Source organism: Afipia sp. GW822-FHT03D08 (assembly GCF_058801645.1).
In genome coordinates this window covers 1,240,798-1,294,453 of the sequence record NZ_JBXANK010000001.1, presented here as the reverse complement: position 1 = coordinate 1,294,453, position 53,656 = coordinate 1,240,798, and the positions used below count along the sequence as shown (strand labels likewise).

The window sequence follows — 53,656 nt, the reverse complement described above, 5'->3', positions numbered from 1 at the left end:
ACGCGGTCGTGAAGCGGACGGAATTTCATGCAGTCCTCCTAATAGCTTGATAAGGCTAAGTTTTTTCAAATGTTAGCAGTCATGGTAGGCGAGTGCTACCGCAACTGACACGGACATAGGCCGATGCCGGGTGCCGGGCAAGGGTCTTTAGCAGAAAAATTGGCACTCTGATTTGACGGCTGCCAATTTTTGCTCAAGCGTTAACGCGGAGCCGGCCCCTCGTTTCCGGGCGATTGGGGCGGCGGCGGGGGTGTCCCGGTCTGCCGCCTGCGCTTGCTCACAATGTCCAGCTCCGGCCGGGGCGCGACTTCGGCGGGCATCGGCTTGTCGTTTTTCCAGGCCATGGCGCGGGCGGCCTGCAACGACAGGAAACCAAAGGTGCGCACCGCCGCCCACATGATCCATCGGGTGAAGAAACCGACGCCGGAGACTTGCATCGCCTCATAAAAGATCGCGTCGGCGCGCTGCCTGGTCGGCGCTTCCGGGTGCGGTTCGGTGCCGGGGCGTAGCTCGTTGTAAAGGTAGTCGTGGACCACAGCGGCCCGGCTGTAGCGGCCCCACGTTGGGAGTAGCGACTGAAAGATGCGCGGGATCGATGCGCCGTCGGTCTCGAACAGCTTGTGCACCTCGATCACGTGGCCGGAGTTCTCGTCGCCGACCTCATAGACCAGCGGCTGTTCAAGCCGCCACGTCCGGCAATCGACGTCGAGCTGCGTGATGGTGAGTTCGCCGGTGAAACGGCTCATGGCCCCGCTCCATATTGACGAGATGCGAGAGTCGCACGGCCGCGGCGAACTGTCAGCAGCAGCTTTGTCAGCAGTCGCGGTGAGGTGCTGCTAATGCATTGAAAGATAACACTTTATTTAACATTTGAGCTTGTGATGAAGCTTCGTATTGGGTCAGATTCTCAGACAGCGCGTTTGTTCGCGACGTGGAATCCGGTTCGCGACTTGCGCGCTCAACAGAGAGTGGGTGCGAGCGCGTTCGCCAAAACCGGTTGCCACTGTTTGCCGATCGCCTCCACCAAGGAGGTACTGATGGTCCCGAATGCTACCGTTTCTCAGGGCAACGTATCTGAGGACTTCAAACGGCAACTCGCCGGTTACGGCCTGACGACGGCCGAAATTCTCTACCGGCGCCCCGATCACCACTGGCTGCTGCAATCCTACGTCTGGCAGAACTACGACCTGTTCCCGAAATTTCCTGCGCTGAAGGATTTTCTCGCCTTCTGGCAGGAGAAGCTGGAGGGACCGCTGGTTTCGGTCACCGTCGCGCATTCCAAGCTGATCAAGCCGGCTGAGATCAAGGCGATCGACGGCATGTTCCGGCTGCACTGAGCGGCTCGCGTCACAATTCCTCGCCGTCATGGCCGGGCTTGTCCCGGCCATCCACGTCTTTCTGGATCTCCGGAAAAGATAAAGAGACGAGGATCACCGGGACAAGCCCGGTGATGGCGACAGAGTATGTTGAGACTGCGTCGCGCGATTAAGAACCGTCTGGGTTCACCCGCGTCCGACGAACGGCATCTTGGTCGCCATGATGTTGAGGAACAGCGCGTTGGCGTCGAGCGAGCGCGTGGCCATGAACACGATGGCGTCGGCGACGTTCTGCACATCCATGCGCGGCTCGACCATGGTGTCGCCGCGCGGCTGCAACACGCCGCCGGCCATGCGCTCGGTCATCTCGGTGGCGGCATTGCCGATGTCGATCTGGCCGCAGGCGATGTCATAGGCGCGGCCGTCCAGCGCGGTGGCGCGGGTGAGGCCACTGATGGCGTGCTTGGTCGCGGTGTAGGGCGACGAGAACGGACGCGGCGCATAGGCCGAGATCGAGCCGTTGTTGATGATGCGTCCGCCGCGCGGCGTCTGGTCCTTCATGATGCGGAAGGCGTGCTGGGTGCAGAGGAACGGCGCGGTGAGGTTGGTCGCCACCGTGGTCTGCCACTGCTGCAGGCTGAGATCTTCCAGCGGCACCGGCGGCGTGCCGACGCCCGCGTTGTTGAACAGCACGTCGAGGCGGCCGAACGCGTCCATGGTCTTCGCGAACAGCGCCGCGATCGAGGCCGGATCGGTCATGTCGCTCGGCACGACGAGGCTCTTGCCCAGATCCTTGCCGGCCTTCGCGGTATCTTCCAGCGCATCCTTGCGCCGTCCGGCCAGCACCACCGAGAAGCCGGCCTTCATCAGTGCCAGCGACGAGGCGCGTCCGATTCCAGAACCCGCACCGGTGACGATTGCGACTTTCATTGGTTTCTCCCTTTTTACGCCGCTGCTGCGGCTTGTTCTGATTTTTAGTATGGCGGGCGTCAGGTCTTCTGACCGTAAGGCGGACGCGGAATGCTCTGATGCGCGGCGCGCAGCGCCGCCGACCAGCGCGAGCGCAGATCGTGGAAATACGGTTCGCCCGCCTCGATGCGATAGTTCACCTCGGCGTCGAGCACGTCGGGCCGCACCAGCAGAATGTCGATCGGCATGCCGACGCCGAGATTGGAGCGCATGGTCGAGTCCATCGATACAAGACCAACTTTGAGCGCGTCGTACAGATCGACGTCATAGGAGATCGCGCGGTCGAGCACCGGTTTGCCATACTTATGCTCGCCGATCTGCAGGTAGGGCGTGTCGGTGGTGCACTCGATGAAGTTGCCGGCAGTGTAGATCATGAACAGGCGCATCCGCGCGCCCTTGATCTGTCCGCCGAACAGGAACGACACGTCGAACGAGATGTCTTCCGCGCGCAGCGCGTTGCCCTCGAGTTTATGCACCTCGCGGATCGCCCGGCCGATCCGTTGCGCGGCTTGAAACATCGTCGGCGCATTCATCAGCGTCTCGACTTCGCCGGTGATCGGGTCCTCGAACCCCTCGTTCAGTGTCGAAATCACCGACTGGCTGATGGCGAGATTGCCCGCGGTGGCGATCGCCATGATGCGCTCGCCGGGGCTGCTGAAGATGTGCAGCTTGCGGAAGGTGGAGATGTTGTCGAGACCCGCATTGGTGCGAGTGTCGGCCATCATCACAAGGCCGTCACGAACCAGAATTCCGCAGCAATAGGTCATCAGTTCAAATCTCCAGACCGCGCATTTCTACGCGGCGGGGAGGGATGGGGCAACCGGGGAGCTTTCGTGCCCCGGACGCGGTGCGGCGTGCAATGCCGCTCCGCAGAGCCGGGGCCGTACAAAACCGTGCGCGTAACGGTCCCGGCTCAGCGATGCACCGCTTTCGCGCTGCATCGCGTCCGGGACAAGAATGTCGTCAGCTCTGGCTCTGCCGCCCGGCCTGATCAACCCGCACAGCGACTTCCAGCGTTTCGGTGCCGCCCCCGTAGCGGGTGCCGCGCGCCGGAGCTGCGCTCAGATAGTCGAGCCCGACCGCGACCCGGACATGGGCGTCGGTGGTGCAGATCGCGTTCGCGGCGTCGAAGCCGACCCATCCGAGCCTTTCGACATGGGCCTCCGCCCAGGCATGTCCGGCGTCCTGCGCGATCATGCCGTCCGAGCGCAGCAGATGCCCCGAGATATAGCGGGCGGGGACACCGGCGCTGCGCGCGCAGGCAATGAAGATGTGTGCGTAATCCTGACAGACACCGCGCTTGAGCGCGAAGGCTTCCGGCGCAGACGTGCCGGCGTGGGTCGGATCGGTATCGAATGTCATGTGATCGTTGATCTGAAGCATCAGCGCATGGAGAAAGCCCAGCGTGTCTCCGGCTGCTTCGGTGTAGAGGTCGCTGGCGAATTTCGCCATGGCGGCGTTGACTTCGGTCAGCGGCGTCGCGCGCAGGAACAGGCTCGGCGGAAAACGCTCGTCGGTGCCGCGCAGCACGCCGCCGGTATCATGCGTCTCGACCAGGCCCTCGACATGGATGGTCAGGTCCGAGAGCGCGCCATGGGTCAGAACATGCGTGACGTTGCCGAACGCATCCTGATGCACATCGAGGCGTGTATCGGTGGAGACGTCGATCTGCCAGTCGGCGACATATTGTCCGTCATGGCTGCCGGGCGTCATGCGCAGTATCTGGATCACGCCGGTCGCCGGCGGCTCATAGCGATATGTCGTCGAGTGGGAAATCTTCAGGCGCATGGCAAAGCCGCAGTTTCGTGGGAAGGGCGTCAGTAGCACAACGCTGTCATTGCATTGTCGCAAATACGCATCGCAATGACGGGATGCAGCCCTGCATTCCGGGCAACTCAGATCAGATACTGTTTCGAAATGGTATCGCCCAGACGCGCGTTGTCTGCAATGAACTCCTGGATGAATTCATGCAACCCGCGCTGGAACAGATCATCCATGTGCGCGTGTTCCAGCCGGTTGCGGACGCCGCGCGCGTGGCGCTGTGCGGCGCCCTGGCGGCCATAGGCGACGCCGATCTGGTCGAGATTGCGCACGAGGTTGCCGTAGCAGCTCGCCAGCGAGCGCGGCAGCGATTCATTCAGGATCAGCAGGTCGGCGATCAGCCACGGTTTCAGCGTCTCGCGATACACCCAGTGATAGGCGGTGAGCGCCGAGACCGACCGCAGGATCGAGGTCCACTGATAGTAGTCGAGCGGGCCGCCGACATGTTCTTCTTCGGGCAGCAGCACGTGATACTTCACGTCGAGGATGCGCGCGGTGTTGTCTGCGCGTTCCAGATGCAGCCCGAGCCGCGAGAACCAGTAGGCGTCGTTGCGCAGCATGGTGCGGTAGGCGGAGCCGTCGAAGCGCAGCGATGTCTCCTGCACGAAGCGAAGAAACTTGGTCAGGTCCTCGCGCGTCTTCGCGCCCTTGGGCCAGCAGGCATGCAGTTCGATCCATGCGCTGTTGATGGTATCCCACATCTCGCTGGTGAGCGCGGTGCGCACCGAGCGCGAATTCAGCCGCGCGTTCTCGATGCAGTTGCGGATCGAGGACGGATTGTCGGGCGAGAACGACAGGAAATCGACAACGGTGCGCTCGTTGGCCTCGTCGTGAAACCTGTAAAAGATGTCATCGATCCCGGCCGTGAGCAGCGCGGATTCCCATTCGTTGCTCTTGCCGACATAGGCGTCCGGCAGCGCGGTGGCGCGCAGCGTCGCCTCGATGGTGCGGGCGAGATATTCCGCCCGTTCGACGTAGCGGGCCAGCCAGTACAGACTTTCTGCGGTGCGCGACAGCATGTGTTACTCGAGAATCCAGGTGTCTTTGGTGCCGCCGCCCTGGCTGGAATTGACCACGAGCGAACCTTCCTTCAGCGCCACGCGGGTGAGACCGCCGGGCACAACGGTCACGTGATCCTTGCCGGTCAGCACGAACGGCCGCAGATCGACGTGACGCGGCGCGAGGCCGGACTCGGTACAGGTCGGACAGGTGGAGAGCGCCAGCGTCGGCTGGGCGATGAAGCCTTCCGGCTCCTTCATCAGTTTGGCGCGGAAGGCCTCGATCTGCTCCCTGGTCGCGGCGGGGCCGATCAGCATGCCGTAGCCTCCAGAGCCGTGGACCTCCTTGACGACGAGGTCCTTCAGGTTGTCGAGCACGTATTTCAGATCCTTCGGCTCGCGGCAGCGATAGGTCGGGACATTCTTCAGGATCGGCTCTTCGCCGAGATAGAATTTCACGATGTCCGGCATGTAGCTGTAGACCGCCTTGTCGTCGGCGATGCCGGTGCCGACGGCATTGGCCAGTGTGACGTTGCCGGCGACGTAAGCCGACATCAGGCCGGGAACGCCGAGCACCGAGTCGGGGCGGAAGGTGAGTGGATCGAGGAAATCGTCATCGACGCGGCGATAGATCACGTCGACGCGTTTCAATCCCTCGGTGGTGCGCATGAACACTTCATCGTTCTTGACGATGAGATCGCGGCCCTCGACCAGTTCGACGCCGAGCTTGTCCGCCAGGAACGAATGCTCGTAATAGGCCGAGTTGTAGATGCCCGGCGTCAGCAGAGCGACGGTGGGCTCGGCCTTCGAGGTAAGCGGCGCGACCGAACGCAGGGCGGCCAGCAGTTCGTCGGGATAGTTCTCCACCGGCGCCACGCGATGCCGCGCGAACAGATCCGGAAACAGCCGCATCATGATTTCACGGTTTTCCAGCATGTAGGACACGCCGGACGGCGTCCGCGCATTATCTTCCAGCACGTAGAAGTTCTCGGAATCGACGCGCACGATGTCGATGCCGGCGATATGGACATAGACGTCGTGCGGGACGTCCTGCCCGTTCATTTCCGGCCGGAACACCGGGTTCTGGAAGATCAGGTCGTCGGGGATGATCTTGGCGCGGAGAATGTCGCGGTTGTGATAGATGTCGCCGAGGAACATGTTGAGCGCCTTCACGCGCTGCTTCAGTCCCTTTTCCATTGTCGTCCATTCCTTGCCGGACAGGATCCGGGGAATGACGTCGAACGGGATCAGCCGCTCGGTGGATTCGGCCTCGCCGTAGACCGCGAAGGTGATGCCGATACGCCGGAATAAGAGTTCTGCTTCCTGGCGCCGGTATTCCAACGCGTCCGGAGGGGTCTCCTTCAGCCAGAGGCTGAGCTCGTGGTAGGCGGAGCGAAGGTCTCCACCGGTCCCATTCATTTCATCGAAGGCAACTGACATAAACCAGAACGCTTCTCTCTGCGGCGGGATACCAGATCCGCTGCTCAAACTGATGGTAGCAAGGCTTGGGCCAGCGCGATATGCATTGCCTGCGGGCAATTGGCGTGACCTTGCGTCGATCTGCCTGAAAAACGGGCGGGCGGTTGCCCAGGGATGCGGCAAAAGCTCGTGACTTCAATGCGTTGCGTACGCCAAGGTTCCGGGCGTACCGGTAGGATGGCCGGCACACCGGTTCGGGGACAGGTAGGAGAGTTAAGATGAGTGAGATCGTCACCGCCGGCATTCTTGTGATCGGCGATGAAATCCTGTCCGGGCGCACCAAGGACAAGAACATCGGCTTCATCGCCGAATACCTGACCAACATCGGCATCGACCTGAAGGAAGTGCGGGTGGTCGCCGACGACGAGGACGCGATCATCTACGCGCTCGACTCGCTGCGCCAGCGCTACACCTATGTCTTCACCACCGGCGGCATCGGCCCGACCCACGACGACATCACCGCCGACAGCGTGGCCAAGGCGTTCGGGGTCAAGATCGACCATCACCCCGAGGTTGTCGCACGCTTCAAGGAGCGCTTCGGCGCGGACCTGAACGAGGCGCGGCTGCGGATGGCGCGCATCCCGGACGGGGCGGAGCTGATTTCGAGCGCGACCATCCTCGCGCCAGGCTTCAAAATCGGAAATGTCATTGTGATGGCCGGCGTGCCTTCGATCATGCAGGCGATGATGGACATCGTCTCGCCGAAGCTGAAATCCGGCGTGCGGATGCTGTCGGAGTCGGTGCGCGCCAATGCGCGGGAAGGCGACATCGGCACGCCGCTGCGCGCCATCCAGGAAGCGCATCCCGATACCAGCATCGGCAGCTATCCGTTCCTCGACGAGAACGGCAAGCCGAACACCAATGTCGTTGTGCGCTCGCGCGATGAGGCCAAGCTGCGCGCGGCGATGACGGACGTCGAAGCCATGCTGGCAAACCTCAAGGTCGCCAAAATATGAGCGAGCGATTTTTCGAGGCCATCGCCGCGGGGAAGCTTCCGCCGCCGGAATGCGCCAGGACGCTGGGCCTTGAAATCATCGCTTACGATCTCGATGCGCATACCGTGGAACTGTGGTTCGATGGCAAGCCGGAGTTCGCTAACCCCATCGGCATCGTGCAGGGCGGTTTCCTGTCCGCGATGCTGGACGATTGCATGGGGCTCGCGTCCGCAACCATGATGAACGTCGGAGAGTTCGCGCCGACGCTCGCGCTCAATGTCCAGTTTCATCGTCCGGCGAAGATCGGCAAGCTCAAGGGGTTTGGACGCGTGACGATGCGCGGCAAGGAGATTTTCCATCTTGCCGGCGAGCTGTTTCAGGATGACAAGCTGGTGGCGACCGCCAATGCGACGTCGCTGTTTCGTAAGATCGCGTTGTGATGGCGGGAGCCGTCAGGTCCGAGAGCGCACTCCCTCTCCCCGGCGGGGAGAGGGTTGGGGTGAGGGGGCTCGATTTGTCGAGAGAGCGTACGCCCTCACCCGGATTGCTTCGCAATCCGACCTCTCCCCACGGGAGAGGTGAAGGGGAGATCGACGATGAGTGACGAGGGCGCGCGCAAACCGTTCCCGGTGTCGTGGGACCAGTTTCACCGCGATGCGCGGGCGCTGGCATGGCGGCTGAGCGGGGCAGGGCCGTTTGAAGCCATGATCGCAGTCACGCGCGGCGGCCTTGTGCCAGCGGCGGTGATCGCGCGCGAGCTCGGCATCCGCGTCATCGATACGCTGTGCGTGTCGAGCTACAGCCACACCTCGCAGGTGAGCGAGCCGACCGTCCTCAAGGGCATTTCCGGCGCGGTGTCGCGGCTCGGCGGCGGCACCGGCAAGGGGTTGCTGGTGGTCGAAGACCTCGTGGACACCGGCAAGACCGCGCGCATCGTGCGCGATCTGGTGCCGCAGGCGCATATCGCCGCGGTCTATGCCAAGCCGATGGGCAAGCCGCTGGTCGATACGTTCATCACGGAAGTCTCGCAGGACACCTGGATCTTCTTTCCGTGGGACACGGGACTGTCCTATCTGCCGCCGATCAAGGACGGGGCGGCGTAGACTCGTTTGACTTCTCCCCGCAGGCGGGGAGAGGGAGAAGGCGGGATCGCGCGGCGTAGTGCGCTGCAACGACCGAACACGCTGGAACCTCGCCGGTCGACCTCGTAATCTGCGATCATCGATGATCTGGATGTGGAGGATCGGGACCATGACCGGCAGCATGATCGAAAACAAACGCGCGTTCGATTCCTCCGATATCACTGCGCTGTCACATCTGTATCGCGGCGAGCTTTACCGCAGCACGGTCTGGCGCACGAGGCTCGATGCCACCACCAACTGGGCGGTCCTGACCACCGGCATCGCGCTGTCCCTGACGTTCAGCAGCGAGCATGCGTCGCCTCTGCCGCTGGTGCTGGTGGGGCTTCTGGTCGCCACGTTCCTGTTCATCGAAGCGCGGCGTTACCGCTTCTTCGATTTCTGGCGCATGCGGGCGCATGTGCTTGAAGTCCAGTTCTTCGGGCCCATTCTCAGGGGCGAGGGCGTCCAGACCGCGAACGGCTGGAACGAGATTCTCTATCAGGATTACAAGGCGCCCAACCTGCACATCAGTTACCTCGAGGCGGTCGGCCGGAGGCTTCGCAACAACTACTGCTGGATTTTCGCGATCCAGGTCACCGCCTATCTCGGAAAGCTTCTGATCCATCCGGAGCCCGTCGCCTCGCTGCACGAACTGTTCGCGCGGGCAACCGTCGGGCCGATTTCCGGCCAGCTTGTGCTGTTTGCCGGGCTGATCTTCCACGCGACATGGATCACCATCGCGCTGGTTACATATCGCAGCCGGCGGGGCGCGGGGCGCGCGCGGCCGCCAACTCCTGAAAAGGATCAGTTGCTGGATCTGGCGCGCGGATAATTACATGAAGCCCGGATTGCGCGGCATATACCGAGCCCAGTCGCCGACATTTCGCGTTGCCATCAGGACCATGGGCAATGTGATGCGCATCCGGCTTTCGGTGGCAATCTGAAGACATGCGTCGGCGGTGCCGGGGATAAACGCCGAAACCTGCGGCGAGCCGCCCTCAAGCGCGAGGTTCAGCGCGGCTCTGAAGGCGGGGCCGAGGCTTTCAGGCCTGGTCACCGCGAGAGGGCCGACATGACCGCTCGCGCTGACGTAGGCGTAGCCGAGGCACCTGTCCCCGTCGTGAAGGGTGACACCGCGCGTCGCGCTGTCGCTCATCAGAAACCGGTGGTGCTTTTCGCGTGAGACACCGAGCGCAGCGATATCGATCTCCGCGAGCGCCCGTATCTGGGCGTCGGTCTCCAGCGGAACGCAGTCTAACTGCTCGCCTTGCAGCCGGCCCATCAGACGATCCCGGGCAACCGACATCATGTAGATCGGAAATCCCGGGAGCAGGCCATGCCGGATATAGAGACCCTGCGACACCGTGTTGAAGCTGAACGTGATCAGCGCCCTGCGCGTCGCCCCGGCGGCCTGCGCGTGCGCGAAGGTGCGTCTGATCAGTTCATCACCGATGCCGGCGCCCTGACGGTCAGGCGAGACAAACAACTGGGCGAGAAACCACAGATCGCCGCAAACCCAGCTCCAGGCAAAGCCGACGATGTCATTGTTGTCTTCGGCGACCCACAGGCCGGCGGGATCGTCCCGCAGCGAGAACATCTGAAAGTGCGGCGGGTGGGGGCTGGCAATCGCGCCAAATCCGTGCCGTCCGGTCAGATCGTTGATGCTGCCGACCACCAGCGCATCGGCCCGCTCGAGATCTTGCGTCTGTGCGGGCCGATACACGATTGTCATGAGACCATCTCCGCTGTCGATGCCAGGTCTGTAAAAGTTACCCCAGTTTCTGCCGCGCCAGCTTCGCGCCCGCGCCGAGCGCGCGCAGCTTGGCTTCGGCGATGTCGCGGCGCATCGGCGCCATGCCGCAGTTCGTGGTCGCGACGATGTTTTCCTTCGGCACGAACTTCATCACAGCCTCGATGGTCTTCACCACATCGTCCGGCGTCTCGACAATGTCACTGGCGACGTCGATCACGCCGGCCTGCACGATTTTGCCCTTGAGCAGCGCGAGCAGCTCCAGCGGCACATGCGAGTTACGGCACTCGATGGCGACCTGCTGGATCGGGCTCTTGTCGATGGCCGGGAAAATCTGCTCGTACTGTCGCCATTCGGCGCCGAGCGATTCCTTCCAGTCGGTGTTGGCCTTGATGCCGTAACCGTAACAGATGTGAACCGCAGTTTTGCAGGTGAGGCCTTCTGCTGCGCGGGTCAGCGCTTCGATGCCCCAGTCGTTCACTTCATCCATGAAGACGTTGAACGCGGGTTCGTCGAACTGGATCATATCGACGCCGTCGGCCTGCAAGGCCTTGGCTTCCTGATTAAGAAGGTCAGCGAAGGCGAACGCCATCTTCACGCGATCTCCGTAATAGCTGTCGGAGAGGGTGTCGATGATGGTCATCGGACCGGGCAGCGTGAACTTCAGCTTGCGCGTGGTATGCCCCCGCGCGGCGCGGGCCTCGAGATCGTGGACGCGGCCTTTCAGTTTCAGCGGCGCGACCACCTGCGGCACCATCGCCTTATAACGGTCCTTGCGGATTCCCATTTCCACCTTGTGGGCGAAATCGATGCCCTCGACGCGTTCGAGAAAGCCGTGGACGAAATGCTGCCGCGCCTGCTCGCCGTCGGTGACCAGATCGATGCCGGCGTCTTCCTGGATTTTCACCCAGAGCAGCGTCGCATCGCGCTTGGCGCTGGCCAGTTCCGCGCCCTTGAGCTTCCACGGCGCCCACAGCGTATTGGGCTCGGCCAGCCAGTCGGGCTTCGGCAATGAACCGGCGATGGTCGTTTGAAACAGCATGGGGCGCTTCCATTGTTATTGTTTGCTTGGCTGGGTGCCTATCTGCCATGTCCGGGGCCTGGCATACAAGCTATTCGCGTGCTCCACCTCTCCCCGTTCTTACGGGGAGAGGTCGGATCGTGAAACGATCCGGGTGAGGGGCGAGCGTGCAGCGCGAAAGATTTGCCCCTCACCCCCAACCCTCTCCCCGCAAAGCGGGGAGAGGGAGCGCATCGCGGCCATGCGTGAGTTCTAAGGTAGCGTGTCTCTCAAGCGAGAGTTAGGATCGTGCCTCGCTCTTCCGGCTGTTCCTCACTCGCGGACATCTCATGATCGATCTCTATTACGCGCCGACACCCAACGGGTGGAAAATCTCGATCATGCTGGAGGAACTCGGGCTGCCTTATACGGTGTTTCCGGTGAACATCCGCACCGGCGAGCAGTTCAAGCCGGAATTCCTCGCGATCAGCCCGAACAACCGCATTCCGGCGATCATCGATCAGGCACCTGCCGACGGCGGCGAGCCGATCCCGATGTTCGAGACCGGCGCGATCCTGATCTATCTGGCCGAAAAGACCGGGCGCTTCCTGCCGCAGGATTTGCGCGGGCGCTTCAAGGTGATCCAGTGGGTGATGTGGCAGATGGGCGGGCTCGGCCCGATGCTCGGCCAGCACGGACACTTCGCGCTCTACGCGCCGGAGAAGATTCCCTATGCCATCGAGCGCTACCGCGACGAGGCCGCGCGGCTTTATGCCGTGCTCGACCGGCAGCTTGGCCGGACCGGCGCCTATGTCGCGGGCGAGGAGTATTCCATCGCCGACATCGCATGTTTTCCCTGGGCCATGACCCACAAGGCGCAGGGTTTCACGTTTGACGACTTTCCGAACCTCAAGCGCTGGTACGCGACCGTGCGGGCGCGGCCGGAGGTGCAGAAGGGGCTCTCCGTCGGCAAGTTCGACAAGACGCCCTTCACCGAGGAGCAGCGCAAGAACATGTTCGGCAAGACCGCGCAGCAGGCGCAGTGATTTTCAACCTCTCCCCGTTTTACGGGGAGAGGTCGCGAGCAACGCGAGCGGGTGAGGGGCCGGCATCGTATTGTGAAGTTGCCCCTCACCCCAACCCTCTCCCCGCAAGCGGGGAGAGGGAGCGATAACGAGAATCGTGCGACGTCAGGCGCACAACATAAGGAAACGCCATCATGATCGAGTTCTTCTTCGACTGTTCCAGCCCATGGACGTATCTGGCCTTCACCAACATCCAGCCGATGGCCAAGGAGCTTGGCGCGCCGATCACATGGCGGCCGATTCTGGTCGGCGGAATCTTCAACACCGTCAACAAGGCGATGTATGAGACGCGCGCCAATCCCGTGCCCGCGAAACAGGCTTACACCGCCAAGGACATGCAGGACTGGGCCCGGCTCGCCGGCATCAAGATCACCATGCCGCCGACGATATTTCCGGTGAACGCGGTGAAGTCGATGCGCGGGTGCGTCTGGGTCCAGCAGACCGCGCCGGACAAGCTCGTTCCTTATGCGACGGCGGTGTTCGAATCGTATTGGGGCGACGATCAGGACATCTCGAAGGACGAGGTGCTGACGAAAATCTGCGAGCGCGTCGGCATCGATCCGCAAAAATTCTTTGCGGGCATCGGCGAGCAGTCCGTCAAGGATCAGCTCAAGGCCAATACCGATGAGGCGATCGCGCGCGGCGCATTCGGCTCGCCGACGATCTATCTCGACAAGACCGACATGTATTTCGGCAACGACCGGCTGCCGCTGATCCACGCCAAGCTGCTCGAGATGAAGGCGACGGCGTAATTGCTATTGTCCTGGCGGATGGTACGGATCAGGACGCGGGCGTGATGCGCTCCCTCTCCCCGTGGGGGAGAGGGGTGGGGTGAGGGGGCTGGATGCCTGAAATGAAATTCGAACCCCCTCACCCGGATTGCTGCGCAATCCGACCTCTCCCCCGCGGGGAGAGGTGAAGCACACATCGCATCGTTATTGCAGATAAGGATCAATTGAATGCCGCGCGCCGTTGTCTGCCGCGAACTCGGGCCGCCTGAATCCCTGACACTGGAAGACGTGCCGCGTGCGCCGCTTGCGCCAAAGCTGGGACAAGGTCAGGTGCGCGTCGCGATCCATGCGGCGGGACTGAATTTCCCCGACATCCTGATGGCGGCGGGGGAGTATCAGCTCAAGCCGCCGCTGCCGTTCACGCCGGGGATGGAAGCGGCCGGCGAGGTGATCGAGATCGCGGGTGCAGATGGCATCAATGTCGGCGACAAGGTGATCGTGAAGGCGCGGTTCGGCTGCTATGCCGACGAGATCGTTGTGGCGCCCGATCAGCTTCTGCCGCTGCCTGCGGCGTTCGACTACGCGCAGGGCGCGGCCTTCTTCGCCGCGCACGGTACGGCCTGGCATGCGCTGCATGATCGTGCGCAGATCAAGCCGGGCGAGGTGCTGCTTGTGCATGGCGCGGGTGGCGGCGTCGGCCTCGCCGCTGTTGAGCTTGGCAAGGTGTTCGGCGCGACGGTGATCGCGTGCGCCTCAAGCGAGGAGAAGCTGGAGGTCGCGAAGCAGCGCGGCGCGGACCATGGCGTGCTCTATGGCCGCGAGCCGTTCAAGGATGCGGTCAAGCGCATCGCCGATGGAGGCGGCGTCGACGTGGTGTTCGATCCGGTGGGCGGCGAGATTTTCGAGGACAGCCTGCGTTGCATCGCGTGGGGCGCGCGGCTGCTGGTGATCGGCTTCACCGGCGGCGTCGGCGTGGCGAAGACCAATCTCGTGCTCATTAAAGGCGCCAGCGTGCTCGGCGTGCGCGCCGGCGAAGCTGTGCGCAAAAATCCCGCGCTCGGCGTCACGCGCCAGCATGATCTCACGCGTCTTGCGAACGAGCGCCGCATAAGTCCCAACATTTCGCATCGCCTGCCGCTGGAAGATTACGCGGCGGCGATGCGCTTGCTGATAGACCGCCGCGCCATCGGACGCGTGGTGCTGACGATGCGGTAGGCCTCTACTTGTATTCCCGCTCGGTCCACCACGGGAAATACGACGGCATGTCCTTCGACACCGTCTGCGCGAATTTCGCGGGCCGCTTTTCCAGGAACGACATCACGCCTTCGCGCACGTCGGCGGACTGGCCGCGCGAATAGATGCCGCGGCTGTCGACCTTGTGGGCCTCCATTGGATCGTCCGCGCCCAGCATGCGCCACATCTGCTGGCGGATCAGGGCGATCGACACCGGCGCGGCGTTCTCCACGATCTCGCGCGCGATGGCGCGGGCCGTGGTGATTAACTCATCCGCGGGCACGACCTTGCTGACGAGGCGGCCGGCGAGGGCTTCCTCGGCGGGAAACACGCGGCCGGAATAACACCATTCCAGCGCCTGCGAGATGCCGACAATGCGCGGCAGGAACCAGCTCGATGCCGCTTCCGGCACGATGCCGCGCCGCGCGAACACGAAGCCGAACCGCGCATCGACCGAGGCGATGCGAATGTCCATCGGAAGCTGCATGGTGACGCCGATGCCGACCGCCGCGCCGTTGATCGCGCCGATCACAGGCTTCAGACACTTGAAGATGCGCAGCGTCACGCGGCCGCCGCCGTCGCGCACCGCATCGTCGCTCCATTCGACTTCGCCGTTCGGGCGCAGCGGCGCAGTCTTGCGATCGGACCGCGCGGCCCGGTCGAATGTCGCGCCGCCTTCCGAAAGATCCGCGCCCGCACAGAACGCGCGTCCCGCGCCGGTCACGATGATGGCGCGGACGTCGTCGTCGGCGTCGGCGGCATCGAACGCCGCGATCAGTTCGTCCATCATGACATGCGTAAACGCATTCATCTTGTCCGGACGGTTCAGCGTGATGGTCAGGATATGGTCCTGAACCTCGTATTTGATCTGCTGATAAGCCATCGACGCTTTCTCTCCCGCTGGTTTCTTTTTGTTAATGCCGTTTGAAAGGCCATCCTAGCGCGTCTCCTCAAGTGCTGGCAATTTGCGCAGACGGGACGGCACTATGCGATGGACGTTTTAAACGGCGAGGCTTAGCCTTGCTGCGATCGGGATGGAGACCGGAATGCGTGCGGTTCTTGAACATTGCGTCGGAGGGCAGGAAACGTCGCTTCCTGCCGATGCGCTGCTGATCCGGGAAGGAGAGACCACCGGGCGGCTCTATGTTCTGCTGAACGGCCGGCTCGATGTTCTGAAGGGCGAAACGGTGGTCGCCACCGTGACCCAGCCCGGCGCCATCCTCGGCGAGATGTCGGTGCTGCTGGGCCAGCCGCATACCGCGACGGTGCGCGCCACGGTGGCCTCGAAAGTTTATCAGTTCGATGACGCCGCTGCGTTCCTGCGGGCACAACCTGCGGTCGCGCTTCTTGTCGCGCAGCTTCTTGCGCACAGGCTCAATGCGGCGACAACGTATCTCGCCGACATCAAGCGGCAGTATGCCGACCACGACAATCATCTGGCGATGGTCGGCGATGTGCTTGAAAGTCTGGTCAACCTGTCTCCGGACGCGTCGTCGCCGGGATCGGACCGCCAGCCCGAGCCACTGCCTGACTCCCGGCTGTAAGCCAATCCGGAAATGTCTCGATCCTGTCCGCGGGCCGCCGCAGCGGCTTGCCGAGGTCGATCGACTGTTCGCCTGCCGCCGAAAACCAGTAGGTCCTGTTGCTGTCCAGATCGAGCACGATGTGCGCGGGCGTCGGTCCGAACTGTTGCCCCATATTGAAGACCCATGTATCGCCGATCCGGTCGAACCAAGAGCCGTCCTTAACGAACGGTGACTGGTGCACATGGCCCGACAGCACGATGTCCGGCCTGTAGCTCTCGATCCACTGTACAAGCTCCGCATCGCCGAAAGTGCGCGCGCCGCCCCAGCTCGTCGGCGAGTTCGCGGCCGGCGCGTGATGAATCCAGATCCAGCGGCCGCGATGCGCGGCGGCGGCTTCCTCGAGCTGCACGCCGATCTGCTCCTTGACGCGCGGGCCATCCCACCATGGGCAGACCGTGAAGAAGGTATCGCCGATGGCCAGGCTCTCGCCGTCATGGGCAATGCCGAGATTGCCCAGGTCGCCGATCCAGCGCGAGATTCGCTCCCCCGCCTCGTCGCGTTCGTCGAGATCGTGATTCCCCGAGCACAGGATCACGCGCGTCTTGCTGGCGAGACGTTCGAGATATTTCCGCACGACGACGATCTGGGCGCGGAAATCGACGACCGATCCGATGTCGAGCGCATCGCCTGCGATGATCACCACATCGAACCGCGGCGCGATGCCGAGCACCCAGTCGAACTGCGGCAGGGCGTAATGCAGGTCGGCAACCACGAGGCAGCGCATGACGAATCACACCCCTAAATTCCAGTTCGCGAAAGCTCCTGAAGGCGCTGTTCGCGACGATCCGTCCGGCCCTGCATTTGTACCGTCAAACGCGAGCCGTGCAAATCGGCAGCGCGGAATTCGGCCGGTCTTTTCGCCGCATGACATGCGATTGAGGCCTGCCATGCCTATGTTTTTTGCATTCGCGCGCGCCGGAGCGGCGTTGCGGAGAGCGTTTCAGAGCGCTCGATCATCGATTCCGGGTGCCCGGATTCCGGCGATATTGTCCACGGCACGCGCGTTTTACGTCACAAACCGGGCTTTCAGCCGCACCCCGCGCGATGTTACAACCCGCGCGCGCGGACGTGGCGGAATTGGTAGACGCAAGGGACTTAAAATCCCTCGATGGCAACGTCGTGCGGGTTCGATTCCCGCCGTCCGCACCAGCACATAAGGTTACCGCCTCCGTCGAAGCGATATTGCAGGATACGAACGTGTTTTTCAGAACTGCCGTACGCGCATTGCTTGCCTCCGTAATATTTGCCCCGACTCTTTTTATCCCAATGATCGCCCGCGGTCAGGGAAGTGAATGGCCGGCGGCGCTGGTCTGTCAGGCGAGCGTGCAATCCTATTTCAACCTGCCGCAACCGCCGCGCCAGATCGATGAAAGTTTCGGCTGGCTGATTTTCAGAAGTTCGCTGGGCGGCGTCTATGACTGCAAGGTGTGGGGCAGCTCCGTTTCGCTGAAATGGAAAAGTCACAACGGCACCATGAGCAACAGCAGGACTGAGGTCGATGCGAATGGTCCGGTGCTGACGGTTCGTCCCGGCGGAACGGGACAGTGGCGATTTCGCCGCATTGCTGACGGATATGGTTTGTTAAACGAGGGCAGGCACCGTTAAATGTGCCCGGGGGAATCTATCTGACCTCCTGACCGCCGATCGAAGGACTGACAATGGTGGACAAGCAAGCCCTGCGCGAAGAGACCGAACGGCTGGTGCGCGAGGCGATGGAACGCAAGGCTCTCGTGGTCAAGCAGGGCAACACGCGCTTCGAGGCCACCTGCGGCAAGTGCGGCAAGGCCAACCGCGTCACCGCGGAGAAGGGCACCAAGCGCGCGGCGTTCACCTGCAAGGAATGTGGCCACAAGCAGGAAACGCTCTGACGCCGCTACGCTGTGCAGCCCTTCTGCTAGAAGGGCGCGCGCCGGCTGGAGCTGAAATCCTCTACGGGCCGCTCTTCGTGCAGCGGTGACGGCGGTGGCGCAGGGCGCCCGGCCTGCGGCGGCACCATCAATGCGATCACTTGCGCTTCCACGCCGGGAACGCCCCACAGCCTGCTTTGAACGGTGAACGCGATGCGCCGGCCGCTTGGCGCGGTATCATGGACCTGCTGAAGCCAGGACAGGCACGCGCCGTCGTCCGAGAAGCACATCGCGGCCCAGCCGTTCTGAAGCGCGCGTTTCGGGATCGGCCATTGATCCTGAAGACGGAACGGCCTGCTGTAGGCCGGATGCATCGGGCTGTAGAAAGCCATCGCGAAAGCGAGCGGGTCGCTTCCGCTGATCCGCTTCAGCGGCATGTCATAGGTGTCTTCCCATCGCTTCGTCAGTTCATTGGCCGCCAGACTTAGAAAATTCCGGCGCATTTCGAACGGATGCGTGTTGCGATAGGAGGCGTAGAACGGCGCGGCGGCGATTGCGCCGAAGCACAGCGCGATGACGGCCACTGTCAGGTTGACGGTGTCGAAACGATCGATGCTGAAGCGCGTGCAGCACACTGCGATGATCGCGGCGAAGAACAACCCTTGCAGATTCCACAGCGGCGGCAGATCGGTGACAAGGATGATCGCGACAATGGCCGGCAGGATGATCGTTGCCGCGAAAATGATGGCGAGCAGCACGAGCCCGGAATCGAGCTGACGCAGATTGGCGGCGAGGGTTCGCAGGTCGGCCCGGATCATGAGTAGAAGAGCGACGGCTGGAATTGCGAGATAGCCGACAATTCCGGCGAAGAACATCGCGACTTCCCAGAGCATGCCGGAGAACGTCCAGCCGGAATGTTCGCTTATCGCGTACTGGAACGGCATCGCGCCTGTGGTCGCGAGCCAATGCAGGTGTGGTGCGAGCGCGATCAGTCCCGCAATGGTGGATACCCACGGCGCCTTTGAGGTGAGATACGCCCGCCGCTGCGGGTGCGCGATCGCTGCGACGATAAAGCCGGCGATCAGGAAGACCGAGTAATACTTGCCGAGCATCGCAACGGCGCACAGCACGCCGGTCGCCGACGACCAGAGCAGCGTCCGCGTCTCGAACGAGCGCAGGAAGCAGTACGTCGCGAGCGGCCAGACCGCCAGCAGCACGGTGTTGGCGTTAAACCGCTGCGCATGAAACTGGTAGGCCGGCAGCAGCATCAGCAGAAGAATGACGATGGCCCGCTTGTCGCCGCGCACATATCGCCGTGCGATCAGGTCGACCGCCCAGAGCGCGACGGCGGCGTTGACCATCGCGAGCAGTTCAAGCGACCAGTCGGTTGTCGGGAAAATCAGGGTCCATGCATGGGTGAACCAGCCCATCAGCGGCGGATGTTTTCCGCTGCCCCAGGACAGTGTGCGGCCGACCGACCAGGCTTCGAGAACGTCCGGATGCAGGTCGCCTGCGATGTAGGCGATGCTGAAATACAGCATCCAGACCGCAACAAACGCCGCGAGCAGGGCGGGGATGGCCCATCCCTTCTCGATCCCGTCCAGCCATACGTGGAAAGGCCTGCGCCACGGGGCAACAGCCACCGGCGTCGCCGACAGAGGGGATGAGGGAATCTGCACGTGTTGACCAATGAATGAATTATCAAGCCATAGCTGATAGTTATGAATAACTGATGCTACAAGCGCCTTGATTCATACGCGTCTGGAATTCATCAAGATGGCCGCACTTTACCGGTGAGGCGGCCGCCAACGCCCACCACAAATTCAACATGAAGACCCGCAACACGACCCCGATGAGAAAACAGACGCGGATGACTGAAGCCATGAGCAACATATGGGCGCGACGGCAGCCGGGCGGCGTTTCACGCATGGCCGTCCTTGGCGCGGTTGCGATGGGCCTCGGCGCTTGCGCGAGCCCGGGTGAGGGAGGCTTCGGGTCGAGTGTGTTTCTCGATCCGGCCAAGTACGAGCTCTACAATTGCCAGCAGCTCGTCTCCACCCGCAGGGACGTGAACAATCGCGTGGTCGAACTGGAAGGGCTGATGGCGAAAGCCGAGACCGGAGCAGGCGGAGCGCTGGTTTCGGGACTTGCGTATCAGACGGATTATCGCGCCCAGCGCGCCCAGCGCGACGACCTCGATGCGAGAATAGCGCGCGACAATTGCAGCGCCGAGGTTGCCAAGCCCGCAGCAGTTCCGGCTGCGCCGCCCAAACGCAAACGCTGATCTTTGCCGTTTCAGCGGCGCATCACGACATGCGCCAGTCGTAGATCCAGTCCTGCTGAGACAGCAGCCGCGATCCGCCCAGCACCCTGATGACCTGATCGCGCGCGAAGCCGACCGGCCCGCCGAGATGATACCTCTGTCCGTTCTTGCGCGCCGTGCGCTGCGCCCGCGTCACGCGCGGCGCGCGCAGGCGGGCGTATTGGGCGAACGCCGCCGTTGGATTGGTCGGCGAGCTTTCAAGGCATTTCGCGATCACCGCGGCATCCTCGATCGCCATGCCGGCGCCCTGCGCGGCGAACGGCAGCATCGCGTGCGAGGCATCGCCCAGCAATGCAATCGGTCCCTTGTTCCAGGCGCCGCCGTCGCGCATGGCGAACAGCGCCCATTTGCGCCAGCCGTCGACCGCGCCGATCATCATGCGCGCGGCGATCGGCCATCGCGGCGCTGAGAACTGATTGGCGATCTCGACCACATCGCCGGGCTCGCTCCAGCCCGGCCTGTTCCACTTGCCCGAGATGATCGCAACCACGTTGATCCGCTTGCCGCCCGACATCGGGTAGGCGACCAGATGTGCGTTCGTTCCCATCCAGAGCTGCACGCGCTGCGTGTTGAAGCCGCGCGGCAACTGCGTCGCGTCCACCGTGCCGCGCCATGCGATGCTGCCGGTGAACTGCGGCTGCGCTTCGGGGAAAATCTGATGCCGCACGCTGGACCAGACGCCGTCGGCGCCGATCAGCGCCAGTGCCTGCTCCTGCTGCCGCGCCGTGCCCCGCCGCTGAACCACGGTGACGCCTTTCGGATAGACGGCGACGTCCTCGAACTGTGCGCCGAGCCGCAGGTCGATATCGGGATGGCTCGTGACCCTCGCCACCAATGCGGCCTGAAGGTCGGCCCGGCGGACGATCCAGTACGGCGCGCCATAGCGGAATGTGGCGGCTTCGCCGAGCGGAATCCGGCCGATCTCCTTGCCGGTGCGGGCCGTCATGATGCTGATCGAGTCGGGCGCGATCACATGCGGCGCGAGCGCGGGCTCAAGACCGAGATCGATCAGGATGCGGCTGGCATTCGGAGAAAGCTGGAGGCCCGCGCCGGCTTCCTGGAGTTTTTCTGCACGCTCAAGAATGATGACGCGGAAGCCGCGCGCGGCCAGCGCCAGCGCAGCCGTCAGTCCCCCAATACCTGCACCAGCGACAACGATGGTGCGCGAATCGGCCACAGGCTTTTTAGGCGACCTTGTCTTTCAGCACGCATTCGGGCGGGCGGGCTTCGCCGGCCTTCAGATCGGCGGCGTAGCGATACAGCGTCGAGCAGTACGGGCAGATGATCTCGTTGTCGTCGCCGAGATCGAGGAAGACGTGGGGATGATCGAACGGGGGATTCGCACCCACGCACATGAACTCCCGAGAGCCGATTTCGATGATGGCCACGCCCGCATCGTTATGAAAGTGAGGGACGACGTGATCCGCCATAACAATCCTACCCCAATCCTAGTCTGGTGCGTCTTTGCCCATACCCCAGCACGCACAGCGACGACGCAGTCGCTGCCTTGCAGCATACCAAGCGATACAGCTTATTCCTAGATTGCGGCATCGGATTCGTCCAATTCGCCGCAGAAGTCAGCATGTGAATTCGACACAATCCTGCCGCCTTGGGAAAGCCCTTCTTTCGTTGGGGAGGTTGTGTCCGAAAAACGGCACACCATGTCATCGGCCAGTCACGGTCGAACCGGCAGGACATCGAGGGGTTATCGTCCGTATGAAGGGTTTCTGGCGCATCGGTTTGACCCTCGCGGGCGCGGCTGCTTCTGCGGCGGCATTTGCCGCGCTGTGGCCCCATGCGCGCGAGGCCTCCGCCCTGCTGCTGGCTCAGGACGATCCGGCCCAGTTGTCGGACATTCAGGTCAATTCCGCCTTGCGAACCAATGCCGCGGCCATCGGGCAGGGCGCCGCGCAGGCGCTCGCGGACAACGACGCCGATCTGGCCAAAAGCTTCACCGATCTGGCGCAGGACAAGGGCATCCCGCTGCCGTCCGGATTGGCGGCGCGGGTCGATGCCGCGGTCACTGACGAGAATTCCACCGCCAGTACGGCGCGGCGCTTTGCCACCGGCTTCGTGACCGGCGAGGCGGACGATGTGGCGAGCCTCTCCGGCACGGTCGCCGGCGATCTGTTCGTGTTCGGCGACATCCGCGATGTGGTGCGCGAGGGCAAGCGGCTTGCGATGGGCGAGAACGCCGATCAGCTGGTGCTTGGGCTGGCGAGCGTCGGCCTGTTGGTAACGGCGGCGACATACGTTTCGGCCGGTGGCGCGACGCCGGTGCGTGCCGGGCTGTCGATGGTGAAGGATGCGCGCAAGGTCGGCCGGCTTGGCGCGGGCCTGACCGAATGGGCGGGGCGCTCTGCGCGCGGCGTGGTCGATGCGCCGATGCTGCAACAGGCGGTCGCGACCGCATCGATCGCGCGTCCCGGCCAGACCATCAGCGCGGTGAAGGCCGCGTTCAAGGCGGAGAAGGCGGGCGCTCTGGTTCGTCTCGCCAAGGATGTCGGCCGCGTCAGCGAGAAGGCGGGCACCAAAGGCGCGCTCGACGTGCTGCGTATTGCCGACGGGCCGAAGGATGTCGCGCGCGCTGCAAAGCTCGCGGAATCCAAAGGCAGCCAGACCCGTGCCATCGTGAAAATTCTCGGCCGCGGCGCGCTGCTGCTGACCGCCGGCGCATTCAATCTGGCGTGGTGGGTGTTTGCCGCATTGCTGGCGCTGTTCGGATTTATCACCTCGATCAAGGCGACGACCGAAAGGCTGACGCTGTCATGGATTCAACGCTCCAAACTCAAACGCGCGCGGCGGGAGCTTGCTGAGGCGCGTTCGTAACGCCTCGTCATTGCGAGCGAAGCGAAGCAATCCACTCCAATCCACTCTTATAAAACAAGGCTGGATTGCTTCGTCGCAAGTGCTCCTCGCAACGACGAAGCAGTAGACTGGCCTTGTTGGCTGCATCCGGGTAAACTTCACGCCTCGCATCGCGGCCGCTCCGGCCACATCACTTCCCACGAACACTGGACGACAAGATGCCGAGTTTTAAAAACGGCTCCGTTGAGCTTTCGTACCTCGATGAAGGCGAGGGCGATCCGATCGTCCTCGTGCACGGCTTTGCATCGAGCAAGAATGTGAACTGGGCCTATCCCGGATGGACGTCGACACTGACGAAGGCGGGACGCCGTGTCATCGCGCTGGATCTGCGCGGGCATGGCGAGTCCACCAAGCTGTACGACTCCGAGGACTATCACATCGGCACCATGGCGGGTGACGTGCGCGCGCTGATGGATCATCTGAACATCGAACGCGCCGATATGATGGGTTACTCGATGGGAGGGCGCATCACCGCCTATCTCGGCCAGCGCAGTCCGGAGCGCCTGCGCAACATTATCCTCGGCGGTATCGGCATGGGTTTGATCGAAGGGGGCGGGCCGGGCGAGAACGTCGCCTCGGCACTGGAAGCGGCATCGCTCGACGACGTCACCGATCCGGTCGGCCGGACGTTTCGTGCGTTTGCAGATCAGACCCGCTCGGATCGCAGGGCGCTTGCGGCGTGCCTGCGCGGCAGCCGGCGGCTGATGACGCGCGACGAAGCGGCCGCGATTGCCGTTCCGACGCTGATCGCAGTGGGCACGACCGACGACATCGCAGGCTCGGCATCCCGGCTTGCGGAAGTCATTCCGGGGTCGCAAGTGCTTGATATTCCAAACCGCGATCACATGCGCGCGGTGGGCGATCGGGTCTATAAGGACGGCGTTCTGGAGTTCCTGGCTAAACGGCCATGACATCCATCTGTGACGGGGAGATGTAGATAATTATTCTAGGGAGGCGGGAGATAATTATTCCAACGTCAACCTTGGCAACTGTTGCGGCCTTTCAACTTCCCATTATGTGGTAATATCTCCTCAACGCTCATCAGCCGGACCCTTGATCATGGCCAAGCCTCAACTTGATACAAAGTCGGCCCTTTCGACCGTCGATCCGGTCTGGACCCGCATCCGTGCCGAGGCTGAAGAGATTGTGCAGCGCGAGCCGGAACTCGCGACGTTCATCTATTCAACCGTGTTGCATCACGACCGGCTCGAGGATGCGGTGGTGCATCGTATCGCCGAACGTCTCGATCATTCGGCGCTGTCCGGCGACCTGATCCGTCAGGCCTACAATGATGCACTCGAGGCCGAGCCTGATCTCGGCAACGCATTCCGTGCAGATCTCGTTGCAGTGTTCGATCGCGATCCGGCGACATCGCGCTTCATCGATCCGCTGCTCTACTTCAAGGGCTTCCATGCCCTTCAGGCGCATCGTCTCGCGCACTGGCTCTACAACAACAGCCGCAAGGATTTCGCCTATTACATCCAGAGCCGCGCGTCGGCGGAATTCCAGACCGACATCAATCCGGCTGCGAAGATCGGCCGCGGCATCTTCCTCGATCACGCCACCGGCCTTGTGGTCGGCGAGACCGCGGTGATCGAAGACAACGTGTCGATCCTGCATGGTGTCACTCTCGGCGGCACCGGCAAGGAGAACGAGGATCGTCATCCGAAAATCCGCCACGGCGTGATGATCGGCGCGGGCGCCAAGATCCTCGGCAACATCGAGATCGGACATTGCGCGCGCATCGCAGCGGGTTCGGTGGTGGTGAAGCCGGTTCCGAACAACGTCACCGTTGCGGGCGTGCCGGCGAAAATCGTCGGTGAGGCCGGATGCGCCGAGCCGTCGCGCACCATGAACCAGATGCTCAACGCCTTCGGCAACTGATCCAAGCTGGTTGCGATTTATCGCGGCGCAGGCCTAGCGGTCTGCGCCGGATCGTTTTAAAGCTATCGCCAACAATCATTGTTCAGTTGGAGAAACGCCCGTGGATGTTACGGAAGTCAGAAAGCTCGACGCCTATCTCAAGCGGCTGTTCGGCAATCAGAAAATTCGCGTCGTGCCGCGCCCGAAGAAGGACGACTCGGCCGAGGTCTATATCGGCGAGGAGTTCATCGGCGTGCTGTTCGTCGATGACGAGGACGATGATCGGTCCTATCAGTTCCAGATGGCGATCCTCGAAACCGATATCGAGGAAGAGGTCTGATCTCGCGCTAGCCGCGCGGCTTGCGCATCGTGATGATGATATGATCCATCGCGCCCGCAACGTCGCGCCATTTCGACAGCCAGCCGCGCGGAAAGCGGAACGTCAAATCCGCTCCTTCGATACGGCGCTCGGCAAGACACGTGCCGGGCGTTTTCGCATCGCGGGTGCAGCGCGCGATGATCTGGGGCGATGAGGCGTAAACCAGATCCTCGTTCGCGTAAGGCGTGTTGTCGCGGAACGGCCGGATACTCAGCCCGTCCTGAATGCTTCCGGCATTCTGATCGAGATAGCGCGGGTAGATCGTCCGCGTCCGCTCGTCCGGCGAGAGCGCATCGTGATGCGCCGCGATCGACAGGAAGATGCGGTCGATCTCGGGCAGATTGTCCTCGACCGTTTCCGCGCTCACAGGCTGCCGCGCCTCGGGCGCTTCAAGCGACGGATAGGCGAAGTTGAGATCGACGCGTTCCTGCGGGCCGGTCCGCTTCTGCACCTTCACGCGGATCGCCTGGGTGGGCACGTTGAACAGCGTGTTGCCGATGCTGATCGGCAGGCGCGACGGATCGCCGGCCTTCTCGACACCCCAGGTCGGCCACAGAAGATAAGCCACCACTCCGACCGCGCAGGCGCCGATCACACCCATGATCAGGAACGGCACAAAGTGTCCGCGCTGGGCGCGCCGCGCGGGAGCCGGTCGGGGCGTTGGCGAAGAATACAGAGCCATGAGCAGAAGACAGACGTTCCAGGAGGTGGCTCGCCATGCGAGCGCCGAATCGCGGCGATTATGCCATGCGCCGGGTGATTTCCTCCCGGGTTCCGTGCGGGCGGACCCTGTCCGAGCCATGCGTCCGGGGCCGAACGCCACCGCGCTGTTAACCTTTCTTTAAGGATAAAGTAGCGGGCCCGGCGGCATTTTGCGAAGCCTAGGGACGAGCCAGCCGGCACTGCGGATCGCATGACACCGGTGTGTGCATCGAATTGTTCTCGTGTGTTGTGAGTCCCGACGGATGTCGCCTGAAGCCCTCAATTCCTTCTTCGCCATTTTCATTGGATTTGCGCTTGCGGGGGCGCTGACCAGCGGCTTTCAGGCTTTCATGGAAAAGCCCCCCGGTTTCGGATTGCTGATGCAGGAGGCGAGCGCGAAGGCTTTCGCCGCCGTGCCGTTTCTGGTGTTCGCGGCACCCTTCATCATCATGCGCAATACCGTGCGTGGCCGTACGATCGAAGGCCGACGGGTTCAGTTCGTCGCGATGGCCACCGTCATCGCCGGGTTCTGGAGCATGATGTCTGGCACGTTCGTCCTGATGCTGCTGGAAACCGCCGGCATCATCGCCTGATTTCCAGCACTTCCCACACTCGCCAGACCCTGTTCATTCATGGCATGGTCGCTCCGGATTTTCCGCGCTCGATCTGAAGCGCGTTACTGGAGACGACAAGAGAATGGCGATCTACGAGCTTGACGGGCGCGCGCCCGAACTTCCTGCCGACGGACAATACTTCATCGCCGAGACCGCGACGGTGATCGGCAACGTGCGCCTGAAGACCAACGCCAGCGTCTGGTTCGGCTCGGTGCTGCGCGGTGACAACGAACTGATCGAGATCGGCGAAGGCTCCAATGTGCAGGACAACTGCACCTTTCACACCGATCCCGGATTCCCGCTGACCATCGGCAGGAACTGCACCATCGGCCACAACGTCATCCTGCACGGCTGCACCATCGAGGATGGCGCGCTGATCGGCATGGGCGCGATCATCATGAACGGTGCGCGCATCGGCAAGGGCTGCATTGTCGGCGCGGGGTCTGTGATTACCGAAGGCAAGACATTCGAGGATCGTGCGCTCGTGATCGGCGCACCGGCACGTGCGATCAGGACACTGACGCCTGAGCAGGTCACCGCCATGACCTACGGCGCGCCGCACTACGTGCACAACGGCAAGCGCTTCAAGGCCGGTCTGAAGAAGATCGGATGAGGATGCGCGGCTGCAGGAGCTGATGCCTATAACTTCAGCACGGTGAGCTGCGCGATCTCCCGACGGCGCTGAACCATTGCGGGACCGGATCGAAGAATATCGGTGAGCAGAGGCGCTGTTTGCGCTATAAGCACCGGCATTCTTTTACGGCGATTGATTTTTGCAGTTGTTCTTCAACCGTTGCCGCGGGGGTGCAATGCATTCAGCTTTCAAGGAATTTGAGCACGACGCCTGGCAGACCGTTGTCGATGACTATGACGCCTCGTTCAGCCGTCTCACCCAACAGTCGATACCTGCGATCCTCGACATTTTGCAGGTGAAGCCGGGCACGAACTTGCTGGATGTCGCGTGCGGGCCGGGCTATCTCGCCGCCGCCGCGCAGCGGCTGGGCGCCAAAGCGAGCGGTATTGATTTCTCCGCGCCGATGGTGGAGCGGGCGCGCGCATTTCATCCGGATATTGCTTTTACGGAGGGCGATGCTGAGAGTCTGGAGTCCTATGCCGACAACAGCTTCGATGCCGTCGCGATGCTCTTCGGCATTTTGCATCTGGACCGGCCAGAACATGCGCTGAAGGCCATGCACCGGGTATTGAAACCGGGCGGCAGGCTGGCGTTCACGGCGTGGGGGGCACAGCCAACAGTGCCCGGATTTGCCATTCCCATACAGGCGATCCAGTTGCTGGGCGACCCCGATGTCCAGCTTCCTCCCGGTCCGCCGTTCTTTTACTACAGCGACCCGGCCAACTGCCACGATGCGCTGACCCGGTGCGGCTATCGCGACATCGGCACCAAGATCGTCGATCAAACGTGGGTCTTCAATTCTCCGGACGAATTCTTTCAGGCGCTTCTCAAGGGGACTGCGCGCACGGGCGGCATGCTCAAGCTGCAATCGCCCGGACGGCTGGCGTCGATCAAAGCCGACATCTGCGCGTCGGCGAGCGCTTATCTCAACAACGGGAAGGTCGTTTTGCCGATGCCCGCTCATCTGGTCTGGGCGATCAAGCCCTGAACGCTACGAGTTGCGGCCGGGACTCGCGGCTTGTGCGGCTTTTGGTTTCTGCGCGGCTCGCGCGGTATCATCGCGCATCAGGCCTTTTGCATCCGCCACAAGCTTTGCGGCCGTGCGCCTGCTCGCGCATTTGAGGACGCTTTGCTCCTCCGACTGAACGATAAAATCTCGTCCGTCCCTGATGATCGCGTATCGCACCATGTGGCCGATCCCCGTGTTCACCGTCGCTTGTAGAGAAAAAAGCGCGCGCCGTCGGCAAACATGTGGCGTTATACCCGGCGCCGTGGCCGATGGTTTCCGGATGATTAAGCGAAACGAACAGCGCGCTCATTCTCGCAATGTTCGGAGCGGTCCACGCCGTCCGGCTCGTTCTGGAACTCCACCCCAGAGGATTGGACTAAAAGCTGAGCACGACGCGCTGCCTTTCGCGCGCGGAGCGATTATATTGAAGTTGTTGTCAACAACCGAAAGGAGGTGGTCCAGTGTCTATAACCAAGCGCTGTCACCTCGCTGAGGCCGCCCGCTAAGCCATCATGGCTTCGGACAGGGCGGTCTTTCCGCCTGGTTCAGCGAGATTAGGGAAGGGCGCGTCGGGAAAACCCGGCGCGCCCTTCTTGCTGTGCGCCTTAGCCTACAAGCAAAAAGATCGCGCCGACCGCGAGCATCGCGAGACCGGGCCATGTCTCTTTCAGGCGGAATCCGGCAGCGGGCTCGGATGGCTCCAGGGTGGGTTCCGGCGTCGCCGCAGGCGTTCGTCTGACAGAACTGAGCCGCGCCCGAAACATCGGCTGCGCCGCCAGGAATATCAGGCCGCCGAACATCAACAGTGCGCCAAACAGAAGGGTCAGCATCCTCGCCTCCGAGGCTTGCCACTGGGAGTCAAACCCGCGCCGGCGACTTGGTTCCGGTGAGGCGGCGTCGCGGGCGGTCTGGAAAAAGTTGCGGCCAGCCTTGGGGGAGGCTGGCCGCGCACGATCCGGTCTGGGACGGGGAGGGGTGGGGATACGACCGGAGCGTGGATTCCTATGACTTCAAGTATTCATTTTTGAGCATGACGTTTCGATCATGCTCCAAATCTCAGCGTGAACTTGCGGTGGCGACGGCTGGACGCGAGTCTCCGAGCGACACCCAGGCCTGCGCATCGGTCTGCGACTGACGCTTGACGAAGCGGTAGCCAGTCTCGGTCCACGACACGACGTCCTCGTTCTGGTTGTCGAGGATGAACTCGCCCTTGTCGGACTTGACGGTCAGCACCGCGTGGCCTTCGCCCTTCTTGTCGCGCACCACCGTGATCAGCAGCGCTTCGCGCGGCCATCCGGCGTCGATCAGCATCTTGCGCTTGAGCAGGACATAGTCCTCGCAGTCGCCATATCCGTCGGTGGGATACGACCACTTCTCGATGACGCCCCAGTGATCCATGTCGGTCATCGGCTTGATGGTCTCGTTGACCCAGCGATTGACCCTCAGCAGATCCTTCCACGCCGCCTGCGTCATCACGATGTCGCGGGCCTGCGTCGCACCGCCCCGGCAATCACCGGGATTCTCGGCGCAGAATTCGACCCAGCCGATCGGCGCACGTGTGGTGTCGCCCAGGCTGGCATAAAGTACGCGTTCTCCTGCGGCATTCGCCGCAACCGTCATCCCCAACAGGCTGGCGGCAACCGCCAGGCCGACTCCCCGTCCACGAATTGAAAACATTGTGGCCCCCGTTTTTCTTGTTGGGACCACTTTTCACACAAAGGATTTTCGCCACGGCTAAGTCGTCGAAGTACAATTGAGACGAATACAAGTAAAAGCTGCGGATAACTCGATCTATACTTGAATAAAATGAGCATAAAATTTGAAATACTTGGATTTGATTCAAATTTTATCTATCTGCAACCAGGCAATTGATATTGCTGATGATTTTGATGTGGCGCGGGCGCGCCCCGATCTCCCGGCAAGCGCCCAAAATGCTTCAGGGCGATACCCGGATGTGGGGTATCGCCCTGAGAAGGCTCAAAATCAGAGATTTGGTAACCGCGGCTCTTTACTGCGCGCTTACGTTGTCTTCGACAGTCTCGGGAAGCTGCGGGTGAACGAACTCGATCGCGAAGCCTTCCTCAAGGTGGCGGACGACCCGGGCATGCACGCGGCCGAGGGTCACGGGTTCGCCGACCAGCGGCTTGATCTCGGCGGCAAGGGCCGCACCGGACAGTGAAAGGTCCATGATCCGGCACGCGATGGCGCGGCCGTCGCCGAATTTGAGCACGGACATCGGATTGCGCGGCACGATACGGTCGTGGCGGCGGTCTTCCGGCAGGTTCAGGATCTGGCGGTTGGCAAGCCAGGTGAGCTGGGCGGCGAGCTTGTCGCGCTTGCGGGGCGTCGCGCCGACCGTCATCGCAAAGCCGTTGTCGAGCAGGCGGGTGATCTTGCCTTCGACGCGGCCGATATGATCGAGATAGGCCACCACGCGCTCACCGACATTGCCGATGCCGGGCGCCAGCATGGCGAGGCCGCCGGGAGACATATTGATGACCTGGCACGGAAATTCGCGCCGGTCCGCCAGCATGTAGCGGCCAAGCAAATGCACTTTCACGCGCTGAAAGCGTCGCCGCTCCTGAGCGGACGGACGGATCGATTGTCTTTGCACCAACGCCATCATCACACCGGTCGACCGGTTTTTCGGTATGATGAACCTTACGGCGCTCACGGTTAACGATGTGTTAGCCCTAACGAAGTGCGCTGTCTTAGCGAATGCCTTCGTACACGGTGAGGCCGCGGAGCAGCGACCACTTCCGGAGCGCACGCGGTCCGCGCCGGTCTTGCTTCAAATGACGCCAGGAGGTGAGGCTGAAGTCTTTCAGACTGCCATAGGCCTGCAACTCCCCGACGGGACTGAGCGGCGCAAGCAGCCCGGTCATGCTGATCGGCGCATGCGAGCGGGCGCTGAATGGCAGCAGCAGCAGTTCGAGATGAATGCGCGTTCCATCCGGCGCCAGCGAGGTCGCGCCGGCGATGGTCGCCTGGGTTTCGTGGGCCACAATTCCGAGTATGTCCTGCATCTCTCCGCGGTCGGCCTCACGGAACAGGCTGAGGAGGCTTCGCCCCTTCAGATCGGCGCCGAACAGGGCGCACATCCGGGTTCCAGCCACCCGGAACGGGTAGCCGGCGGAGGCATCGCAGGACAGTACGAAAATGTCGCCAAGCAGATGCCGGACATGGCCGGGTTCCAGATCGCCCCGCTCGGGAGCGGCCGCGCCGGCGCGCTTCCTGTCCCAGTAGGCGTAGAATTCCTGGCTTGCTGGATGCTTCATGACCCGATTCCGCCCCGCGGACGACGATGGCGGGACAGATTTGTCCCGCTTTCAGGCGCCGCGAGGCCCCTTCTTGTTGTGCGGGACTTGAGGTGCAGCGTCCATGCCGGAGCGGGGATTTGGCTTTCTCCCAGCCGGATTTGCGTTGTTAAGATTAATTTAACTATGAGCTTCGTGAAAACGCGGAGGGCGGTTAGTGTCCAGCCACTCCAAGTTGCCGGTCTTCTCCAGGGATCGGCGGTTGTGAACTCAAGGTTGAATACAGGCGGCGGAAAACGATCTGGTCATTGTACGGGGAGGGGTGGGGATATCCGGAGCGTGAAGCGCTCTTACCCGGACAGTCCGTACAGGAAGACCGGCGAGACCAGGGGAGGGCCTTAAAGCCCTCCCTTTTTCTTTTCCGGACCGGCCCTTGTGCTTGCACCGCACCGCCAAAGCCGCCTATCTCAGAAGCTGGCCCCGCTTCGGACATTGTGTGCCCTTGAACTCTCCTGAATCGCCCCGCGAACCGATCCTGACCATTCCGTTCGGGATGACGGCTATCCTCGTCATCATGGCTGCGATCCATGGCGTGCGCGCCCTGTTGCCGCTCGCCACCGATCAGGAGGTGATCTGGACTTTCGGCTTCGTGCCCGCGCGCTACGACGCATCGGTGCTGGCCGGGCAGTTTCCCGGTGGTGTCGGCGCCGAGATCTGGACATTCCTGACCTACGCCTTCCTGCATGCGGACATCACCCACATCGCATTCAACATGTTGTGGATGCTCCCGTTCGGCAGTGCGGTCGCGCGCCGGTTCGGCACGGTGCGGTTCTTTGCATTCTTCGCCGTGACCGCGATTGCCGGCGCGTTCGCGCATCTGGTGACGCATCAGCATGAGGTTGCGCCGATGATCGGTGCATCCGCCGCCGTGTCAGGCATGATGGCCGCAGCCATCCGCTTCGCCTTCCAGCACGGAAGCTTCCTGTCGTTCCGGCGCGGCGATGCGGAAGCTGCGGCGCGCGTACCCGCACTTTCGCTGGTGCGGTCGTTGCAGAACTCGAGTGTGCTCGGATTCCTCGCCGTCTGGTTCGGCCTCAACATCATCACGGGCCTCGGCGCGATCGCCATCGGCGCGTCCGCACAGAGCATCGCGTGGCAGGCGCATATCGGCGGCTTCATCGCCGGTCTGGTGTTGTTTTCATTGTTCGACCCGGTGCAGCGCGCGATTGTGCAGGACAACAATGCTGGCGTTTTGCCGCCTGCGTCAGACTGACCCGTGCCTGTTGCTTCTGGCTGGCCTGCGCAATACCTGCAGTCTTGCGAGCGGGTGGTATTTGCTCCATCATCGCCATCGATGACGCTGGAGGCGCGAGAAACCAATCAGACGATACGTTGTTTGACTCGACAGCAGAATTGAAAGCCGCGCCGCGCATGACGTCAACGCGCAATCCCGCGGCCGGAGTTTCGGGAGGCTATAATGACGGTTCGGGCAATTCTGGGTACCAAAGGCCACCAGGTGATCAGCGTGTCGCCGGAAACCAAGCTTTCGGCGGCGATCAAGATTCTCTCCGAGCGCCGCATCGGCGCCGTCCTGGTGATGAGCGGCCAGAAAATCGACGGCATCCTCTCAGAGCGCGACGTGGTGCGCGTGCTTGGCGAGCGCGGCGCAGGCGTTCTCGAAGAGCCGGTTCGCAGCGTGATGACGCCGAAGGTCATCACCTGCCGGGAAACCGACACTGTCGGCGCGATCATGGAAGTCATGACGTCCGGAAAATTCCGGCATCTGCCCGTGGTCGAGAACGACAGGATCGTCGGTCTGATTTCGATCGGCGACGTCGTGAAGTGGCGTGTCGCGGAATTCGAGCGCGAGCAGGAGGCGCTGCACGACTACATCAAGACGGCGTAGGTCATACGCGCTATCAGTCTGGCTGACGGAAGCACCTCGTCATTGCGAGGAGCGAAGCGACGAAGCAATCCATCTGATGTTATGACTGGATTGCTTCGCTTCGCTCGCAATCACGACAATCGTCAGGGCTGCGTCGGCTGCGCTGTGCCCGGCGTCTGGTTCGCCGTCGGGGTGAGCAGGTTGATCGCTTCCTGAATCGATTCGATGTTGCGCTCAGCCGCGCGCACGCCGTGGTTGATGATTTCCTCGGCGCGGTGGAAATCGAACCATCCAACCTTGCCGACGCGCGGCGAGATCAGAACATCCGGCGGGTCGCCCGCGAGGCGCGAGCGCGTGATGCGATCCTGCATTATGTTGAAGGCCTCCACCATCACCGTCGAAATCCCCGGACGTCCGGCGCTGCCGAAGAATTCGCGCTTCACGGTTTTTTCGGCCGAGAAGAATTTTCCGAAGCCGCGCTTCTCCGGCGCTGCCGGCTCGGTTGGCGGCTCGGGCTCGGCATCGACCCTGCCATGCGCGGAGATGATGGTTCCGTGTCCGAACACGTCGGTCGAGACATTGCAGGCGATGACGATTTCCGCGCCGAGCGCGCGGGCCGCCGACACTGGCACCGGATTGACCAGCGCGCCATCCACCAGCCAGCGATCGCCGATCAGAACCGGCTCGAAAATGCCGGGCAGGGCGTAGGACGCGCGCACCGCGTCGACCAGCTTTCCGTTGGTGATCCAGATTTCGTGGCCCGTATTCACCTCGGTGGAAACCGCAGCGAACTTCAGCGGCAGTTCGTCGATGTAGGTGGCGCCGAACGATGCTTCGAGCTGGGCCGCGAGCTTGCTGCCGCCGATCAGACCGGAGCCGTTGAGCCGGATGTCGAGATAGCTGAAGATATTGCGCGGCATCAGGCCCCGGGCCCAGGTCTCCAGCGTGTCGAGGTGTCCTGCGGCATAGGAGCCGCCGACAACGGCGCCGATGGACGTTCCGACCACGATGTCCGGGACAATTCCGTGAGCGAGAAGCGTTCGCAGAATGCCGATATGAGCGAACCCGCGTGCTGCGCCGCCGCCGAGCGCGAGCCCGATCGTCGGCTTTCTGATGACTGGCGCTCCCAGCTCCATCTTGTTCCTTGCGCCGTTCTGTCGAAATCCAATCAAACTCTCAAGCAACGCATGTCTCCTGGGGGCTGATAACAGCGAATCGGTCGCCTTTGACCGGATTCGGCCATCAGAACGCGAAATGGGTGTGATTGTGTCGGGGACACGCGTCTCGCGTAATCAGGAAATGTGACTGTAGCGCGGCCTGTCCTCGCGCAGAAGGCGTTATTCTCCTCAAGGGAGCCCCGGAAGGGTAGTCAAGCACGTTGTCAGGCTTGAATTTGCCTCGTTTTCGGTGAAAAACCTCCGCCATGACAGCCCCCGGACACCGCCGCAGGATAGCCGTGCGCGCCGCGCGCACCGGCTCGCCTGATGCTTTGCGTCGTTACGCACTGGCATCGGTGTGCGGGCTGGCGTGGCTGGTGGTGCTCGTCGCTCCGCAGCCCGCGGCTGCTCAGTTCATTGGCGATGCGCCGCCCCCAATTCCTCCGGCCAATGTTCCCATCGCGCCCACGCCGTCGGGGCCGGCGATCAGTCTTGCGCCGCCGTCCGGCCCCGCCGCGACGCCGGGATTGCCGGCAACCCTCACTCAGCCGCCGGTCACCACGGCCGCTCCGCCGCAGCCTGCGGCGACGCCCTCGCAAGGCGTGCTCGCATTGAATGCGCGGTTCGGCAAGGATCTGCCCGCCGTCAGCAGCGGTGTCATCTGGCGCGTCTATTCCGACAAGCCGGACGCCAGCGGCGCTTTCCAGCTTGTCCGCGAAGATCGCAGCCCGACGCCGAACATCGTGCTCGCGCCCGGCGGATATGTCGTTCACGCCTCGCTCGGTCTGGTGAGCGCGGTCCGTCCGGTCACGCTGCGCAACGATACGGTGCGTGAACAGTTCGATCTGCCCGCCGGCGGCCTGCGCATCGAGGGCCGCGTCGGCACCACCAAGATCCCGCAGGGTCAGATCACGTTCTCGATCTACAAGGGCAGCCAGTTCGAAGTCGGCGAGCGTGCACCGCTCGCGCAGAACGTCGCCGCGGGCGATGTGTTGCTGGTACCGGAGGGCACCTACTACATCATCTCGAACTACGGCGACGCGAACTCTGTGGTGCGTTCGGACATTCGCGTGCAGGCGGGCAAGTTGACCGATGTCACCGTGACCCATCGCGCGGCAGTCATCACGCTGAAGCTCGTGAGCGACAGGGGCGGCGAAGCGCTCGCCAACACCGCGTGGTCGGTCATCACGCCCGCCGGTGACGTCATCAAGGAATACAACGGCGCCTTTCCAAAGGTGATCCTTTCGGAAGGCGAATATCGCGTGATCGCGAAGAACGAAGGCAAGGTGTTCGAGCGCCCGTTCAACGTGAGCAACGGCGTCGACGGTGAAGTCGAAGTCGTTGCCCGGTAATGACGCTGTTGCAAAACCGTCATAGTCTCTAAGGCGCACTAACCATCAGACGACTTAGAACTTTCACAAATCACACATCCGCTGCATCGGCCCGCGTTGTTTACGCAGCATTAAGTGCGCCCGCATTGGATACCGGCCGCTGACACGACAGAAAGCCGTGTCGATGGGGTGGGGTGCGTTGTGGTTGCCATCGCGAAATCGAAGAAGACTTCAGATCCGGAATTGTTCAGCGACGTTTCGGTCCTGCGCCGCAAGTGGCAGGCAGCTCTCAAGCCCGGAAAAGATCTGCCGTTCTTCGAAGACGTGATGCTCGGCAGCCTTGGGCGCTTGGCCGATCATGTCATGCTCATCAAGGACGAGACCGCGCAGTTCAAGGTTTCCCGCGCCGGACGCTACGTCGAGCAATGGCTTGAAACCGAAGTTTGGGATACGGCGCTCGATGCGTTTCCACCCGACTGCGCGATGGTCCTGAGCGAGGCGGTGGCGAATGCGCGGCGCAGCCGCAGGCCGCATCTGGCGGCGGCTCATTGCGTCCGCGACGGCCTCGTCCAGATTTACGATATCCTCGCGCTTCCGGTCGCCTCGCGCTGGGGCGGCACCATGACCAGCATCTACGTCAATCAGCGCGGCGCTCAGTACAGTCTGCTCGACGCAGTCTTCTCCGCCGCTGACGACGGTATCCTGTCGCTGGCGACAATCCGCGATGCGGATGGCCAGCCCGCGGATTTCCAGATCGTCCATCTCAATCAGGGTACGGCGCGCCTGCTCAAGCTGCCGCCGGACGAATTGCGCTGGCACCGGCTGAGCGCCGGGACGCACGCTTTATGTTCGCCGCAGGTTTTCCAGCGGCTCTGCGCTGCCGTCAAAGGCGGGGTGAGTGAACAGTTTGAAGTGAGCGATCACGACAGCACGCTGAAGATCAGCGCAGCGCCCGTCGGCGATCTGCTGTCGCTCTCGCTGACCGATGTCACCGACCTCAAGCGCCGCGAACAGTCGTTCCGTCTGCTGTTCGACAGCAATCCGATGCCGATGTGGGTGTTCGACGTCGAAACCCGGAGGTTCCGCAACGTGAACGACGCGGCCATCAGCCATTATGGCTATGACCGCGACCGGTTTCTCTCGATGGAATTGCAGGACCTCTGGCCCAAGGACGAATGGGAGGAGCATTCCCGCGCGCTGGTCGGCGTCGGCGAGGTTTACAACTCGGGCCGCAACTGGCGGCATCTGAAAGCCGACGGCAGCGAGATCGAGGTGCTGACATTCGGGCGCCGCGTGTCGTTCGAGGGGCGTGACAGCTTTCTGGTCTCGGCGGTCGATATTACCGAGCGGCGCAAGGCGGAAGCCCGCATCGCCTATATGGCGCACCACGACGGACTGACGAATCTCGCCAACCGCGTGATGTTCCAGGAGCGCCTGCGGCACGATCTGGAGCGCAGCCGTCTGGTCAACAAATGCGTGGCTGTGCTCTGCATCGATCTCGATTTGTTCAAGAACGTCAACGATTCCTTCGGTCATCACACCGGCGACAAGCTGCTGACGCTGGTGGCCGAACGTCTTGCGGCGGATGCGCGCCAGGACAATCTGGTAGCCAGACTCGGCGGCGACGAGTTCGCGATGATCCTCGGGGGCGACCTGTCGCCGAACGAGGTCAGCGCGCGTGCGATCCAGATCATCGAGACCCTGAGCGAGCCTTATCAGATCGACGGCCTTGAAGCTGTGATCGGCGCCAGCATCGGCATTGCGATCTCTCCGGGCGACGGCGACACCGGCGAAGAGCTGCTGCGCAACGCCGACATGGCGCTGTACCGCGCGAAGTCGGAAGGCGGCGGCGTGCATCATTTCTTCGAGAAGGAAATGGACCGTCGCGCGCAAACGCGCCGCGACATGGAGATCGACCTGCGGCGCGCGCTGGCGACCGGCGAATTCCAGCTTCACTATCAGCCGCTGGTCGATCTGGCGCAGGACCGCATCGTGGCATTCGAGGCGCTGCTGCGCTGGCATCATCCGGTGAAGGGGATGGTTTCGCCCGCCGACTTTATCCCCGTCGCCGAGGATATCGGCCTGATCGTTCCGCTCGGCGAGTGGGTGCTGCGCGAAGCCTGCATACAGGCGGCGGCGTGGCCATCCGATATCAAGGTCGCCGTCAACCTGTCGCCGGCGCAATTCCGCAGCCGCAGTCTCACGCAGACCGTGTTCAGCGCGCTTGCGCAGTCGGGCCTGTCGCCGCTGCGGCTGGAGCTCGAAATCACCGAGTCGATCTTCCTGGCGGACAGCGAGGCCAATCTCGCGACGCTGCACCAGTTGCGCGATTTCGGCGTCCGCATCTCGATGGACGATTTCGGCACCGGCTATTCCAGCCTGAGTTACCTGCGCAGCTTTCCGTTCGACAAGATCAAGATCGATCGCTCGTTCGTGCGCGACCTTGCGGAGCGGCCGGACTGCGCCGCCATCGTCAGGGCGATTTCGAGCCTCGGCCGCAGCCTCAACATTTCAACAACCGCCGAAGGCGTCGAGACGATGGATCAGCTCGACAGGTTGCGCGACGAAGGTTGCACGGAAGTGCAGGGCTTCCTGTTCAGCGCCGCGCGTCCGGCGTCGGAGATCGCCGCACTGCTTGGGAAGTTCGGAGACCAGGCGACAAAGGCGGCGTGAGAAAATTAACCCGCTCATTCCCGCGAATGCGGGAATCCAGCACTCGACAAGTCTGGGTCCCCGCTTTCGCGGGGACGAGCGGAACCGGAATCTTGTTCTAGAATCTCGTCACGATATCGCTGAGCGCCGGGCGGGGCCGGTCGTCGGTCGGCCGCTCGGACTTGCCGATGTGAATGAAGCCCGCGATCCTCTCGTCCTCGTTCAGGCCGAGTGCATTGAGCACATCGCGGTCGAACGCCATCCAGCCGGTCAGCCAGTTCGCGACATAGCCGAGGGCGTGCGCGGCATGGACGATGTTCATGGCGCTGGCGCCGGCCGACAGTTCCTGCTCCCACGGCGGCACCTTGGGATGCTTCGACGTCTTGCTCACCACGCCGATGACGAGCGGAGCATGGGTGAAACGCTTCTTCTCGGTCTCGACCTGATCCGGCGTCGCGGTGACATTCTTGGCGCGGAACACTTTCGCGAAAATCTCGCCGGCCTTGGCGCGCGCATCGCCTTCGAACACGATGAAGCGCCATGGCACAATCTTGCCGTGATCAGGCACCCGCGCGCCGATGGTGAGAATCGTTTCAAGCTCGGCGGGCGAGGGGCCGGGCCCGGTCATCTCAAGCGGCTTGAGCGAGCGGCGCGTCTTCAGAAGGTCGAGTGCATCGGGCATGTCGTATCCAGATTGAGCCCGCACGGGGGCGTGCGTGCCGCTGATATCGGAAATTCAAACTGCGATAACAAGGCGTGCAGTTTATGAGGCCTCTAAAGAAGAGAAGCCTCATAAATCCTGTCACGCATTCGCGCGCTTCAGGTCCGGCGGCATTGCTTCATACGCCAGCGCCTTGAGCGCCTCGTCGAGCGGCAACACCGTCTGGCCTTCGCTGCCGAGGCGGCGGATCGAGACCATGCGGCCTTCGGCTTCCTTCTTGCCGACAACGAGCAGCGCGGGGACCTTCGCCAGCGAATGCTCGCGCACCTTGTAGTTGATCTTCTCGTTGCGAAGATCGATCTCGGTGCGCAGACCCGCCTTGCGGCAAGCGGCCAGCACTTCGCGCGCATAGTCGTCGCCATCGGAGGTGATGGTGGTGACGACCGCCTGCACCGGCGCGAGCCAGAGCGGGAAGTGACCGGCGAAGTGCTCGATCAGGATGCCGGTGAAGCGCTCCAGCGATCCGCAGATGGCGCGATGGACCATCACCGGCGTCACCTTGTTGGAGTGATCGTCGATGTAGAACGCGCCGAAGCGCCCCGGCAGATTGAAGTCGACCTGCGTGGTGCCGCACTGCCATTCGCGGCCGATGGCGTCGCGCAGCACGTATTCGAACTTCGGCCCGTAGAACGCGCCTTCGCCCGGATTGATCGAGGTCTTGATCCGGTTGTGGCCTTGCGCGGCGATCTGTTCGAGAACTTTCGCCATCACCGTCTCGGCGTGATCCCACGCCTCATCGGTGCCGACGCGCTTTTCAGGCCGCGTCGAGAGTTTCACCGTGAGTTCACCGACGAAGCCGAAGTCCTCGTAGGTCGACAGGATCAGGTCGTTGATCTTGAGGCACTCTTCCGCGAGCTGATCTTCGGTGCAGAACACGTGAGCGTCGTCCTGCGTGAAGCCACGCACGCGCATCAGGCCGTGCATCGCGCCCGACGGCTCGTAACGATGCACGATGCCGAACTCGGCAAGCCGGATCGGCAGTTCGCGATAGCTCTTGAGGCCATGCTTGAAGATCAGCACGTGGCCGGGGCAGTTCATCGGCTTGATCGCGAACCAGCGCTTGTCTTCCGCCTCGTCGCCGGCCGACTGCGCCGCGAACATGTTCTCGCGATACCACTCCCAGTGGCCGGAGGTTTCCCACAGCGACTTGTCGAGCATCTGCGGCGCGTTCACTTCCTGATAGTCGCCCGCGAGCCGCCGGCGCATATAGGCGATGATCGCCTGAAACAGCGTCCAGCCCTTGGCGTGCCAGAACACCACGCCGGGGCCTTCTTCCTGGAAATGGAACAGGTCCATCTCGCGGCCGAGGCGTCGGTGGTCGCGCTTCTCGGCTTCCTCAAGCTGCTTGAGGTAAGCGTCGAGCTCTTCCTGCTTGGCGAACGCGGTGCCGTAGATGCGCGTCAGCATCGGATTGTTGCTGTCGCCGCGCCAGTACGCGCCCGCGACCTTCATCAGCTTGAAGGCGTTGCCGACCTTGCCGGTCGACGTCATGTGCGGGCCGCGGCAGAGATCGAACCATTCGCCCTGCTTGTAGATCTTCAGCGACTGGTCTTCCGGAATGGCGTCGACCAGTTCGATCTTGAAGGTCTCGCCCTTGTCGGCGAACACTTTCTTGGCGCGATCGCGCGACCACTCTTCCTTGGTGAAGGGCGCATCCTTGGCGATGATCTCGCGCATCTTCTTTTCGATCGCTGCGAAATCTTCCGGCGTGAAAGGCTCGTTGCGGAAGAAGTCGTAATAGAAGCCGTTGTCGATCACAGGACCGATGGTGACCTGGGTGCCGGGCCACAGCGTCTGTACGGCTTCAGCCAGCACGTGCGCGGCGTCGTGCCGGATCAGCTCAAGCGCACGCGGATCATCGCGGTTGATGAATTCGATCTTTGCGTCACGCACGATCGGGTCGGCGAGGTCGGACACGACGCCGTCCAGCGCCATCGCGACGGTGCGCTTGGCCAGCGAGGGCGAGATGCCCTTGGCGATGTCGAGGCCGGTGGTGCCTTTGGGGAATTCGCGCTGCGCGCCGTCCGGGAAGGTGACCTTCACTTTGTCGGTCTCGACGGGCTTCAGGTTGGCGAGGCTGTACTTCAATCCGGGCGCGGAAGGGTCTTTATCGGTCATATCATTCTCCTGTGGCTCACTCCTGCGAACGGGCGCAGGTAAGCGGTGAGAGAGGGATATAGCAGGCAGCCGTCCGTGTGCAACAGCGGTTGTTAAATGTCGCGGCGCTCGCAATGGGGCTTCTGGTCGTGTCGCGAGCCGCGGTCGCGGCGCCCGCGCCAGCTATTCCGCTTCCTGCAGCAGATCGCTGATCGAAGGTCCGGTGCTCGTCCCGTACGGCATGGCTTTCATGCAGTTGCATTAAACCGTTCGTGTGCTAACAACACGGCGTGAAACGCTTCGCCCCCACAGCCTTGATGCTCGGCAATTTCGTCACCGGCGTGAGTATTCTCGCGCCGGCGGGGATGCTGCCGGAGCTGGCGCAGGAATTCGGCGTCTCGATTCATGAAGTGGGATTGCTCATCACCTTCGGCGCGCTGGTGCTGTGCATCGGCTCGCCGGTGTCCGCGTGGCTGACCAGTGCCTTCGACCGGCGGATCTTGCTGTCCGTGACGGTGGCGATCATCGCCGCGGCGCAGTTCGCATCCATGGTTGCGCCGAACTACGCAACGCTCATGGCGGTGCGGCTGGTGATGCTGGCGGTCGCTGCGCTGTTCACGCCGCAGGCCGCGGGCACGGCGGCGATGATGGTGCCGCCGGAGCGGCGCGGCAGCACGATGTCGTATGTGTTTCTCGGCTGGTCGCTGGCGCTCGCGGTGGGGCTGCCGCTGATCGCCTATGTCGCGAGCCATATCGGATGGCGCGTTGCCTATACCGGCATCGGCATTATCGCGTTGCTCAATCTGGCGATGCTGGTCTGGCGGATTCCGCCCGGGCTTGTCGGCGCGCCGGTCGATCTCAAGACGTGGAGCGATATTGCGCGAAATCGGCTGATCGTGCTGTTGCTCCTCATCACGGTGCTACAGACGTCCGGGCAATTCGTGGTGTTCACCTATCTCGGGCCGCTGTTCGCGAAGCTCGGCGGCAGCGCTCAACTTGCGATCATCGCGTTCAGCATTTACGGCGTCATGGGTTTCATCGGCAACGTGATCGCCAGCCGTGTTGTCGATGCTTGGGGGGCCTATCGCACATCGCTGACCACGATCGCGCTGCTGCTGTTCGGAATTACAATGTGGGCGCTCGGCGCGGGCATCGTGCCGCTGATGCTGGCGTCGATGGTCCCATGGGGCACGGCGTTCTCATCGGCCAATTCGATGCAGCAGGTCCGGCTCGCCGCGGCGGCGCCGCTGTTCGCCAGCGCCACGGTGTCGCTGAACACGTCGGGGCTTTATATCGGTCAGGCCATCGGCTCGGGGATCGGCGGCTTCCTGTTCGCGCACGAAATGTATTATGCGATCGGCTATGTCGGCGTCGGCTTTCTCGTGCTGGCGCTGATCACGGTGTTTATCTCACGGCGGTGAACTGATTTCCGTGCCGTCGTTGACGCCGCGCCATCGCGCATAGCGCCACGGCAGATACCAGCGCGCATCGGCCTGCAACGTGCCGGGCACGTTGTCGATCCCCGAAGTGCCCCATGGCTGACAGCGCAGCAGCCGCGCCAGCGTCATCCAGCCGCCCGCCCACAAGCCGAACCGCGCAATGGCTTCGTCGCCGTAGACCGAACAGGTCGGAAGATGACGGCAGTTGAAGCCGACCAGCGGCGAAAGCGTGTGACGATAAATCCAGATCATGCCGCGGCCAGCGTTGCGCGGCAGATTTTGAACCCCGCCGGCGCAATCGGGACATCGGGCCGAATGTTTCATCTCAATGTCTCGACGGATGTCTTCACAGCGTTGGACGATGTTCTGCTGTTCGTGACGGATTTATCGGCGATTGCCGGAAACGTCGCCACGCAAATGATGAGTTCCCGCGCAGGGAACCGCAACACATTGTCTTCCGCGCCACAGTTCCACAATTATCGCACGATTTTGACTGCGCCGCAGCAAAAGTGGAATAGACGCGAATCCTTTGCGCGGATACGTTTTTCATAACGCCCGTGTGACAGGATTCGTCCTTGCGGGATGGGGCCGATGCCGTTGTCGATTGGGGCGGGGAAGGAACCACGTTGTTCGTCGTGAGGTCGCTACCATGGGGCGGCTGGGCGCGGCTTTGCGCCACCGCCGTTTGTCTCGCGCTGCCTGGCTCCGCCACGCTCGGCGGTACGGTTGGTGCTTCCGCCACTCTCGAAGAACGCAAGCTTCCGATGAATTTCAAATGGCACGCGGCGCAGCCCGCCTGCGCGCAGGATTGCGCCGGCTGGATCGGCGCGGTCGGCGTCATCACATCCGACACGCCTGCGAAGTTCGAGGAGTTCTCGGGCGGACGCGATCTCAAGGGGACCACGGTGGTTCTCGATTCCAGCGGCGGGTCGGTGCTCGATGCCATTTTGCTCGGACGGCGCTGGCGCAGCCTCGGTCTGCGCACCACCGTTGGCATCGTGATCGAAAAGGAAATCGCGGGCGCTGTCGCGCGCGACATCGTGCCGGATGCCTACTGCGAGTCGATGTGCGTGTTCCTGCTGCTGTCGGGCAAAACCCGCCACGTGCCCGAAGGCGCGCATGTGCGCGTGCATCAGATCTGGATGGGCGATCGCGCGGACGATGCGCGGGCTGCAAGTTATTCGGCGGACGATCTGATGATCGTCGAGCGCGATATCGGCCGTCTCGCGAAATACACCTTCGATATGGGCGGCACCGGTGACCTGCTGTCGCTGGCGCTCAGTGTCCCGCCGTGGGAGGCGTTGCATCGCCTGTCGGCGGATGAGTTGCGCCTGACCAATCTCGTGACGACGGATGCTGTTGCCGACGTCAGGACGCCGTCCGACGATGTCGTGGGAAGCGTGAGCCCGAAGGCGCAGGACCGCGTGGTCAGCGCGCCCGTGTTTGTGAGCGCACCTGCTGTTGTCCCGGTGATCTCCGACATGCAGCCGGTGCCTGCGGGGACCAAGACGGCCGAAGCCCATGCGCCGACCGGTGGCGCGGCGCCTGCGGCCACGGACCGGAAGTAATCCCGTCAGGTTTGTGCCGGGGCGAGGGCGGCTTTGGCTTCAATCTGGCCGACGGCGTCCACCACTGCATCGAACGTCAGCAGGGTCGAGGCGTGGCGCGCCTTGTAGTCGCGCACCGGCTCCAGCATGGCGACATCCGCCCATTTGCCTTGCGGCGGCGCACCGTTTTCCTTGAGCATCCTGCGCACGGTTTCGCGCAGCTCTCGCAGTTCGGCGGCGTTGGAGCCGATCACGTGGCGGGCCATGATCGAGGAAGAGGCCTGGCCCAGCGCGCAGGCCTTCACGTCGTGGGCGAAATCGCTCACCACGCCGTCCTGCATCTTCACGTCGACCTTAACGGTCGAGCCGCACAGCTTGGAATGAGCGGTGGCGGTGGCATCCGGGTCGGCGAGCCGTCCCAGACGCGGAATATTGCCCGCCAATTCGATGATTTTCTTGTTGTAGATGTCGTTCAGCATGGCGGTCGAATTTCGCTCTTGCATGAGACCCCTGCCGCCCCCCGCTCTTGGCGGTCGCGGCCCTGAGCCTATATAATGCCCATGATGCAGGAATAAACCGCCTGCATTTCAGCAATGCACGGAAATATAGACGGTTTTTCCTGTGATTTGCTGCAATCATGCAGGCTAGGCGTCCGGCGGCTGGGTATCGCTGCCGCGGCTGACCGGTGACACTCCGGCCCCTCCGTCGAGGTTATAATGGACCAGGGCCGGTCGAACGGAGACGAAATGGACGCGATTATCAAGCCGATCCGCACCGGCAAGCCGGCGGAAAAATCCGAAATTCCTGCTTCCGACTACATGGCGTCTGCCATTGACCCCGGTCTGGTTCGTCCATCCCGCAGCGAGGCCGAGGCGGCTGCAAAGACGCTTCTGGCTTACATCGGCGAGAACACCAGCCGCGAGGGCCTGCTCGACACGCCGCGCCGGATGATCGAAGCCTATGACGAACTGTTTCAGGGGTATGCCCAGTGCCCGGCGGAAATCCTCGACCGCACGTTCGGCGAGACGGCGGGTTACGACGATTTCGTGCTGATGCGCGACATCAATTTCCATTCGCACTGCGAGCACCATGTGATGCCGTTCTATGGCAAGGCGCACATCGCTTATGCACCGGTGGATCGCGTGGTGGGCCTGTCGAAACTGGCGCGTCTCGTTGATGCTTTCGCGCATCGTCTTCAGACCCAGGAGCATCTCACCGCGCAGGTCGCCGGTGCGATCAACGCCATCCTGAAGCCTCGCGGCGTCGCGGTGGTGATGGAAGCCGAGCACACCTGCATGTCGGTGCGCGGTATCGCCAAGGCGGGGGCGAAGACGCTGACGTCGCGCTTCACCGGTGTGTTTCAGGACAATCCTGAAGAACAGGCCCGTTTTCTCAACATGGTCCGTGGCGTATAAGCCTTCGAACGAAGGCGTCCGCGCCTTCCTTTGAAAAGGTAACGCCGTGACTTCATCACACACACACTCGCATGACGTCGAGGAAGGGCTGAGCTTTCAGCCAAAATTCGACGCGTCCGGTCTCGTGACCTGCGTGGCAACCGACGCCGGAAACGGCGACGTGCTGATGGTCGCGCACATGAACGACGAGGCGCTGCGCAAGACGGTCGCGACCGGTGAGGCCTGGTATTACAGCCGTTCGCGCAGGAAGCTCTGGAAGAAGGGCGAAAGCTCCGGCCACGTGCAGCGTGTCGTCGAGATGCGGATGGACTGCGATCAGGACGCGGTGTGGATCAAGGTCGAGCAGGCAGGGGCCGCGTGCCATACCGGCCGGCGCTCATGCTTCTACCGCGCCGTCACCGGTGAGGGTGGCGAGGCGAAGCTGACATTCGTCGACGCCGACAAGGTGTTCGATCCCGCCAAGGTCTATCGCTAGACCTTAGTCTTTCCTGAGCCGGCGCTTGGCCCGTTGATCCTCGATGCTCCAGAACAGAGCGGTCGACGCGACCAGCAGGCTAGCGATCAGCCCCAGGAAAGCCCATGTCGCATCGGCTATGCTGAGTGCGTTGATCATGCTCAGGACAATGCAAGGGATGGACCTTCGGTCATGCCCAAGCCGCATGGCTGCTGCATGCCGGGCGAAGGACGACGCGCGCTTCGGAAATTAACGTCCCGTTAACCATAAATGCGGCAGGTTGTGGTTGGTTCCTGGGGAGCGGGCACCATCATGGCTGTCGATACTTCAAGCATAACGACCGGGCTTGATTCCGCGCGCGCGAAAATCGCGGGCACGATCAAGAATGCCGCCAGCGCGACCGGCGCCAGCTTCGAGTATCTGATCTCGGCGGCGAAGATCGAATCCAACCTCAACCCCAGCGCGCAGGCTTCGACCTCGTCGGCGCGGGGGCTTTATCAGTTCATCGAGCAGACGTGGCTCGGCACGGTGAAAGAGGCGGGGTCTGCCTTCGGCTTCGGCAAATATGCCGACGCAATCTCCAAATCCCCCTCGGGCCGCTATTCGGTCAGCGATTCATCCACGCGCGACGAGATTCTCAAGCTGCGCGACGATCCTGCCGCCAACGCCGCCATGGCGGGTGTGCTGACCCAGTCCAACAGCTTCAAGCTCACTGGCATGATCGGCCGCCGCCCGACTGACGGCGAGCTCTACATGGCGCATTTCATGGGGGTGAGCGGCGCATCGCGGCTGATTTCAAGCGCCGAGGACAATCCTCGCGCTTCCGGCCCGGCGATGTTTCCGAGCGCCGCCGCCGCCAACCGCTCGATCTTCTACAACCGCGACGGCAGCGCGCGCAGCGTCTCGCAGGTCTATTCGGTGCTGACGTCGCGCTACGATGCGGCGGCGAATTCCCAGACGGCGCGCACGGCGATGGCCGCGGCCGGCGTCACGCCGGGGCAGTCGCGGATGGCGGCGGCGCCCGTCGATAACGCGGCGTATCTTTCGAGTTTCCCGCAGGCTCGGCCCCCCGCCGATGCGCCCACCCAGGTCGCGGCGCTGCAAACGCCCGCTCAGCCGGTTTTCCGTTCGCTGTATCAGACCGGCGATCGCCCCGAGCCGGTGTCCAATACGGTGCGCGAACTGTGGGGCAACAACACGTCGATCACGAACCCGCTGCCGGCGGGCGCGGCCACCCGGACGGAGGCTCCGCAGGGGCTTGGGCTGTTCAGCGATTCGACCGGTGTTTTCAGCGGCTAGGCCTCACGCTTCATCCTTTGCCTGAAAGGGTGAGCGGTGATCGCGGTAGGCGACTCGCGCGGCCTTGAAATACCCTCGCAGCCTCACGCGAGTTGGCACCCTTGATTTATGTCTTCATCCTTATCGTCGGCCTGATTGCCGGTATTCTCGGCGGCATTGTCGGGACCGGCACGTCGATCATGCTGCTGCCGGTGCTGGCCTATTCGTTCGGGCCGAAGCAGGCGGTGCCGATCATGGCCATCGCGGCGATCATGGCGAACATGGCGCGCATCCTCGCATGGTGGCGCGACATCGACTGGCGCGCGGTCGTGGTTTACTCCGTCCCCGGCATACCGGCCGCCGCCCTTGGCGCGGGAACGCTGCTCGCGCTGCCCTCAGGTTTCGTCGACATCGCAATCGGTGTGTTTTTCATTCTGATGATTCCGTTCCGCCGCTGGATGCATGCGCGCCAGTTCACGCTGCCGCTGTGGTCGCTCGGGGTCATCGGAGCGGCGATGGGCTATCTCACCGGCATCGTCGCATCGACCGGGCCGATGACCGTCCCAATCTTCGTCTCCTACGGGCTGATCAGAGGGCCGTTGCTGGGAACCGAAGCGGCCGTCTCGCTCGCCGTCTACATAAGCAAGGCGATCACGTTTCAGCGGCTCGATGCTCTGCCGCCCGACGTCATCTTCAAGGGACTGATTGCCGGCTCATCGCTCTTCGTGGGCGCGTTCATCGCCAAGCGTGTGGTCATGCACATTAACGCGGCGAACTTCCACTACTTGATGGAAGCCCTGATGCTGGTCGCGGGCCTGTCGATGTTCTGGAGTGCGTTTCAGGGTTGAGAGTCTGATTCAACTCTGAAACGCAGGCCGTTGATGTGACTCAGGTTGGCAGTGAATCTTTGCAAAAAGTTCTGCGAACTCCGCGCTCGGTGGAATCGGCTTGATCACATCGATCAGGACCCCGTTCGGGTCGGACGTGATGAAGTGACGCTGTCCGAACGCCTCGTCGCGGAGAGGGGTCAGGATCGGCAGGCCCGCTGCCTTTGCCCGGCCATACATCTCGTCGGGGTCTTCGACCTCGAAGTTCAGCAGCAGACCCGACACCCGGCCGCGGCCCGCCTCCGGGATCGTCTCGTGGGTGCCGTCGAGGACCGCGAGGTTGACGCTCGGGTCGGCTTTCGAGCGCAGGTGGACGTACCAGTCGCTGCCGAAGGCCTCCTCGAAACCGAAGTGGGCCTTATAGAAATCGGCCGTCGCGGCCACGTCACCGGTCATGATGACGGGATAGTAGCTGGTGATTTTCATGGTGGTCCCCCCTTGCGAAATTACATACATTCTGTATGTTTTTTGTTAAATAACGTACAGGCTGTATGTATGCAAGTTAACAAGCCGGACGAATTGCCGCGGTCCAATCGTGACCGTACCGCAAGGACCCAGGGTGCCCTGATGCAGGCGGCGAGGGCTCTGTTCGTCGAAAAGGGATATGCGGAGACCTCGACGCCGGAAATCGTCGCAGCCGCAGGCATTACGCGCGGCGCGCTCTACCATCACTTCGAAGACAAGCGGGCGCTGTTCCGGGCGATTGTCACCGGGGAAGCGCTCGCGGTGGCGGCGGCCATCGAGCAAAGGGCGCTCGCGGGTTTGTCTCCGATCGATGCGCTGGTCGAAGGAAGTTCGGCTTATCTCGATGCGATGCGCGTGCCGGGCCGGACGCGGCTGCTCCTGATCGAGGGGCCGTCGGTTCTCGGACAGGCCGAGATGAAAAAGCTGGATGAAGAGAATGCAACGCGCACGCTGCGCAGCGGGCTCGAAGCAGCGATCGATACACGAGGCCTGCCGCTTGCGGCACTGGCAGATCTGTTGTCGGCGGCGTTCGATCGCGCCGCGCTGGCGATCGACGCCGGCGAAGATGCGGCAAATTATCGGAACGCGATTGTCATGCTGATCCGGCGCGTGGTGGGGCGCTGAGTCCAGCCGCGTCCGCGAGGTTAACGAAACCTCAACAAACACAGCCGTTTATGGTGAACGTTTTCTTAAGTGTCATGGTTTACGGTTCGTAACAGTGGCGTCGCGTCGCGATGCCTTGGCATGTTGCGTAAGCCGGAACACCCATGATCGTTCGGCAGTTTATTAGTTGGGTTCGCACGGCTCCCGCAGGGGAGCGCGCAGAGGCGACGCGGTGTCTGGCCCGCGCCTGGCTCATTTCCGATTTGTCGGAAGACGATCGCGCCGCCGCGGAAGGCGCGCTGCTGATGCTTCTCGATGATGCCTCGCCGCTGGTGCGGCAGGCGATGGCGGAAGTTTTCGCGCACTCGCTGGATGCGCCCGCCGCGATCGTGGCCGCGCTTGCTGTCGATCAGGCATCGGTGGCGGTTCCGATCCTCGAACACTCTCCGTTGCTGCTCGACTCCGATCTGGTCGACATGGTCGCGACCGGAAATGCCGAGACCCAAAGCGCCATCGCGCGCCGTTTCGATCTGCCGCCGTCGGTTTGCGCGGCACTTGCCGAAGTCGGCTGCGCCTCGTCGGTGCTGGAACTGATCGAAAATCGCGCCGCCCAGTTGGCTGATTTCTCGCTGGCGCGTGTGGCGGAGCGGTTTGGCCATCTCGCCGCGATCCGTGAATCGCTGCTGACGATGGATGAATTGCCTGCCGCGATCCGGCTCACGCTGGCGCAGAAATTGTCCGACACGCTGACGCAGTTCGTCACCGCGCGCGACTGGCTGAACCCCGATCGCGCCCGGCGCGTGGCAGGGGAGGCGATGGAGCGCTCCACGGTCAACATCGCGGCGCAGACGCGCGGCGAGGATATGACCGCGCTGATTGGTCATCTGCGATCCATCGGCCAGCTCAATGCAGGGCTGATCCTGCGCGCGCTTCTCTCAGGCAACATCGAGCTGTTCGAGGAATCGCTGGTCGAACTGTCCGGCCTGCCGCGCAACCGCGTGGCTGCGATCGTCCATGATCGCGGCGGCGTCAGCCTGAACGCGCTGCTCGCCAAGGCGGGCCTGCCGGAATCGACCTATCGCGCGTTCCGCGCGGCGCTCGATGCGTCGCATGAAATCGGCTTCGTCGGCACGGTCGCGGGTGCGACGCGGCTTCGCCGCCGCATGGTCGAGCGCGTACTCACCCAGTGCGAAACCGCCGAAACGGTCTCCGAGCCTCTGCTGATCCTGCTGCGGCGTTTTGCGATGGAATCGGCGCGGGAAGAAGCGCGCCTGTTCTGCGACGAACTCGCGGCCGATGATTTTATCGGCACGCTCAATGCGCATGTTGCCGAAGAGGCGGGCGGCTACGACGCCTATCAGACTGACGACGACATGGATGCGTATGCCGCCGACGATGCTTACGAGACGTCAGAGGACGACAAGATCTACGGCGCTGAAGATACTTACAATGCCACTGCGGTCGACCCGCAGTATCGCGACAGTGTCGAGACCACACGCTATATCGATGACTACGCCAAGGATGAATATACGGTGCAAGACGTCTATGCGGTCGCGAATTCCGATCCGCTGCATTATGACGATATGCGAACCGCAGATGACGCTCGGCATAACGACGCGTCAGTCCATGCCTTTGTCGATACTGCCATGGATCGGTACGACGGGTACGATCGCGATGAGCGCGATTATGACTACGACCGGCGCATTGCGGCGTAGTATTTTGAAGATCGCCGAAATCTAGCTTGAGCCGTCATCCTGAGGTCCGAGCACTTGTGAGCCTCCAAGGATGACGGTGAAATTCGGATTTCTCCGCCACGCATCCTTCGAGGCTCGCCGCAAGCGCGGCTCGCACCTCAGAATGACGCGCTATCGTGCAAGATGAATCCCGGCCTTCGCCGGGATGATGCAGAGGGTGTTGACAGGGCGGGTCGCTCTACGAAGCGGCGAGTTGTTAGAGCACCGATCGCGAGTCGTTCAGCCTTCCGGAACGATGCTCGGCGACAGGATCGCTTCGAGATGTTCGGGCCGGTCGCGGTTGACGTGGATCAGATATTCGTCCGCCACGCCGCGCAGCTTCTTGCTCAGTTCATCCGCCATGCCGATGGCGTTGATCTTCGACTGTTCGCGATAGATCGCCTGGATCGCGTTGACATGGTGCTGGATCAATTCGCCCGGCACCTGAGCGAGATCCGGTGCATGTTCGATAATCCGGCACAGGCTTTCCGCCGCCGCAGCGGCGGTGGGGAAGCCGAACGTCGCAGCGCCGCCCTTGATGTCGTGCGCCGCGCGGAACAGTTCCTCGCGGTTCTCGCCGTTCAGTCCTTCGCTTGCGATTGCGGCATAAGCCGCGCTCAGCCGGTCGCACTCCACCTGCATCCAGTGGTTGAACTCGCCGGACAGGCTGGCGAGCGCCTGTTCGGCCCGCGCAACCGGATCGTCGAGATCCTTCTCTTCGGAATACCGCACCATCTTGCGCAGCGGATTGGGCTGCGAGATGACCTGATGGTCCGCGAAGGTATCGACCTTGATCTCGACTGGCGGCTTGCGGGCCATGGGTGCTCCTAGTTTCCGGAACGGGCTTTGTCGAGCAGCGAGGGTTGCTGCACGACTTCGGCTTTGCCGCCGGTGCGCCGCTCGACGCCGATATAGGCCGCGTTGGGATTGCGGCGGCGGTCCGGTCCGAAATAGTTCTTGGTCTTGATGAAGGGGCGGGGATTGGCCACGACATTCAGAATGCGCTGGTAAAGGCCCTTGGCGGAGATCGGCTTCGCCAGGAATTCCGTGACGCCGGCGTCGCGCGCGACCATGACGCGGCGCTTCTCCGAATGTCCGGTCAGCATGATGATCGGCGCGTAAGGATTGCCCACGCCGTCGGGCTGACGGATCATCTGGGCGAGCTCGAGCCCGTCGAAAATCGGCATCGACCAGTCGGTGATGACGATGTCGGGGACATAGTGGGAGTACATCTCAAGCGCGGTCGCGCCGTCTTCCGCTTCATAGACTTCGCGCGCCCCGAACGAATGGAGCAGCGTGCGCAGAATGCGACGCATATGCGCATTGTCGTCGCACACGAGAAACCGCAGCTTGTTGAAATCGATAATGAACATGCGCCGCCCGGGGTGGCGCACCCGGACCAGGGTACACCTCGCATTAACTATATGCGACCGCCGTTAACGAAGGGTTATCCAAGACGGCCGGGGCGGCAGGGTCAGAACCCGAACTGCTCGCTGAGGATGCGTTCTTCCAGGCTGTGGCCGGGATCGAACAGCATGCGGATCGAGATGGTCTTGTCCGCGATGATCTCGACCCGCTGCACGTCGCGGGCCTCGTCATGATCGGCGACGGCGGCGACCGGCCGCTTGTCGGATTCGAGCACTTCGAACACGACGAACGCCGTGTTGGGCAGCAGTGCGCCGCGCCAGCGGCGGGGGCGGAACGGGCTGATCGGCGTCAGGGCGAGGAGAGCAGCGTTGATCGGCAGGATCGGGCCCTGCGCCGACAGATTGTAGGCGGTCGAACCGGCGGGCGTCGCCACCATGATCCCGTCGGAAATCAGCTCGGCCATGCGCTCGTGCTCGTCGACCATGATGCGCAGCCGCGCCGCCTGATGGGTCTGCCGGAACAGCGAGACTTCATTGATGGCGTGATGGATGTGCACCTTGCCGTGAACGTCGGTGGCGCGCATCAGCAGCGGATTGATCACGGTCAGCTTCGCGGCTTCCAGCCGCTCGACCAGCGAGTGCTGGCTGAACTCGTTCATCAGGAAGCCGACGGTGCCGCGATGCATGCCGTAGATCGGAATGCCGGAGCGCATATGCCGGTGCAGCGTTTGCAGCATCAGACCGTCGCCGCCCAGCGCCACGACCACGTCGGCCTTGTCCGACGGCTGGTTGCCATAGGCCGCGGTGAACTGGGCGAGGGCCTGCTGGGCCTCATCGCTCGGGCCCGCCACGAAGGCAATCCGCTCATATTTTCTCGGCTTCGTCATATCCGGATCAGCCCCTGAGCGCGCATCCACGAAGTCGTGACGCGCGCGGGCTTCGTCTATACGAGGTTTTCCGGTGTTGTCGAGGCGGGATCGCCTGCGCAAAACAGTCCCGCGCGGCCAAAATCCGGCTTGACCCGCGCGGGTTAACCAAGAGGACGGCGCGTGCCCGTGGCCAGGCGCGCGCCGTTGATCGGTTCGGTCAGTACGACGTCCGGCCG

Annotated in this window: 62 protein-coding genes and 1 tRNA gene (2 of these 63 running past the window's edge); 33 read left to right on the top strand and 30 right to left on the bottom strand. The window is 62.7% G+C overall.

Annotated features, from left to right (window positions below):
* Both AC1RM7_RS06450 and AC1RM7_RS06445 read right to left on the bottom strand, forming a co-directional pair.
* Positions 1 to 29 carry the 5' portion of a co-chaperone GroES gene (locus tag AC1RM7_RS06450; RefSeq protein ID WP_006021276.1) on the bottom strand. The gene continues 286 nt to the left of window position 1, outside the view, so only the first 29 of its 315 coding nucleotides appear in the window; the start codon lies at positions 27 to 29; its stop codon lies beyond the left edge, outside the window.
* A gap of 171 nt (positions 30 to 200) precedes the next feature.
* Positions 201 to 746 (bottom strand): DUF1353 domain-containing protein, encoded by a 546-nt coding sequence (locus AC1RM7_RS06445; protein ID WP_024919034.1) that lies wholly within the window; start codon positions 744 to 746, stop codon positions 201 to 203.
* A gap of 291 nt (positions 747 to 1,037) precedes the next feature.
* Between AC1RM7_RS06445 and AC1RM7_RS06440 the strand changes: the two genes are divergently transcribed.
* The gene (locus tag AC1RM7_RS06440) at positions 1,038 to 1,337 is read left to right on the top strand and encodes an usg protein (RefSeq protein ID WP_024919035.1); all 300 of its coding nucleotides are present in this window, start codon (positions 1,038 to 1,040) and stop codon (positions 1,335 to 1,337) included.
* A 165-nt stretch (positions 1,338 to 1,502) separates the two neighbouring features.
* Here AC1RM7_RS06440 and AC1RM7_RS06435 read toward each other — a convergent pair whose 3' ends face one another.
* From AC1RM7_RS06435 to AC1RM7_RS06415, 5 genes are all read right to left on the bottom strand, one after another.
* Entirely contained in the window at positions 1,503 to 2,246 is a 744-nt protein-coding gene (locus AC1RM7_RS06435) for an SDR family oxidoreductase (RefSeq protein WP_006021273.1), read from the bottom strand.
* A gap of 59 nt (positions 2,247 to 2,305) precedes the next feature.
* A complete protein-coding gene (locus AC1RM7_RS06430) occupies positions 2,306 to 3,052 on the bottom strand; it encodes a proteasome-type protease (protein ID WP_006021272.1) in 747 nt (248 codons plus the stop codon).
* A 196-nt stretch (positions 3,053 to 3,248) separates the two neighbouring features.
* Positions 3,249 to 4,073, bottom strand: a complete 825-nt coding sequence (locus AC1RM7_RS06425; protein ID WP_024919036.1) for a transglutaminase family protein — start codon at positions 4,071 to 4,073, stop codon at positions 3,249 to 3,251.
* A gap of 107 nt (positions 4,074 to 4,180) precedes the next feature.
* Complete coding sequence (locus AC1RM7_RS06420; RefSeq protein WP_006021270.1) at positions 4,181 to 5,125, bottom strand: alpha-E domain-containing protein; 945 nt, start codon at positions 5,123 to 5,125, stop codon at positions 4,181 to 4,183.
* Between the two features lie 3 nt (positions 5,126 to 5,128).
* Positions 5,129 to 6,544: a circularly permuted type 2 ATP-grasp protein gene (locus AC1RM7_RS06415; RefSeq protein ID WP_006021269.1), complete on the bottom strand. Its 1,416-nt coding sequence runs from the start codon at positions 6,542 to 6,544 to the stop codon at positions 5,129 to 5,131.
* Between the two features lie 257 nt (positions 6,545 to 6,801).
* Here AC1RM7_RS06415 and AC1RM7_RS06410 point away from each other — a divergent pair, with 257 nt between their 5' ends.
* The 4 genes from AC1RM7_RS06410 to AC1RM7_RS06395 all read left to right on the top strand — a co-directional run bounded on the left by AC1RM7_RS06410 (position 6,802) and on the right by AC1RM7_RS06395 (position 9,471).
* The gene (locus tag AC1RM7_RS06410; RefSeq protein WP_006021268.1) at positions 6,802 to 7,539 is read left to right on the top strand and encodes a competence/damage-inducible protein A; all 738 of its coding nucleotides are present in this window, start codon (positions 6,802 to 6,804) and stop codon (positions 7,537 to 7,539) included.
* The gene (locus AC1RM7_RS06405) at positions 7,536 to 7,958 is read left to right on the top strand and encodes a PaaI family thioesterase (RefSeq protein ID WP_024919037.1); all 423 of its coding nucleotides are present in this window, start codon (positions 7,536 to 7,538) and stop codon (positions 7,956 to 7,958) included. Before AC1RM7_RS06410 ends, AC1RM7_RS06405 begins: the two co-directional genes overlap by 4 nt.
* 156 nt (positions 7,959 to 8,114) lie before the next feature.
* Positions 8,115 to 8,621 (top strand): xanthine phosphoribosyltransferase, encoded by a 507-nt coding sequence (gene gpt / locus AC1RM7_RS06400; RefSeq protein WP_034459053.1) that lies wholly within the window; start codon positions 8,115 to 8,117, stop codon positions 8,619 to 8,621.
* A 148-nt stretch (positions 8,622 to 8,769) separates the two neighbouring features.
* Positions 8,770 to 9,471, top strand: coding sequence for a DUF2270 domain-containing protein (locus AC1RM7_RS06395; protein ID WP_024919039.1), 702 nt, complete (start codon positions 8,770 to 8,772; stop codon positions 9,469 to 9,471).
* Here the strand turns inward: AC1RM7_RS06395 and AC1RM7_RS06390 are convergent, their stop codons facing one another.
* A complete protein-coding gene (locus tag AC1RM7_RS06390; RefSeq protein ID WP_024919040.1) occupies positions 9,472 to 10,371 on the bottom strand; it encodes a GNAT family N-acetyltransferase in 900 nt (299 codons plus the stop codon). It lies immediately after the preceding gene.
* Between the two features lie 37 nt (positions 10,372 to 10,408).
* Positions 10,409 to 11,431: a methionine synthase gene (locus AC1RM7_RS06385; RefSeq protein ID WP_024919041.1), complete on the bottom strand. Its 1,023-nt coding sequence runs from the start codon at positions 11,429 to 11,431 to the stop codon at positions 10,409 to 10,411.
* Between the two features lie 308 nt (positions 11,432 to 11,739).
* Here AC1RM7_RS06385 and AC1RM7_RS06380 point away from each other — a divergent pair, with 308 nt between their 5' ends.
* From AC1RM7_RS06380 to AC1RM7_RS06370, 3 genes are all read left to right on the top strand, one after another.
* The gene (locus AC1RM7_RS06380; RefSeq protein WP_024919042.1) at positions 11,740 to 12,435 is read left to right on the top strand and encodes a glutathione binding-like protein; all 696 of its coding nucleotides are present in this window, start codon (positions 11,740 to 11,742) and stop codon (positions 12,433 to 12,435) included.
* 173 nt (positions 12,436 to 12,608) lie between these two features.
* Positions 12,609 to 13,226, top strand: coding sequence for a 2-hydroxychromene-2-carboxylate isomerase (locus AC1RM7_RS06375; RefSeq protein ID WP_024919043.1), 618 nt, complete (start codon positions 12,609 to 12,611; stop codon positions 13,224 to 13,226).
* Between the two features lie 207 nt (positions 13,227 to 13,433).
* The gene (locus tag AC1RM7_RS06370; protein ID WP_024919044.1) at positions 13,434 to 14,420 is read left to right on the top strand and encodes an NADPH:quinone oxidoreductase family protein; all 987 of its coding nucleotides are present in this window, start codon (positions 13,434 to 13,436) and stop codon (positions 14,418 to 14,420) included.
* 4 nt (positions 14,421 to 14,424) lie between these two features.
* Here the strand turns inward: AC1RM7_RS06370 and AC1RM7_RS06365 are convergent, their stop codons facing one another.
* The gene (locus AC1RM7_RS06365) at positions 14,425 to 15,321 is read right to left on the bottom strand and encodes a crotonase/enoyl-CoA hydratase family protein (protein WP_024919045.1); all 897 of its coding nucleotides are present in this window, start codon (positions 15,319 to 15,321) and stop codon (positions 14,425 to 14,427) included.
* Positions 15,322 to 15,484: 163 nt separating this feature from the next.
* Between AC1RM7_RS06365 and AC1RM7_RS06360 the strand changes: the two genes are divergently transcribed.
* Positions 15,485 to 15,982, top strand: a complete 498-nt coding sequence (locus tag AC1RM7_RS06360) for a cyclic nucleotide-binding domain-containing protein (RefSeq protein WP_034459116.1) — start codon at positions 15,485 to 15,487, stop codon at positions 15,980 to 15,982.
* On the opposite strand, the gene AC1RM7_RS06355 is transcribed toward AC1RM7_RS06360, so the two are convergent.
* Positions 15,909 to 16,748, bottom strand: a complete 840-nt coding sequence (locus AC1RM7_RS06355) for a metallophosphoesterase family protein (protein ID WP_024919047.1) — start codon at positions 16,746 to 16,748, stop codon at positions 15,909 to 15,911. The two genes, AC1RM7_RS06360 and AC1RM7_RS06355, sit on opposite strands and share 74 nt — an antisense overlap.
* 338 nt (positions 16,749 to 17,086) lie before the next feature.
* On the opposite strand from AC1RM7_RS06355, the gene AC1RM7_RS06350 reads away from it, so the two are divergent.
* The 3 genes from AC1RM7_RS06350 to AC1RM7_RS06340 all read left to right on the top strand — a co-directional run bounded on the left by AC1RM7_RS06350 (position 17,087) and on the right by AC1RM7_RS06340 (position 17,892).
* A tRNA-Leu gene (locus AC1RM7_RS06350) sits at positions 17,087 to 17,173 on the top strand.
* Positions 17,144 to 17,629, top strand: coding sequence for a hypothetical protein (locus tag AC1RM7_RS06345; RefSeq protein WP_152544100.1), 486 nt, complete (start codon positions 17,144 to 17,146; stop codon positions 17,627 to 17,629). The genes AC1RM7_RS06350 and AC1RM7_RS06345 overlap by 30 nt, the downstream gene beginning before the upstream one ends.
* A gap of 53 nt (positions 17,630 to 17,682) precedes the next feature.
* Complete coding sequence (locus tag AC1RM7_RS06340) at positions 17,683 to 17,892, top strand: hypothetical protein (RefSeq protein ID WP_006021255.1); 210 nt, start codon at positions 17,683 to 17,685, stop codon at positions 17,890 to 17,892.
* Between the two features lie 26 nt (positions 17,893 to 17,918).
* On the opposite strand, the gene AC1RM7_RS06335 is transcribed toward AC1RM7_RS06340, so the two are convergent.
* Entirely contained in the window at positions 17,919 to 19,514 is a 1,596-nt protein-coding gene (locus AC1RM7_RS06335; RefSeq protein ID WP_024919050.1) for a glycosyltransferase family 39 protein, read from the bottom strand.
* 239 nt (positions 19,515 to 19,753) lie between these two features.
* Here AC1RM7_RS06335 and AC1RM7_RS06330 point away from each other — a divergent pair, with 239 nt between their 5' ends.
* Positions 19,754 to 20,155: a hypothetical protein gene (locus AC1RM7_RS06330; protein ID WP_024919051.1), complete on the top strand. Its 402-nt coding sequence runs from the start codon at positions 19,754 to 19,756 to the stop codon at positions 20,153 to 20,155.
* A 22-nt stretch (positions 20,156 to 20,177) separates the two neighbouring features.
* Here AC1RM7_RS06330 and AC1RM7_RS06325 read toward each other — a convergent pair whose 3' ends face one another.
* Positions 20,178 to 21,371 carry an FAD-dependent monooxygenase gene (locus tag AC1RM7_RS06325; RefSeq protein WP_006021252.1) on the bottom strand — a complete coding sequence of 398 codons (1,194 nt, stop codon included), beginning with the start codon at positions 21,369 to 21,371 and terminating at the stop codon, positions 20,178 to 20,180.
* Between the two features lie 7 nt (positions 21,372 to 21,378).
* A complete protein-coding gene (locus tag AC1RM7_RS06320; protein WP_019196414.1) occupies positions 21,379 to 21,624 on the bottom strand; it encodes a zinc-finger domain-containing protein in 246 nt (81 codons plus the stop codon).
* 286 nt (positions 21,625 to 21,910) lie between these two features.
* Here AC1RM7_RS06320 and AC1RM7_RS06315 point away from each other — a divergent pair, with 286 nt between their 5' ends.
* From AC1RM7_RS06315 to AC1RM7_RS06300, 4 genes are all read left to right on the top strand, one after another.
* Positions 21,911 to 23,023 (top strand): hypothetical protein, encoded by a 1,113-nt coding sequence (locus AC1RM7_RS06315; protein WP_024919052.1) that lies wholly within the window; start codon positions 21,911 to 21,913, stop codon positions 23,021 to 23,023.
* A gap of 197 nt (positions 23,024 to 23,220) precedes the next feature.
* The gene (locus AC1RM7_RS06310; protein ID WP_006021249.1) at positions 23,221 to 23,973 is read left to right on the top strand and encodes an alpha/beta fold hydrolase; all 753 of its coding nucleotides are present in this window, start codon (positions 23,221 to 23,223) and stop codon (positions 23,971 to 23,973) included.
* Between the two features lie 148 nt (positions 23,974 to 24,121).
* Complete coding sequence (gene cysE, locus AC1RM7_RS06305) at positions 24,122 to 24,946, top strand: serine O-acetyltransferase (protein ID WP_006021248.1); 825 nt, start codon at positions 24,122 to 24,124, stop codon at positions 24,944 to 24,946.
* Positions 24,947 to 25,046: 100 nt separating this feature from the next.
* Positions 25,047 to 25,265, top strand: a complete 219-nt coding sequence (locus AC1RM7_RS06300) for a DUF3126 family protein (protein ID WP_006021247.1) — start codon at positions 25,047 to 25,049, stop codon at positions 25,263 to 25,265.
* A 7-nt stretch (positions 25,266 to 25,272) separates the two neighbouring features.
* Here the strand turns inward: AC1RM7_RS06300 and AC1RM7_RS06295 are convergent, their stop codons facing one another.
* On the bottom strand, positions 25,273 to 25,986 hold the full coding sequence (locus AC1RM7_RS06295; protein ID WP_024919053.1) for a hypothetical protein: 714 nt from the start codon (positions 25,984 to 25,986) through the stop codon (positions 25,273 to 25,275).
* A 283-nt stretch (positions 25,987 to 26,269) separates the two neighbouring features.
* Between AC1RM7_RS06295 and AC1RM7_RS06290 the strand changes: the two genes are divergently transcribed.
* The 3 genes from AC1RM7_RS06290 to AC1RM7_RS06280 all read left to right on the top strand — a co-directional run bounded on the left by AC1RM7_RS06290 (position 26,270) and on the right by AC1RM7_RS06280 (position 28,242).
* Entirely contained in the window at positions 26,270 to 26,599 is a 330-nt protein-coding gene (locus AC1RM7_RS06290) for a DUF6949 family protein (protein WP_006021245.1), read from the top strand.
* A 103-nt stretch (positions 26,600 to 26,702) separates the two neighbouring features.
* Positions 26,703 to 27,233 carry a gamma carbonic anhydrase family protein gene (locus AC1RM7_RS06285; RefSeq protein ID WP_024919054.1) on the top strand — a complete coding sequence of 177 codons (531 nt, stop codon included), beginning with the start codon at positions 26,703 to 26,705 and terminating at the stop codon, positions 27,231 to 27,233.
* Between the two features lie 160 nt (positions 27,234 to 27,393).
* The gene (locus AC1RM7_RS06280) at positions 27,394 to 28,242 is read left to right on the top strand and encodes a class I SAM-dependent methyltransferase (RefSeq protein ID WP_152544101.1); all 849 of its coding nucleotides are present in this window, start codon (positions 27,394 to 27,396) and stop codon (positions 28,240 to 28,242) included.
* A 626-nt stretch (positions 28,243 to 28,868) separates the two neighbouring features.
* On the opposite strand, the gene AC1RM7_RS06275 is transcribed toward AC1RM7_RS06280, so the two are convergent.
* From AC1RM7_RS06275 to AC1RM7_RS06260, 4 genes are all read right to left on the bottom strand, one after another.
* Positions 28,869 to 29,093: a hypothetical protein gene (locus AC1RM7_RS06275; RefSeq protein ID WP_024574930.1), complete on the bottom strand. Its 225-nt coding sequence runs from the start codon at positions 29,091 to 29,093 to the stop codon at positions 28,869 to 28,871.
* Positions 29,094 to 29,319: 226 nt separating this feature from the next.
* Complete coding sequence (locus AC1RM7_RS06270; protein WP_024919057.1) at positions 29,320 to 29,940, bottom strand: transglutaminase-like cysteine peptidase; 621 nt, start codon at positions 29,938 to 29,940, stop codon at positions 29,320 to 29,322.
* Positions 29,941 to 30,271: 331 nt separating this feature from the next.
* On the bottom strand, positions 30,272 to 30,886 hold the full coding sequence (locus tag AC1RM7_RS06265; protein WP_024919058.1) for a PilZ domain-containing protein: 615 nt from the start codon (positions 30,884 to 30,886) through the stop codon (positions 30,272 to 30,274).
* An 88-nt stretch (positions 30,887 to 30,974) separates the two neighbouring features.
* Entirely contained in the window at positions 30,975 to 31,541 is a 567-nt protein-coding gene (locus AC1RM7_RS06260; RefSeq protein WP_024919059.1) for a PAS domain-containing protein, read from the bottom strand.
* A gap of 532 nt (positions 31,542 to 32,073) precedes the next feature.
* Here AC1RM7_RS06260 and AC1RM7_RS06255 point away from each other — a divergent pair.
* Entirely contained in the window at positions 32,074 to 32,793 is a 720-nt protein-coding gene (locus tag AC1RM7_RS06255) for a rhomboid family intramembrane serine protease (RefSeq protein WP_034459108.1), read from the top strand.
* Between the two features lie 204 nt (positions 32,794 to 32,997).
* On the top strand, positions 32,998 to 33,426 hold the full coding sequence (locus AC1RM7_RS06250; RefSeq protein ID WP_006021236.1) for a CBS domain-containing protein: 429 nt from the start codon (positions 32,998 to 33,000) through the stop codon (positions 33,424 to 33,426).
* Positions 33,427 to 33,548: 122 nt separating this feature from the next.
* On the opposite strand, the gene AC1RM7_RS06245 is transcribed toward AC1RM7_RS06250, so the two are convergent.
* Positions 33,549 to 34,589 (bottom strand): patatin-like phospholipase family protein, encoded by a 1,041-nt coding sequence (locus tag AC1RM7_RS06245; protein ID WP_024919061.1) that lies wholly within the window; start codon positions 34,587 to 34,589, stop codon positions 33,549 to 33,551.
* A gap of 239 nt (positions 34,590 to 34,828) precedes the next feature.
* On the opposite strand from AC1RM7_RS06245, the gene AC1RM7_RS06240 reads away from it, so the two are divergent.
* Together AC1RM7_RS06240 and AC1RM7_RS06235 are read left to right on the top strand one after the other, a co-directional pair.
* Entirely contained in the window at positions 34,829 to 35,914 is a 1,086-nt protein-coding gene (locus AC1RM7_RS06240) for an RgsD C-terminal domain-containing protein (RefSeq protein WP_244434386.1), read from the top strand.
* 180 nt (positions 35,915 to 36,094) lie between these two features.
* Entirely contained in the window at positions 36,095 to 38,566 is a 2,472-nt protein-coding gene (locus tag AC1RM7_RS06235) for a putative bifunctional diguanylate cyclase/phosphodiesterase (protein WP_024919062.1), read from the top strand.
* A gap of 97 nt (positions 38,567 to 38,663) precedes the next feature.
* On the opposite strand, the gene AC1RM7_RS06230 is transcribed toward AC1RM7_RS06235, so the two are convergent.
* Both AC1RM7_RS06230 and thrS read right to left on the bottom strand, forming a co-directional pair.
* Positions 38,664 to 39,227, bottom strand: a complete 564-nt coding sequence (locus tag AC1RM7_RS06230) for a nitroreductase family protein (protein WP_024919063.1) — start codon at positions 39,225 to 39,227, stop codon at positions 38,664 to 38,666.
* 120 nt (positions 39,228 to 39,347) lie between these two features.
* On the bottom strand, positions 39,348 to 41,384 hold the full coding sequence (thrS, locus tag AC1RM7_RS06225; RefSeq protein ID WP_006021231.1) for a threonine--tRNA ligase: 2,037 nt from the start codon (positions 41,382 to 41,384) through the stop codon (positions 39,348 to 39,350).
* A gap of 296 nt (positions 41,385 to 41,680) precedes the next feature.
* Between thrS and AC1RM7_RS06220 the strand changes: the two genes are divergently transcribed.
* The gene (locus tag AC1RM7_RS06220; protein WP_024919064.1) at positions 41,681 to 42,784 is read left to right on the top strand and encodes an MFS transporter; all 1,104 of its coding nucleotides are present in this window, start codon (positions 41,681 to 41,683) and stop codon (positions 42,782 to 42,784) included.
* On the opposite strand, the gene yidD is transcribed toward AC1RM7_RS06220, so the two are convergent.
* Entirely contained in the window at positions 42,773 to 43,126 is a 354-nt protein-coding gene (gene yidD / locus AC1RM7_RS06215) for a membrane protein insertion efficiency factor YidD (protein WP_006021229.1), read from the bottom strand. The two genes, AC1RM7_RS06220 and yidD, sit on opposite strands and share 12 nt — an antisense overlap.
* On the opposite strand from yidD, the gene AC1RM7_RS06210 reads away from it, so the two are divergent.
* Positions 43,118 to 43,354, top strand: a complete 237-nt coding sequence (locus AC1RM7_RS06210; RefSeq protein WP_024919065.1) for a hypothetical protein — start codon at positions 43,118 to 43,120, stop codon at positions 43,352 to 43,354. The two genes, yidD and AC1RM7_RS06210, sit on opposite strands and share 9 nt — an antisense overlap.
* Positions 43,355 to 43,428: 74 nt before the next feature.
* Positions 43,429 to 44,370, top strand: a complete 942-nt coding sequence (locus AC1RM7_RS06205) for a COG3904 family protein (protein WP_024927732.1) — start codon at positions 43,429 to 43,431, stop codon at positions 44,368 to 44,370.
* Positions 44,371 to 44,375: 5 nt separating this feature from the next.
* Here the strand turns inward: AC1RM7_RS06205 and AC1RM7_RS06200 are convergent, their stop codons facing one another.
* Positions 44,376 to 44,828 (bottom strand): iron-sulfur cluster assembly scaffold protein, encoded by a 453-nt coding sequence (locus tag AC1RM7_RS06200; RefSeq protein WP_024919067.1) that lies wholly within the window; start codon positions 44,826 to 44,828, stop codon positions 44,376 to 44,378.
* 267 nt (positions 44,829 to 45,095) lie between these two features.
* Here AC1RM7_RS06200 and folE point away from each other — a divergent pair, with 267 nt between their 5' ends.
* Positions 45,096 to 45,764: a GTP cyclohydrolase I FolE gene (folE, locus tag AC1RM7_RS06195; RefSeq protein WP_024919068.1), complete on the top strand. Its 669-nt coding sequence runs from the start codon at positions 45,096 to 45,098 to the stop codon at positions 45,762 to 45,764.
* A gap of 46 nt (positions 45,765 to 45,810) precedes the next feature.
* Entirely contained in the window at positions 45,811 to 46,239 is a 429-nt protein-coding gene (gene hisI, locus AC1RM7_RS06190; protein WP_024919069.1) for a phosphoribosyl-AMP cyclohydrolase, read from the top strand.
* Between the two features lie 3 nt (positions 46,240 to 46,242).
* Here hisI and AC1RM7_RS06185 read toward each other — a convergent pair whose 3' ends face one another.
* Positions 46,243 to 46,377 (bottom strand): hypothetical protein, encoded by a 135-nt coding sequence (locus tag AC1RM7_RS06185; protein ID WP_275450896.1) that lies wholly within the window; start codon positions 46,375 to 46,377, stop codon positions 46,243 to 46,245.
* Between the two features lie 153 nt (positions 46,378 to 46,530).
* Between AC1RM7_RS06185 and AC1RM7_RS06180 the strand changes: the two genes are divergently transcribed.
* Both AC1RM7_RS06180 and AC1RM7_RS06175 read left to right on the top strand, forming a co-directional pair.
* Positions 46,531 to 47,517, top strand: coding sequence for a lysozyme family protein (locus AC1RM7_RS06180; protein WP_024919070.1), 987 nt, complete (start codon positions 46,531 to 46,533; stop codon positions 47,515 to 47,517).
* A 101-nt stretch (positions 47,518 to 47,618) separates the two neighbouring features.
* Positions 47,619 to 48,344, top strand: a complete 726-nt coding sequence (locus AC1RM7_RS06175; RefSeq protein ID WP_024919071.1) for a sulfite exporter TauE/SafE family protein — start codon at positions 47,619 to 47,621, stop codon at positions 48,342 to 48,344.
* A gap of 9 nt (positions 48,345 to 48,353) precedes the next feature.
* On the opposite strand, the gene AC1RM7_RS06170 is transcribed toward AC1RM7_RS06175, so the two are convergent.
* Entirely contained in the window at positions 48,354 to 48,809 is a 456-nt protein-coding gene (locus AC1RM7_RS06170) for a VOC family protein (RefSeq protein WP_492839420.1), read from the bottom strand.
* Between the two features lie 69 nt (positions 48,810 to 48,878).
* On the opposite strand from AC1RM7_RS06170, the gene AC1RM7_RS06165 reads away from it, so the two are divergent.
* A complete protein-coding gene (locus AC1RM7_RS06165; RefSeq protein ID WP_024919073.1) occupies positions 48,879 to 49,472 on the top strand; it encodes a TetR/AcrR family transcriptional regulator in 594 nt (197 codons plus the stop codon).
* A gap of 143 nt (positions 49,473 to 49,615) precedes the next feature.
* The gene (locus tag AC1RM7_RS06160; protein WP_024919074.1) at positions 49,616 to 51,166 is read left to right on the top strand and encodes a DUF2336 domain-containing protein; all 1,551 of its coding nucleotides are present in this window, start codon (positions 49,616 to 49,618) and stop codon (positions 51,164 to 51,166) included.
* Between the two features lie 258 nt (positions 51,167 to 51,424).
* Here the strand turns inward: AC1RM7_RS06160 and AC1RM7_RS06155 are convergent, their stop codons facing one another.
* The 4 genes from AC1RM7_RS06155 to AC1RM7_RS06140 form a co-directional block, all read right to left on the bottom strand.
* Entirely contained in the window at positions 51,425 to 52,003 is a 579-nt protein-coding gene (locus AC1RM7_RS06155) for an Hpt domain-containing protein (protein WP_024919075.1), read from the bottom strand.
* 8 nt (positions 52,004 to 52,011) lie between these two features.
* Positions 52,012 to 52,557, bottom strand: coding sequence for a response regulator (locus tag AC1RM7_RS06150; protein ID WP_006021218.1), 546 nt, complete (start codon positions 52,555 to 52,557; stop codon positions 52,012 to 52,014).
* A gap of 101 nt (positions 52,558 to 52,658) precedes the next feature.
* Positions 52,659 to 53,438 (bottom strand): NAD kinase, encoded by a 780-nt coding sequence (locus AC1RM7_RS06145; protein ID WP_024919076.1) that lies wholly within the window; start codon positions 53,436 to 53,438, stop codon positions 52,659 to 52,661.
* 199 nt (positions 53,439 to 53,637) lie between these two features.
* On the bottom strand, positions 53,638 to 53,656 hold the 3' end of the coding sequence (locus tag AC1RM7_RS06140; protein ID WP_006021216.1) for a tetratricopeptide repeat protein. It continues 527 nt past the right edge of the window; 19 of the gene's 546 nt are visible here — the last part of the coding sequence; the start codon falls outside the window, past its right edge; the stop codon is at positions 53,638 to 53,640.

Coding starts and splice junctions, on each gene's coding strand:
- AC1RM7_RS06160 (WP_024919074.1), top strand. CDS start 49,616: ATGATCGTTCGGCAGTTTATTAGTTGGGTTCGCACGGCTCCCGCAGGG.
- AC1RM7_RS06310 (WP_006021249.1), top strand. CDS start 23,221: ATGCCGAGTTTTAAAAACGGCTCCGTTGAGCTTTCGTACCTCGATGAA.
- AC1RM7_RS06145 (WP_024919076.1), bottom strand. CDS start 53,438: ATGACGAAGCCGAGAAAATATGAGCGGATTGCCTTCGTGGCGGGCCCG.
- AC1RM7_RS06230 (WP_024919063.1), bottom strand. CDS start 39,227: ATGCCCGATGCACTCGACCTTCTGAAGACGCGCCGCTCGCTCAAGCCG.
- AC1RM7_RS06420 (WP_006021270.1), bottom strand. CDS start 5,125: ATGCTGTCGCGCACCGCAGAAAGTCTGTACTGGCTGGCCCGCTACGTC.
- AC1RM7_RS06410 (WP_006021268.1), top strand. CDS start 6,802: ATGAGTGAGATCGTCACCGCCGGCATTCTTGTGATCGGCGATGAAATC.
- AC1RM7_RS06315 (WP_024919052.1), top strand. CDS start 21,911: ATGAAGGGTTTCTGGCGCATCGGTTTGACCCTCGCGGGCGCGGCTGCT.
- AC1RM7_RS06425 (WP_024919036.1), bottom strand. CDS start 4,073: ATGCGCCTGAAGATTTCCCACTCGACGACATATCGCTATGAGCCGCCG.
- AC1RM7_RS06250 (WP_006021236.1), top strand. CDS start 32,998: ATGACGGTTCGGGCAATTCTGGGTACCAAAGGCCACCAGGTGATCAGC.
- yidD (WP_006021229.1), bottom strand. CDS start 43,126: ATGAAACATTCGGCCCGATGTCCCGATTGCGCCGGCGGGGTTCAAAAT.
- AC1RM7_RS06365 (WP_024919045.1), bottom strand. CDS start 15,321: ATGGCTTATCAGCAGATCAAATACGAGGTTCAGGACCATATCCTGACC.
- AC1RM7_RS06240 (WP_244434386.1), top strand. CDS start 34,829: ATGACAGCCCCCGGACACCGCCGCAGGATAGCCGTGCGCGCCGCGCGC.
- AC1RM7_RS06440 (WP_024919035.1), top strand. CDS start 1,038: ATGGTCCCGAATGCTACCGTTTCTCAGGGCAACGTATCTGAGGACTTC.
- AC1RM7_RS06260 (WP_024919059.1), bottom strand. CDS start 31,541: ATGAAGCATCCAGCAAGCCAGGAATTCTACGCCTACTGGGACAGGAAG.
- AC1RM7_RS06270 (WP_024919057.1), bottom strand. CDS start 29,940: ATGTTTTCAATTCGTGGACGGGGAGTCGGCCTGGCGGTTGCCGCCAGC.
- AC1RM7_RS06275 (WP_024574930.1), bottom strand. CDS start 29,093: ATGCTGACCCTTCTGTTTGGCGCACTGTTGATGTTCGGCGGCCTGATA.
- AC1RM7_RS06330 (WP_024919051.1), top strand. CDS start 19,754: ATGAGCAACATATGGGCGCGACGGCAGCCGGGCGGCGTTTCACGCATG.
- AC1RM7_RS06210 (WP_024919065.1), top strand. CDS start 43,118: ATGTTTCATCTCAATGTCTCGACGGATGTCTTCACAGCGTTGGACGAT.
- AC1RM7_RS06380 (WP_024919042.1), top strand. CDS start 11,740: ATGATCGATCTCTATTACGCGCCGACACCCAACGGGTGGAAAATCTCG.
- AC1RM7_RS06165 (WP_024919073.1), top strand. CDS start 48,879: ATGCAAGTTAACAAGCCGGACGAATTGCCGCGGTCCAATCGTGACCGT.
- AC1RM7_RS06375 (WP_024919043.1), top strand. CDS start 12,609: ATGATCGAGTTCTTCTTCGACTGTTCCAGCCCATGGACGTATCTGGCC.
- AC1RM7_RS06390 (WP_024919040.1), bottom strand. CDS start 10,371: ATGACAATCGTGTATCGGCCCGCACAGACGCAAGATCTCGAGCGGGCC.
- AC1RM7_RS06285 (WP_024919054.1), top strand. CDS start 26,703: ATGGCGATCTACGAGCTTGACGGGCGCGCGCCCGAACTTCCTGCCGAC.
- AC1RM7_RS06295 (WP_024919053.1), bottom strand. CDS start 25,986: ATGGCTCTGTATTCTTCGCCAACGCCCCGACCGGCTCCCGCGCGGCGC.
- AC1RM7_RS06360 (WP_034459116.1), top strand. CDS start 15,485: ATGCGTGCGGTTCTTGAACATTGCGTCGGAGGGCAGGAAACGTCGCTT.
- AC1RM7_RS06255 (WP_034459108.1), top strand. CDS start 32,074: ATGACGGCTATCCTCGTCATCATGGCTGCGATCCATGGCGTGCGCGCC.
- gpt (WP_034459053.1), top strand. CDS start 8,115: ATGAGTGACGAGGGCGCGCGCAAACCGTTCCCGGTGTCGTGGGACCAG.
- AC1RM7_RS06265 (WP_024919058.1), bottom strand. CDS start 30,886: ATGGCGTTGGTGCAAAGACAATCGATCCGTCCGTCCGCTCAGGAGCGG.
- AC1RM7_RS06220 (WP_024919064.1), top strand. CDS start 41,681: ATGCTCGGCAATTTCGTCACCGGCGTGAGTATTCTCGCGCCGGCGGGG.
- AC1RM7_RS06445 (WP_024919034.1), bottom strand. CDS start 746: ATGAGCCGTTTCACCGGCGAACTCACCATCACGCAGCTCGACGTCGAT.
- AC1RM7_RS06155 (WP_024919075.1), bottom strand. CDS start 52,003: ATGGCCCGCAAGCCGCCAGTCGAGATCAAGGTCGATACCTTCGCGGAC.
- AC1RM7_RS06340 (WP_006021255.1), top strand. CDS start 17,683: ATGGTGGACAAGCAAGCCCTGCGCGAAGAGACCGAACGGCTGGTGCGC.
- thrS (WP_006021231.1), bottom strand. CDS start 41,384: ATGACCGATAAAGACCCTTCCGCGCCCGGATTGAAGTACAGCCTCGCC.
- cysE (WP_006021248.1), top strand. CDS start 24,122: ATGGCCAAGCCTCAACTTGATACAAAGTCGGCCCTTTCGACCGTCGAT.
- AC1RM7_RS06290 (WP_006021245.1), top strand. CDS start 26,270: ATGTCGCCTGAAGCCCTCAATTCCTTCTTCGCCATTTTCATTGGATTT.
- AC1RM7_RS06150 (WP_006021218.1), bottom strand. CDS start 52,557: ATGTTCATTATCGATTTCAACAAGCTGCGGTTTCTCGTGTGCGACGAC.
- AC1RM7_RS06405 (WP_024919037.1), top strand. CDS start 7,536: ATGAGCGAGCGATTTTTCGAGGCCATCGCCGCGGGGAAGCTTCCGCCG.
- AC1RM7_RS06435 (WP_006021273.1), bottom strand. CDS start 2,246: ATGAAAGTCGCAATCGTCACCGGTGCGGGTTCTGGAATCGGACGCGCC.
- AC1RM7_RS06320 (WP_019196414.1), bottom strand. CDS start 21,624: ATGGCGGATCACGTCGTCCCTCACTTTCATAACGATGCGGGCGTGGCC.
- AC1RM7_RS06430 (WP_006021272.1), bottom strand. CDS start 3,052: ATGACCTATTGCTGCGGAATTCTGGTTCGTGACGGCCTTGTGATGATG.
- AC1RM7_RS06385 (WP_024919041.1), bottom strand. CDS start 11,431: ATGCTGTTTCAAACGACCATCGCCGGTTCATTGCCGAAGCCCGACTGG.
- AC1RM7_RS06370 (WP_024919044.1), top strand. CDS start 13,434: ATGCCGCGCGCCGTTGTCTGCCGCGAACTCGGGCCGCCTGAATCCCTG.
- AC1RM7_RS06355 (WP_024919047.1), bottom strand. CDS start 16,748: ATGCGCTGCCTCGTGGTTGCCGACCTGCATTACGCCCTGCCGCAGTTC.
- AC1RM7_RS06180 (WP_024919070.1), top strand. CDS start 46,531: ATGGCTGTCGATACTTCAAGCATAACGACCGGGCTTGATTCCGCGCGC.
- AC1RM7_RS06200 (WP_024919067.1), bottom strand. CDS start 44,828: ATGCTGAACGACATCTACAACAAGAAAATCATCGAATTGGCGGGCAAT.
- AC1RM7_RS06395 (WP_024919039.1), top strand. CDS start 8,770: ATGACCGGCAGCATGATCGAAAACAAACGCGCGTTCGATTCCTCCGAT.
- folE (WP_024919068.1), top strand. CDS start 45,096: ATGGACGCGATTATCAAGCCGATCCGCACCGGCAAGCCGGCGGAAAAA.
- AC1RM7_RS06185 (WP_275450896.1), bottom strand. CDS start 46,377: ATGATCAACGCACTCAGCATAGCCGATGCGACATGGGCTTTCCTGGGG.
- AC1RM7_RS06170 (WP_492839420.1), bottom strand. CDS start 48,809: ATGAAAATCACCAGCTACTATCCCGTCATCATGACCGGTGACGTGGCC.
- AC1RM7_RS06415 (WP_006021269.1), bottom strand. CDS start 6,544: ATGTCAGTTGCCTTCGATGAAATGAATGGGACCGGTGGAGACCTTCGC.